General features: G+C 46.4%; 49 protein-coding genes (1 of these 49 running past the window's edge). 2 read left to right on the plus strand and 47 right to left on the minus strand.

Annotated elements, in window-relative coordinates; translation table 11 throughout:
• Positions 1-329: 329 nt before the first annotated feature.
• From BK126_RS10655 to BK126_RS10665, 3 genes are read right to left on the minus strand one after another with little or no spacing between them, the layout of a single operon-like run.
• Entirely contained in the window at positions 330-1,511 is a 1,182-nt protein-coding gene (locus BK126_RS10655) for an NAD(P)/FAD-dependent oxidoreductase (RefSeq protein ID WP_256702797.1), read from the minus strand.
• Between the two features lie 37 nt (positions 1,512-1,548).
• The gene (locus BK126_RS10660; protein WP_076312661.1) at positions 1,549-2,262 is read right to left on the minus strand and encodes an SAM-dependent methyltransferase; all 714 of its coding nucleotides are present in this window, start codon (positions 2,260-2,262) and stop codon (positions 1,549-1,551) included.
• Positions 2,249-3,403 carry a type III polyketide synthase gene (locus BK126_RS10665; protein WP_076312662.1) on the minus strand — a complete coding sequence of 385 codons (1,155 nt, stop codon included), beginning with the start codon at positions 3,401-3,403 and terminating at the stop codon, positions 2,249-2,251. The genes BK126_RS10660 and BK126_RS10665 overlap by 14 nt, the downstream gene beginning before the upstream one ends.
• 295 nt (positions 3,404-3,698) lie before the next feature.
• On the opposite strand from BK126_RS10665, the gene BK126_RS10670 reads away from it, so the two are divergent.
• Positions 3,699-5,051 (plus strand): lytic polysaccharide monooxygenase, encoded by a 1,353-nt coding sequence (locus BK126_RS10670; protein WP_076312663.1) that lies wholly within the window; start codon positions 3,699-3,701, stop codon positions 5,049-5,051.
• A gap of 141 nt (positions 5,052-5,192) precedes the next feature.
• On the opposite strand, the gene BK126_RS10675 is transcribed toward BK126_RS10670, so the two are convergent.
• From BK126_RS10675 to BK126_RS10690, 4 genes are all read right to left on the minus strand, one after another.
• Positions 5,193-6,062 (minus strand): SDR family oxidoreductase, encoded by an 870-nt coding sequence (locus BK126_RS10675; protein ID WP_076312664.1) that lies wholly within the window; start codon positions 6,060-6,062, stop codon positions 5,193-5,195.
• A 240-nt stretch (positions 6,063-6,302) separates the two neighbouring features.
• Complete coding sequence (locus tag BK126_RS10680) at positions 6,303-7,655, minus strand: cation:dicarboxylate symporter family transporter (protein ID WP_256702798.1); 1,353 nt, start codon at positions 7,653-7,655, stop codon at positions 6,303-6,305.
• Positions 7,656-7,929: 274 nt separating this feature from the next.
• Positions 7,930-8,283 (minus strand): hypothetical protein, encoded by a 354-nt coding sequence (locus BK126_RS10685; protein WP_076312666.1) that lies wholly within the window; start codon positions 8,281-8,283, stop codon positions 7,930-7,932.
• A 186-nt stretch (positions 8,284-8,469) separates the two neighbouring features.
• On the minus strand, positions 8,470-9,249 hold the full coding sequence (locus BK126_RS10690) for an AraC family transcriptional regulator (RefSeq protein ID WP_076312667.1): 780 nt from the start codon (positions 9,247-9,249) through the stop codon (positions 8,470-8,472).
• Positions 9,250-9,502: 253 nt separating this feature from the next.
• Between BK126_RS10690 and BK126_RS10695 the strand changes: the two genes are divergently transcribed.
• Positions 9,503-12,034 carry a pectate lyase family protein gene (locus BK126_RS10695; RefSeq protein WP_076312668.1) on the plus strand — a complete coding sequence of 844 codons (2,532 nt, stop codon included), beginning with the start codon at positions 9,503-9,505 and terminating at the stop codon, positions 12,032-12,034.
• Between the two features lie 167 nt (positions 12,035-12,201).
• Here the strand turns inward: BK126_RS10695 and BK126_RS10700 are convergent, their stop codons facing one another.
• From BK126_RS10700 to BK126_RS10895, 40 genes are all read right to left on the minus strand, one after another.
• Positions 12,202-13,308, minus strand: coding sequence for a Gfo/Idh/MocA family protein (locus BK126_RS10700; protein ID WP_076312669.1), 1,107 nt, complete (start codon positions 13,306-13,308; stop codon positions 12,202-12,204).
• 39 nt (positions 13,309-13,347) lie between these two features.
• A complete protein-coding gene (locus BK126_RS10705; RefSeq protein WP_076312670.1) occupies positions 13,348-14,070 on the minus strand; it encodes a ThuA domain-containing protein in 723 nt (240 codons plus the stop codon).
• Positions 14,071-14,181: 111 nt separating this feature from the next.
• Complete coding sequence (locus BK126_RS10710; protein WP_076312671.1) at positions 14,182-15,351, minus strand: Gfo/Idh/MocA family protein; 1,170 nt, start codon at positions 15,349-15,351, stop codon at positions 14,182-14,184.
• Positions 15,352-15,370: 19 nt separating this feature from the next.
• Positions 15,371-16,417, minus strand: a complete 1,047-nt coding sequence (locus BK126_RS10715) for a LacI family DNA-binding transcriptional regulator (RefSeq protein WP_076313495.1) — start codon at positions 16,415-16,417, stop codon at positions 15,371-15,373.
• A gap of 187 nt (positions 16,418-16,604) precedes the next feature.
• Positions 16,605-17,684 carry a class II fructose-bisphosphatase gene (glpX, locus tag BK126_RS10720; protein ID WP_076312672.1) on the minus strand — a complete coding sequence of 360 codons (1,080 nt, stop codon included), beginning with the start codon at positions 17,682-17,684 and terminating at the stop codon, positions 16,605-16,607.
• A gap of 134 nt (positions 17,685-17,818) precedes the next feature.
• Positions 17,819-18,148: a YnfA family protein gene (locus BK126_RS10725; RefSeq protein ID WP_076312673.1), complete on the minus strand. Its 330-nt coding sequence runs from the start codon at positions 18,146-18,148 to the stop codon at positions 17,819-17,821.
• Between the two features lie 220 nt (positions 18,149-18,368).
• Complete coding sequence (locus BK126_RS10730; protein WP_076312674.1) at positions 18,369-19,397, minus strand: ABC transporter substrate-binding protein; 1,029 nt, start codon at positions 19,395-19,397, stop codon at positions 18,369-18,371.
• Between the two features lie 73 nt (positions 19,398-19,470).
• The gene (locus BK126_RS10735; protein WP_076312675.1) at positions 19,471-19,974 is read right to left on the minus strand and encodes a nucleoside deaminase; all 504 of its coding nucleotides are present in this window, start codon (positions 19,972-19,974) and stop codon (positions 19,471-19,473) included.
• Positions 19,975-20,494: 520 nt separating this feature from the next.
• Complete coding sequence (locus tag BK126_RS10740) at positions 20,495-21,742, minus strand: MFS transporter (RefSeq protein ID WP_083655850.1); 1,248 nt, start codon at positions 21,740-21,742, stop codon at positions 20,495-20,497.
• A 62-nt stretch (positions 21,743-21,804) separates the two neighbouring features.
• Positions 21,805-22,416: a TetR/AcrR family transcriptional regulator gene (locus BK126_RS10745; protein WP_076313496.1), complete on the minus strand. Its 612-nt coding sequence runs from the start codon at positions 22,414-22,416 to the stop codon at positions 21,805-21,807.
• Between the two features lie 187 nt (positions 22,417-22,603).
• Positions 22,604-22,918, minus strand: coding sequence for a restriction endonuclease (locus tag BK126_RS10750; protein ID WP_076312677.1), 315 nt, complete (start codon positions 22,916-22,918; stop codon positions 22,604-22,606).
• A gap of 195 nt (positions 22,919-23,113) precedes the next feature.
• Positions 23,114-24,334, minus strand: a complete 1,221-nt coding sequence (locus tag BK126_RS10755; protein WP_076312678.1) for an MFS transporter — start codon at positions 24,332-24,334, stop codon at positions 23,114-23,116.
• 25 nt (positions 24,335-24,359) lie between these two features.
• Positions 24,360-25,340 carry an ROK family protein gene (locus BK126_RS10760; protein ID WP_256702800.1) on the minus strand — a complete coding sequence of 327 codons (981 nt, stop codon included), beginning with the start codon at positions 25,338-25,340 and terminating at the stop codon, positions 24,360-24,362.
• 180 nt (positions 25,341-25,520) lie between these two features.
• Positions 25,521-25,922: a PucR family transcriptional regulator gene (locus BK126_RS10765; protein ID WP_076312679.1), complete on the minus strand. Its 402-nt coding sequence runs from the start codon at positions 25,920-25,922 to the stop codon at positions 25,521-25,523.
• Positions 25,923-25,938: 16 nt separating this feature from the next.
• On the minus strand, positions 25,939-27,006 hold the full coding sequence (locus BK126_RS10770; protein WP_076312680.1) for a DUF6282 family protein: 1,068 nt from the start codon (positions 27,004-27,006) through the stop codon (positions 25,939-25,941).
• A gap of 37 nt (positions 27,007-27,043) precedes the next feature.
• A complete protein-coding gene (locus tag BK126_RS10775) occupies positions 27,044-27,907 on the minus strand; it encodes a carbohydrate ABC transporter permease (protein ID WP_083655852.1) in 864 nt (287 codons plus the stop codon).
• Positions 27,907-28,806 (minus strand): carbohydrate ABC transporter permease, encoded by a 900-nt coding sequence (locus BK126_RS10780; RefSeq protein WP_076312681.1) that lies wholly within the window; start codon positions 28,804-28,806, stop codon positions 27,907-27,909. Before BK126_RS10780 ends, BK126_RS10775 begins: the two co-directional genes overlap by 1 nt.
• Positions 28,807-28,862: 56 nt before the next feature.
• Complete coding sequence (locus BK126_RS10785) at positions 28,863-30,200, minus strand: extracellular solute-binding protein (protein WP_076312682.1); 1,338 nt, start codon at positions 30,198-30,200, stop codon at positions 28,863-28,865.
• Positions 30,201-30,275: 75 nt separating this feature from the next.
• The gene (locus BK126_RS10790; protein WP_076312683.1) at positions 30,276-30,935 is read right to left on the minus strand and encodes a GntR family transcriptional regulator; all 660 of its coding nucleotides are present in this window, start codon (positions 30,933-30,935) and stop codon (positions 30,276-30,278) included.
• 300 nt (positions 30,936-31,235) lie between these two features.
• The gene (gene fhuB, locus BK126_RS10795; RefSeq protein ID WP_076312684.1) at positions 31,236-33,341 is read right to left on the minus strand and encodes a Fe(3+)-hydroxamate ABC transporter permease FhuB; all 2,106 of its coding nucleotides are present in this window, start codon (positions 33,339-33,341) and stop codon (positions 31,236-31,238) included.
• Complete coding sequence (locus tag BK126_RS10800; RefSeq protein ID WP_076312685.1) at positions 33,338-34,369, minus strand: ABC transporter substrate-binding protein; 1,032 nt, start codon at positions 34,367-34,369, stop codon at positions 33,338-33,340. The genes fhuB and BK126_RS10800 overlap by 4 nt, the downstream gene beginning before the upstream one ends.
• Positions 34,370-34,622: 253 nt before the next feature.
• On the minus strand, positions 34,623-36,524 hold the full coding sequence (locus BK126_RS10805; RefSeq protein ID WP_076312686.1) for a PAS domain-containing protein: 1,902 nt from the start codon (positions 36,522-36,524) through the stop codon (positions 34,623-34,625).
• A 140-nt stretch (positions 36,525-36,664) separates the two neighbouring features.
• Positions 36,665-37,888: a Bcr/CflA family efflux MFS transporter gene (locus tag BK126_RS10810; protein WP_076312687.1), complete on the minus strand. Its 1,224-nt coding sequence runs from the start codon at positions 37,886-37,888 to the stop codon at positions 36,665-36,667.
• 312 nt (positions 37,889-38,200) lie between these two features.
• Positions 38,201-39,889, minus strand: coding sequence for an ABC transporter substrate-binding protein (locus tag BK126_RS10815; protein WP_076312688.1), 1,689 nt, complete (start codon positions 39,887-39,889; stop codon positions 38,201-38,203).
• A gap of 512 nt (positions 39,890-40,401) precedes the next feature.
• Positions 40,402-41,919 (minus strand): glycoside hydrolase family 43 protein, encoded by a 1,518-nt coding sequence (locus BK126_RS10820; RefSeq protein ID WP_076312689.1) that lies wholly within the window; start codon positions 41,917-41,919, stop codon positions 40,402-40,404.
• 231 nt (positions 41,920-42,150) lie between these two features.
• On the minus strand, positions 42,151-42,621 hold the full coding sequence (locus BK126_RS10825) for a GNAT family N-acetyltransferase (RefSeq protein WP_076312690.1): 471 nt from the start codon (positions 42,619-42,621) through the stop codon (positions 42,151-42,153).
• Positions 42,622-42,864: 243 nt separating this feature from the next.
• Complete coding sequence (locus BK126_RS10830; RefSeq protein WP_076313499.1) at positions 42,865-43,365, minus strand: (2Fe-2S)-binding protein; 501 nt, start codon at positions 43,363-43,365, stop codon at positions 42,865-42,867.
• Positions 43,365-45,656 carry a xanthine dehydrogenase subunit D gene (gene pucD / locus BK126_RS10835; protein WP_076312691.1) on the minus strand — a complete coding sequence of 764 codons (2,292 nt, stop codon included), beginning with the start codon at positions 45,654-45,656 and terminating at the stop codon, positions 43,365-43,367. The genes BK126_RS10830 and pucD overlap by 1 nt, the downstream gene beginning before the upstream one ends.
• A 6-nt stretch (positions 45,657-45,662) precedes the next feature.
• A complete protein-coding gene (locus tag BK126_RS10840; protein ID WP_076312692.1) occupies positions 45,663-46,586 on the minus strand; it encodes an FAD binding domain-containing protein in 924 nt (307 codons plus the stop codon).
• A 21-nt stretch (positions 46,587-46,607) separates the two neighbouring features.
• The gene (locus BK126_RS10845; protein ID WP_076312693.1) at positions 46,608-47,264 is read right to left on the minus strand and encodes a nucleotidyltransferase family protein; all 657 of its coding nucleotides are present in this window, start codon (positions 47,262-47,264) and stop codon (positions 46,608-46,610) included.
• A complete protein-coding gene (locus tag BK126_RS10850) occupies positions 47,212-48,279 on the minus strand; it encodes an XdhC family protein (RefSeq protein ID WP_076312694.1) in 1,068 nt (355 codons plus the stop codon). Before BK126_RS10850 ends, BK126_RS10845 begins: the two co-directional genes overlap by 53 nt.
• Before the next feature lie 100 nt (positions 48,280-48,379).
• On the minus strand, positions 48,380-49,714 hold the full coding sequence (locus tag BK126_RS10855) for a 5'-deoxyadenosine deaminase (protein ID WP_076312695.1): 1,335 nt from the start codon (positions 49,712-49,714) through the stop codon (positions 48,380-48,382).
• Positions 49,715-49,780: 66 nt separating this feature from the next.
• Positions 49,781-51,376: a gamma-glutamyltransferase gene (gene ggt, locus BK126_RS10860; protein ID WP_076312696.1), complete on the minus strand. Its 1,596-nt coding sequence runs from the start codon at positions 51,374-51,376 to the stop codon at positions 49,781-49,783.
• Positions 51,370-52,623 carry a pyridoxal-phosphate-dependent aminotransferase family protein gene (locus tag BK126_RS10865; RefSeq protein ID WP_076312697.1) on the minus strand — a complete coding sequence of 418 codons (1,254 nt, stop codon included), beginning with the start codon at positions 52,621-52,623 and terminating at the stop codon, positions 51,370-51,372. Before BK126_RS10865 ends, ggt begins: the two co-directional genes overlap by 7 nt.
• The gene (locus tag BK126_RS10870; RefSeq protein ID WP_256702802.1) at positions 52,610-53,908 is read right to left on the minus strand and encodes a M20 family metallo-hydrolase; all 1,299 of its coding nucleotides are present in this window, start codon (positions 53,906-53,908) and stop codon (positions 52,610-52,612) included. Before BK126_RS10870 ends, BK126_RS10865 begins: the two co-directional genes overlap by 14 nt.
• A complete protein-coding gene (gene allB / locus BK126_RS10875) occupies positions 53,901-55,313 on the minus strand; it encodes an allantoinase AllB (RefSeq protein ID WP_076312698.1) in 1,413 nt (470 codons plus the stop codon). The genes BK126_RS10870 and allB overlap by 8 nt, the downstream gene beginning before the upstream one ends.
• A 60-nt stretch (positions 55,314-55,373) precedes the next feature.
• A complete protein-coding gene (uraH, locus tag BK126_RS10880) occupies positions 55,374-55,730 on the minus strand; it encodes a hydroxyisourate hydrolase (RefSeq protein ID WP_076312699.1) in 357 nt (118 codons plus the stop codon).
• A complete protein-coding gene (pucL, locus tag BK126_RS10885) occupies positions 55,730-56,713 on the minus strand; it encodes a factor-independent urate hydroxylase (protein WP_076312700.1) in 984 nt (327 codons plus the stop codon). The genes uraH and pucL overlap by 1 nt, the downstream gene beginning before the upstream one ends.
• 5 nt (positions 56,714-56,718) lie before the next feature.
• Entirely contained in the window at positions 56,719-57,237 is a 519-nt protein-coding gene (gene uraD, locus BK126_RS10890) for a 2-oxo-4-hydroxy-4-carboxy-5-ureidoimidazoline decarboxylase (protein ID WP_076312701.1), read from the minus strand.
• Positions 57,238-57,389: 152 nt separating this feature from the next.
• On the minus strand, positions 57,390-57,671 hold the final stretch of the coding sequence (locus BK126_RS10895; protein WP_076312702.1) for a PucR family transcriptional regulator. The gene runs 1,326 nt beyond the window's last position; the window shows 282 of its 1,608 coding nt (coding positions 1,327-1,608); its start codon lies beyond the right edge, outside the window; its stop codon occupies positions 57,390-57,392.

Genomic DNA, 57,671 nt, shown 5'->3' on the forward strand with positions numbered 1-57,671 from the left:
TTATAATACCATTTATTCTCATTTAATTAAATAGTTGAATGATTAATATTTTTTATCTTACTAGTTAGAGAAATTTAATTCATCCATGTCGAAAAATACAGAATTGTGCGATTGCCCGAGAAATAATTCGTGGATCAGCTCTATTTAAACACTCCAACTGCCATAACAGAAGTTATAAGCATGTTATAACAGCATAATTTAAGAAACATGATCTACTTTGAATTTTTCATATGTTGTATTTTCTGAATATAGCTTTTAAATTTGATGGTTGACACGATTAAAAAACCCAGCTTATTAATCAAACTGGGTTCAGCTCATGAAGATTTAATTTATCGTTGAATTCCCATCTCGGTCAAACGAGTCGCCTTCACAAGATAAGAAGCTAGACTTGGGAACAATTTTGCAGCCCCAGGATATAGACGATTGGTCTTGGCAAAAGCCAGCTTCTGGATACGTTTAGCCCGTTTCAGCAGCTTGCCAAAATGATGGTTCGCCTCCAAAGTATACTCGCTCTGCCACTCATCATAGGTAATCTCAGATCTTAAATATCGATCTGTTACAGTCGAGCAGATGATAGATGATCTTAACGCGATAGACATGCCGTCACCACATAATGGAGGAATCACCATTAACGCATCTCCTATATGAGGGAAGATTGACCACGGCTCGGGAACCGTAGATAATTTGACCGGAGCAATGGATACCTGCGATCCTGGGGCAGGGACCCCTGTGCTCAGTCTGACCGACAGCTTCTCATTATCCTGTGCTGCCGCCTGTAATATATCGGATACGGACTTCCCAATACGCTGAACCGTCTTTAGTGGAAGCAGCGCAGCGACATTCGCCTTCTCTCCTCCTTCGATAGGAGATATTCCAACATAACCGCCTTCACAGAAATACAGCTCCACCCGCGGCTCTGTCTTGATGCCAGTATAATGAGATTTAACGCCGACATAAACCTCCGAATCTAGTGGGACATCGATCTCCATACCTTGAACAAACTTGGGTCTAGGGGTTCCATAGGCGCCGATAACAGATCGGGTATGATAGTGGACGACATCCTTTCCTTGCCGTACGGATACTCGATAGCTGTGGTCGTCAAGCTGTACAATATCCAGCACCATCGCTTTGGTTACGATGCTTGCACCCGCCTCGATGGCTTTTTGATGCAGCATCATATCCAGCTCATATCGGCTGATTCCCCAGGCTTTGCCTGGAAGGGCTGAATCGATCTCGCCTCCATTTGGCATGATGATCTTTGCACTGTCCATCACGCTGGGCTCCACTTGAAAAGCGAACGGATCAACACCCACATAAGCCAGCATCTCTAAAGTCTCCGGTGACATGAACTCCCCGCATGTTTTATGCCTTGGAAATGCTTTGCGGTCTAACAATACCGTGGTATATCCCATACCTGCAAGCTGTACAGCACATGCGCTTCCCGCAATTCCTGCTCCTATGACAATGATATCCACTTGTTGTTCCATGTGTAATTCATTTTGGTTGTCCATATGCCTCACCTTCCCTTCTTCTGTTGGCGCCTCTCTCTTACTGTCTTGGGATAATTACGGCATATCGGAACAAGGGCTTCCAGTTATAGGTCATGGATTGATGATCAAGCCGTTTTTGCAGCTCCTTCCAATCCGAGCCTTTGAATCCTTTTGCGACGGACAGCGGTCCATCATGCCGTATATAACGATTTCTCGATATGATCCGTGTTGTAATCCATACTGCTGTATAGGAAACGGTATGCCTGTGAATATCATTGATCACAACCCCGTATCTGGACGCACGCAGCATATGGGATACGATCTCAACGAGCTTCTCACCGTCAAAATGATGTACAAACTGGGAGCCTGTGACGATATCTGCTGATGCATCCGGCAGGTCACATACATCGGCCTGCAGGACAGTGACTCTGTTCTCTCCCTTGAATAGAGCCCTTGCTTCATCACATGCTTCTGGTGTCATGTCTACAAGCGTGATACTCAGCTGGACACCGCGTTCATCGGCCCAGCGAAGCAGCTTGCGGTTTACGTCTCCCGACCCTGCACCAACATCCAGAATTGACAAGCTGCTCGGCCTGCCCATCTCCTTCCACAGCTTCTCAACTCCATATTTCGTCGGTCCTGGAGCCGCGAAGATTTTATTTAATCTCCTTAAATGTTTGAGCGCTTCGGTCAGCTCCGCTCCGCCCAAGGAGAAATCATCCATCAATTCCTCTTCCTTCGCTCTCCGATCCAGCTTCCTAAAGATAGACATGATCTGCCTCTACAGATGAAGAACTGTACGAAGGAACATAGGTGAATCTCATAAGCTCAGCCGTTAACCCGGGGCCAAATGCCATCGCCACACCTTCTGCTGTCTCACGCCGCTGAGATCTCAGCTCGCTGCGCATCGCATCCAGCACAAACATAATGGTCACAGAAGACAGGTTGCCGTAATTCTTCAGGATGTCTCTGCTGTATTTGGTCTGATCGTCACGAAGTCCGAGGACTTCCTGAACCGAATCCACAATTCCTCTGCCACCCGGATGAATAGCATATAATTCAGGCTGTGGTGCACCTTCGAGCAGATAATCCATTTCTTCGGCTAGATGGGTTCCGAGCAGCTTGGGAATTCGCGGAGACAGATACAGATCAAAGCCGGTGTTTCCCACATCCCAGGTCATATCCTCGGCACAATCCGGTAATAGAACTGAGTAGCCCTTACCCAGCTGATAGTAATGCTGATGCTGATCTTCAGCCATGCTCACGACACATGAGGAAGCGCCATCTCCGAAGAATGAAGCGGCGAACAGCGCTTCCCGTTCCATCACGGGTTGAAAATGAAGTGTACACAGCTCCACACACACAACGAGTACTTTCGCACTTGGATCGCCTTGTACTACATCCCTTGCTGCTTGGATAGCTCTCAGCCCTGCCGCACATCCTTGGAAGATCAGTGGAATACGTGTCATCCGTGGGGATAAGCCCAAATGCTTGATCAATAGCACATCCAGCCCAGGTAAGAATTGTCCGGTACAACTGACGGTAACCAAATGCGTAATTGCCTCAGGTGCCGTATTTGAATCTTTAAGTGCTTTTTCCGCGGCCTGGATTCCAAGCGGGACCGCTTCTTTTTTATATGTATACATGCGCTCTTCCGTAGTTGGAACCTCTCGATCTTGAGTGTAAGGCAGATACTCACAGTCCTCTGGGTTCCCTGTATAGCTGGGCTCACATGTATATCTCATCTCAACACCACAGGATCTGAATATTCTTCTCGCGAAACGAGCCAGCTCTGGCTTCTCGCCGAGTGTTGATTCCATTAGCTTGGCTGCATCTGTCTGTGACAAAGCATGAGTAGGAAGTGCAGTCCCAAGTCCTATTATAGAAATACGTGAGTTTAACATATCGTTCATCCAAATTTTCCTCCTAATATTTGCGTATATGCCTGTAGATAGAGGTCAGTCCCCACACTCAGAATTTTGTACAAGCCCTTCACTACTCCATATCTTCTGTTGACAACGTACTTTTTAACCAATTTTAGTTACATAAAATGTTAATAAAACGGTCATCACTGTGATGTTTTTTATATTTTTATCCCCTGTTTTAAAACTATTTACCCTTACCAACTCATTTGGAATCTTTAAAATAAGAAATAGGAGGCGAAAAACAGAATTCGCCCGCCAAAAATGTTGAGGAGGAAATTTATAAATGGAAAATGTTCTGGTCCAAAGCAAAAAGAAATTCCACTTTCGATTGCTGCTTGGAATCGTATTGGCATTCATCACATGCTTGATTGTTGCAGAGATTGCCTCGGCTCATGGTTACATAAGTGCTCCGCAAAGCCGGGCTTATCTCTGCCATCTTAAACAGAACACAAACTGTGGTAACGTACAGTATGAGCCCCAATCCTTAGAAGCAAAAGGTAATTTCCCTGCAGCAGGACCTGCCGACGGACAAATTTCAGGAGCTGGAATCTTCCCACAAATGAATGAACAGTCTCCTACTCGCTGGACGAAAGTCAACATGAATACAGGACCAAACACTTTTACGTGGACACTTACAGCCGCTCATGCGACTACTGAATGGAAGTACTACATTACTAAACCGGGCTGGGATCAGAACAAAGCGCTCGCACGTTCCGATATTGAATTGTTCTGTTCGATTAATGACGGTGGCAAAAGACCTGACTACACAGTGACGCATTCTTGTAATATTCCTTCTGACCGCAGCGGCTACCATCTTATTCTTGCCGTATGGGAAATCGCAGATACAGGAAATGCATTTTATAACACCATTGATGCGAACTTGAATGGCGGAGGAGGAAACCCTGGGGATACAACTGCACCTACAGCACCAAGTGGACTGCACTCTATGGGTGTTACTGCGAGCTCCGTCTCCCTGATGTGGTCAGCATCTACAGACAATGTTGGTGTCACTGGATATGAAATTTACAGAGGCTCCACATTGGTTGCTACCGTATCTGGTTCAACCCTGACATACAATGCTACAGGTCTTACAGCCAACACAAGCTACTCCTTTACAGTTAAGGCGAAGGATGCGGCGGGCAATGTATCTGCTGCGAGCAACGCATTAAGCATTACAACTTCCGGGGCGGGTACTCCAGACACGTCTGCGCCTTCAGCTCCAAGCGGGCTGCATTCCATGGGTGTTACTGCGAGCTCTGTCTCCCTGATGTGGTCAGCAGCTACTGACAATACAGCAGTAACGGGATATGAAATCTACAGAGGCTCCACACTGGTCGCTACGGTATCCGGTACTACCTTGGAATATAATGTCACGGGTCTTACTGCCAATACGAGCTATTCCTTTACAGTAAAAGCCAAGGATGCGGCAGGCAACATCTCTCCTGCGAGCAATACACTAACCCTCTCCACTTCAGCGCCGCCTTCAACGACAGCACCTGCATGGACACCAGGAACAGCGTATAAAGTGAATGATCTTGTAACTTACAACGGAGTAGTGTACAAATGCCGTCAAGCTCATACGGCTTTGGCTGGATGGGAACCCGCAACCACTTTAGCGCTTTGGATCGAGAATTAACACATATGCAGTGAGTTAAAAAGATTAACAAAACAAACAAAGCTCCTGCTTTCCTGGAGCTTTGTTTGTTTTATTGTTTTAATATTTTTTCTATCAATTCATTTTATAATCTCCTAAACTGCTTTAATCCAGAGTATATAATTACAGTCCTTGTTCTATTGCATATCTGCCCCAGTGAGGCCGGCTACCATCCCTGTCTGTAAATCCATACTCATCAGACAATCCCCATGAGCTGAGTGCAAGCCCACTCTTCTCATGCACCTTGGGATCTGCCGCGAGACACGCAGCTGCCTTGCCTACATAATCAGGTGTTTCCGAAGCAATGAAATGTGGCTCCGTACGCACTGCATCTCTCCAGTTCTCTTCGGTTACACCGAAGTAATCCAACATAGCTTCTGAACGCAAAAAACCGGGGGTAAGTGCCAGCGCTGTTACGTTATGCGGCTTCAGTTCTTCGGCCATAGCCTTTGCCAGATGAATAACCGATACTTTGGCTAAGCTGTAGTAAAGATTACCTCGATATTTATCATCAATACCGTCCGTTATTTCTATGATTAACCCTTGCTTCCTTGCTACCATCAGCGGCGCTCCAAATTTGCTGGTGATCATGTGCGAATGGACTGCCCGCTTCTGCATCGTTAATCCATCCTCCAGCGAGTGCTCCCAGAACGATTTGGACCAGTCTGTCAGCGGATCACCTCCCCACACATCATTTACGAGGATATCCAGCCGCCCTTCTCTTTCTCGGGCGACTCGCTCAAACAGCCGCTCCACCTGCTCAGGATCTGTGTGATCGACTTGGGCTGCAATTCCAATTCCTCCTGCCTCAGTCACCAGCTCTGCCGTTTCTTCAATGGTTTCCGTTCGGTTCATATCCGATTTATCCTGGCGAGTACTGCGTCCCGTACAATAAACTGTGGCACCGGCCGCTCCCAGCTGAACGGCAATCGCCCTTCCTGCTCCGCGGGTGGCACCTGCTACAACTGCAACTTTATCTTTTAAGGATGTCACTTATTCTTTCACTCCTCTATTATTCTTTTTTCTTATACATCAGGACTTCTGTAGTCCTTCCTACTTATTGTAAATGTGAAATATGACAATACCTGTCGTAGTTAAATCCAATCATTTTCATGATACCTTTAGCTGATTTAATCAAGAGTATGTATCATTCAAAAAAACCGCTGAATGGAATTAATCATTCCTTTTCAGCGGTTATCGGATTATGCCTCTCAGCGATAAATATTTTAGGCTTTACTCTACTTCCAATTTTCTAGCTGCAGGCAGATCCGTGACAGTCGGTGCAGGAGATACCTCTTCTTCTGCAATCAATCCAGATTTCATCACCAGTAGAGCCTGCTTTTTATTGAAAAGTCCTTCCCATCTGGCAACGACAAACGTCGCTACGGCATAACCTATCAAGTTAATTGTCGTACGGAAATTCCCCATAATCCGGTCTGGAGCCAGCATTAGTGCAACAGCTGCGATGGGGATGAAGCCTGTGCTTGCAGCCGTTGCGGACAGGGCAACAAACGCAGAGCCCGGTATACCTGCCATTCCCTTGGATGTAAGAAGCAGCACAGCAAGCAGCACAAGCTGTTCGTACAAGCCGAGATCTGTTCCTGTTGCTTGGGCCAAGAATACGAGTGCGAGTGACAAATAGATTGAGGCTCCGTCAAGGTTAAAAGAGTAGCCTGTGGGTACCACCAAACCTACGACGGATCGATCACATCCTGCTTTCTCCAGCTTCGTCATCAGCTGCGGCATCACCGCTTCTGTAGAACCGGTAGCGAAGGAGAAAATAATTTCCTCCCGAATCAGTTTGATTACTCCCCACAAGCCAATGCCCACAAAGAGCCGCATTATGACTTCAAGAACAAGCAGGAAAATGAAGCATGCAGCCGCCATGGCCAGAAACAGCTTGCCGAATGAGAGCAGGGTCTGCATTCCATATTGACTTACCGCATAAGCCATCGCTCCAAAGGTTGCAATAACGGTCAGCTTCATGATGAAGCCCATAATTTGAAAAATAACTTTGCTGACATGATCCAGCAGATCAATCAGAAAATCAGAGGTTCGGCCCCCGATCCGAACGAGTGCAAAACCGAATAAGCAAGAGACAAGCAGAACCTGCAGCATGGCATTGGATGCGAATGCCGACACGACACTCTCAGGAATGATGTTCATGATAAACTCGGTTTTTGTTGGAAGCTCAGAATTGTTCGTGGCCTGTCCAACCGCGTCAACGGACAGGCTGGCCGGGTCCACATTCATGCCTTGTCCTGGCTTCATGACGTTTGCTGCCACTAAACCGACGATGAGTGCGATGGTGGTAACCACCTCAAAATAGATTAAGGCCTTTCCGCCAATTCTGCCGACGGTTTTGATGTTACCTACCTTTGCGATGCCAAGCACAACGACGACGAAGACAAGCGGTGATATAATCATCTTAATTAATTTGATAAATCCGTCACCGAGTGGCTTGAGTGCTATTCCGAAGGAAGGCCAGAAATAACCTACCGCAATCCCCAGTGCAATGGCCACTATGATTTGAAAAAACAATCCTTTGTAAAAAGGCTTCCTCTCCATCGTTTGTGCAACCTCCACAATAACGCCCCCATATCCATCCTGTTATTTTTTTATAACTATATGCCGGGCGATATATGACGTCAATTTATCTAACATAATTTTGGAGAAATGCTTATTTAGCAAAAATAAACTAGGCATGCTACACAAAAAATACAAGTATATAATATAATTAATGGTATTAATTGTTATTTTATTTGATATTCACGTTACCTTCGCTATCATTCTGTCATTTCCATTAAAAAGAGCCGGATCGCAAATGCAATCCGGCTCTTTTCCATAATCTATCTCCCTATTATTTAGAAGAATGATGCTTCCTATTTACAATAGACTCCAGCTTCTGGGAGATCATAACCCGTTCATATTTCAATTCCCATATCCGTTCGGTTACTTTGGCTTTCTCCGCTTCATCCTTCTCCAGACTTAACTGCTTAAACAAAGATAACAGCTCGTCATTCAGCGCGTCGAATTGCAACCATAACTCATTTCGCAATACCGGTGTATCCATATTCTTCTTCTGCTCTGTATAATTCTTCATCAAATTTATAATTTCTTGCTGCCATTCTGTGTCATCAATTCGGATCGCATAATTTAGGAGATCCAAATAATCATCTATTTGTAATGAATTCGTCATCCGTTGTATTGTCATGATTGATCCAGTGTCTCCTTTACTCTCTTTTACCGAGTATTATACTAGGTTTTATAAGAATTTCAAGAGGTCAAATGATTTTCATGTAAGAATGGATTTACTTTCGGTTACGAATTGAGTCCTTACCTTTATTGTCTTTGTCTATATCATTCTAATCTAATTTAATTCACTCCCATGTGATATACCTCACATGTTTGCGTGACGCCGGAATTCATTAGGAGTAACCCCATACTCCTTTTTGAAGACACGGTAAAAAGAGCGCAGGCTGTTGAAGCCTGAATCAAAGGCGATATCGGTTACGGCATCCGTCGTAGATCTTAGCAGCATGTGAGCAAACGCCGCACGCAAACCGTTGATATAATCACGGAAGGAGACATGGAACTGCTCTGAGAAGATTCGGGAAATAAGATATTTATTAATGGCAAGCTCTTTTTCTAGCACATCCAATGTAAGGGGTTCCAAAAAGTGACGATCTATATAGGCTAAAATTTTCTGAACTTCATCTACTTCTTTCAAATAATCTACTTTACGCAAGGATAGAAGGGGCATAGCGTGCCCTAGTATGACCGAGGTGTAGGCCTTCAGCAGGCGCTGCTCGCCCTGTTCTTTATAGAGATGATATAGCGTCCACATGAATTTATTCAGCAGGTCATTCTCCTTAATCATAGGACGACTCGGAGCAGAATGAAGCAGATCCCCTGTATAATCCCCCGGAAAGGCAGCATCGAAGAAGATGAGCATCATTTCGCTGTGCTCAATGGTCTTATAGCTGTGAGGCTGATTCGGAAAAATGAGGAGTATGTCCCCTGTCGTGAGCAAATAGGTGTCGCGGCTGATATTCGCCTGCACGCTCCCCGAAAGAATTGTGGCGATCTCGACATTCTTGTGCAAATGAAGCGGATACGTGTTATTCCTGGATATAAATGAATGGAACTGCTGGTCACGCTGTTGATATTTAATCTTCATATACGATCCCTCCGACCCAGTGTAGAAGCACCTGCAAATTTTACATATCACGTTAACAAAAACATAATATGAGCTTCCTCCTAAGTACAAGTGAAAAGATCAATTTTTGGCACGTAAGCGCAAAATAGTGGCAGGTAAATATTTACCAAAAGCCTTAAAGTATATAGTTGTAAGGAAGATCTATAAGGAGGAGTGAATGGCGGATACGTAACCTTCTATCTAACTAAACAAATCGAAGGGAGACAACTTGCATATGAAATCAAATCATAAGCGATTCAAAGGATTAATGTCTATCGGGTTGAGCTTTTCGGTAGCGCTTTCAATTATGGGTGTCCAAGCCCCTTCTGCTGCCATGGCTCTTGAGGCCACTAAGAAACCTGTTCCTGATGCCTCTGTTCTTGCATTTCCGGGTGCGGAAGGCGGCGGGGCTTATGCAACAGGCGGCCGGGGTGGAGATGTATACATCGTGACTAACCTAGAAGATTATAAGGAAAATGAGGAGCCTATTGAAGGCTCTCTGCGGTACGGTATCTTATCCACGCCGCAAGAAGGACGCACCATTGTCTTTCATGTTTCCGGCACGATTGAGCTTGAGAGCTCCTTGCGTTTAAACAATATTAAAAATTTGACGATTGCAGGCCAAACCGCCCCTGGTAACGGCATAACGATTGCGGGCTGGGATACGAACATCAGCAATTCAGAAAACATCATTATTCGTTACCTATCCTTTAGGCCCGGTGCTACCAACGTATTTAATGGCAGTGATTCCATGGATGCACTCTGGGGCAGGGACAATAAACAATTTATAATTGACCACTGCTCCTTCAGCTGGAACACAGATGAGACCTTGTCGTTATACCGGGGTGAGAATGGGACCGTTCAGTGGTCGATCATCTCCGAAAGCTTGACACTATCTGGACATTCCAAGGGGAGACATGGTTATGGCGGCATAGCGGGCGGTGACAAAACGACATTCCATCACAATCTATACACGAGTCATACGTCCAGAAACCCCAGACTCGGGGGTGGATATGCTGGTAAAGCAGACAAGGATCATGTGGCCGTTGTCCAATTTGCTAACAATGTAATCTACAATTGGGGCTTCAATGGCACATACGGTGGAGGCTTCAATTTCACGAACTTTATGAACAATATTGAAATTGCAGGTCCCGGCACCAGGGATAATGTATCCGATCGAGTCATTGATGCAGGAGAGTCCGGCAAGCTGGGCGGCTTTTATATTTCGGGTAACCGGATCAACGGTAAGCTCACTGGCTGGCTGGATGGTTCATCGGCTTATGTAAAAAGCTCGGGTGACGCAAGTGGTGATCAGTTAACGACATTTGCAGCCGAGCCTTATTTATCCGCGGACAGCACAGGGGTTAATCACGGCGTAACGAACAAGGGCTTCGACCAGCATGTCCTCCAAGGCGTATTCGATGCCAATGAACATTTGCTGAGTACCATTCTTCGTCAGGCCGGAGCAACGTATCCCCGCCGAGATGCCATCGATGCTCGGATTGTAGCCGAAGTAGAGCAAGGTCTCGGAAGATATATCAATACGGAGCACGAGGTTGGTGGATATATTAGCAGCTTCGGTGTCATCGAAGATCAGCATTCGGATGGATATGATTCGAACCTTAATGGAATTGAAGACCAATGGGAGAAGAAGAACAAAATCTGGGGTGTTGAGGATGCATACAAGACCGTTACGCGTTCAGGCTATACTTGGCTCGAGCTATATATAAACAGCCTGGTTGATATGGAGCACGCTGCGGAGAACCCTGAAGCGAAGCTCCAAGCACCTTCTAATAATGAGCAATTTAAGCTCGGAGAACCTATTCAGGTTAAAGTCAATGCTGCTTCCAAGTTCAAGAATAAAATCGAGAAAGTTGCAATATACAACGGATCTGAGTATCTTGGAGACGCTGTGAAGAGAGGAAATACGTATCAGTACACGATCAAGGGACTGAAGGATGCTTCTTACTTTATCTCTGCCAGAGTGACCGATTCAGAGGGTCATGAGACACAAACGACAGCTGCCAGCATTCATGTGAATACGAGCGATCAGACGCTTGATCAAGCAGGCTGGTCTTCCAAGGACATCGGCTCACCAGATCTCAGAGGCTCGGGTAGTATAACCGAAGGAGTTCTGACGGTAAAAGGGAACGGTAAACTAGGCAAAAGCGAAGGCAGCGGTGAACGTTCACCTGAGCGAGATGCTGCCAAGGACGATTTCCATTTTGTATACAAGAAGATGAGTGGCGATATGGAGCTTACCGCAAAACTGGAAGACATCGGCTCAATCGATAACCACGCTTTTACTGGACTGATGATTCGTGAGGATCTCCGTATGGACAGCCCGGCGGCCGTACTTGGTCTATCTTGGGTGAAGCTGTCGAAGGACACCAGCTGGTCAGCTTATCTGGCCGGTAGAAATCAGGCGGGAGCCCCATTTGATGAGCTGACTGAGACGCTGGATAGTCCAGCGGCAGCTGAATCTGCCGGCATCCAGTTGTTAGCCGACATTCCTTTCAAAGTGAGCGGTGCCTCACAGGGATACTGGCTCAAGCTTGGCCGAAAGGGCGACACTTTCTATGCTTATGGTTCTACGAACGGAACCGACTGGAGTAAGATCGGGGAGAAGACTGTTGCCATGCCGGACTCCGTTTATGTCGGCTTTGCGGTTGACAGTAATGATGTTGCTAATGAAATTGAACAGTTGAATTATGCAAAGTTCTCTAATCTTTCCTTGACCGAGGGCTTTGATCCTATAACTAATTAGTTGATGAAGCCATCATATAATTCTTGTTCCTATATGCAAAGCGCCGGCTGCGACTTACAAGCCCCGGCGCTTTTATTATGATAATCAAAAACAAATAGCCGCAGATAAGCGGCTATTGTGGTCATTTTTATTTTACAATCGTATCAATATATACTCCCGAATGATGACTAGCTATCCAGCGTGTACAGTGGCAGATCTGCTGGTAGTGAAGCCGGACGCTTACACGTACTCTTCATGGTGTAGTGATGACCATCATCTGATGCGTCATGGAAGGCCCACATGGCTTCAAGGACATGATAAGCGAGTTCACCGCTGGCCCGGTGCTCACGTCCACTCCGAATGGCATACGCCATATCTGCCGGTCCAATTCCCCGTGTGTTCTGATCGTAGCCTGGCAAGAGCTCAACCTCTTCCCAATCCTGCTCTCCCATACGCTTCAGCAGTACAGGTCCGCCGAACGTATTCGGATCCGGCACACGAAGTGTCCCTTGTGTTCCGTAAATCTCAATATTAGGAAGCTGGCTTCCTCCAAAAATATCAAAGCTGGTTACAATGGTGCCGATGGCACCTTGTTCAAACCGAAGTAAACCTGCGACATGGGTAGGAATTTCCACTTTGATCTTCTGACCGTACTTCTTCTCACTGCTGATCGTACGTTCTTCAAGCGCCTTACCTGTCATCCCTGTAATGCTCGAGATCGGCCCTAGTAATTGAATGAGTGCAGTCAGGTAGTAAGGCCCCATATCAAACATCGGGCCTCCCCCTTTGGCATAGTAAAATTCAGGGTCCGGATGCCAGAATTCATGACCACGGCTCATCATAAAAGCGGTCACTGCTACAGGAGTGCCGATAAGTCCCTCTTCTATGATTTTCAGTGAAGTTTGGATGCCTGTGCCAAAAAACGTTTCGGGTGCAGAACCAACGAGCAGTCCTTTCTCCTTTGCAGCCTGAAGTACCGCAGCTCCCTCTTCCCGAGTAACCGCCAGAGGCTTCTCGACATAAACATGCTTGCCCGCTTCTATTGCCTGCAGACAAACATCTGCATGCACGGCGGGAATCGTCAGATTGATGACCAGCTCAATCTCTGGATCATTCAACAGCTCCTGAACACTGACCGCTCTTGGTATACCGTACGCCTTGGCCTGCTCTTCTGCTCTCGACAGGTCAAGGTCAGCACAAGCCACTAATTCAAGACATTCGAATTTATTACAGTTCTCCATGTAGATGCTGCTGATTTTACCGCAGCCGACAATACCTACCTTTACTTTATCCATCGAATGCTGTTCTCCCTTCAACCCATGTAAGGTCTCATATTAGATCTGACTATCGCCCATACCTGTATATTGTATTGCCTTACCCTGCTTCGCCGCAGCTGCTTGCTTACCCTCTGCAGCCCACAGGAAGCCACGAACCATGATTTCTTTGACTTGTGGCATTTCCACAATATCCGCGTGATGACCAAGCGAATTGTAGAACACTCTCCCTTGTCCCCAGCGCTTCGTCCATACGACGGGCATATCAACAGCACCGTTCGTAGAATGCGGCCCCTCTACAATCGGGAATCTTGTCGTAGCCAGCACCTCGACAGCGGGATCAATGTGGAGGTAATACTGTTCACTTTTCACTTGGAAATCTTCAATGCCAGCAAGCAGTGTGCTGGAGCTGTTCTTGATATTTACCGTATACTCCACTCCGTCGTTACCCGGATGGGCTACCCACTGGCCACCCGTCATAAACTGCCAGTCAACATTCGTACGGAAGGCATCACACATTCCTCCATGCAGCCCTGCCAGGCCGACCCCTTCCATTACAGCGGTAGAAACGTTGCTTGCGAGCTCCTTCTCAATCTCACCCATAGTCCAGCAGGGAATGATGAGATCTAAATTCTTCAGTTTCTCCGCATCACGATAGGCTTCAAGAGTATTCGCGACTTCCACCTCGAAATTCTGCTCCGTCAGCCATGCTTTAAACAATGCTGATACCTGTTCTGGCTCGTGGCCGTCCCAGCCGCCCCATACGATTAGTGCTTTTTTCATCCTGATACACACTCCTTAAACGTTATTGGATCAAACAATGGACTCGTGCTAAACAACTGATCAACTGATCAATACTCGGATCATTTAGAGATCTAAGCGATTAGGACTCTCTTAGACATCAGCCATTTCAGACAGCGTCACCCAGCGGCGTTCTTCCACCGAGCGCTCTACCGCTTCAAGAACCGCCTGACAGGCAACTCCGTCATGGAAATTGGGCACAGGCTGCCTATTCTCTTCAATCGCATTCATAAATTCCACAACCTCATGCGTGAAGGTATGATCAAATCCAATCGGATGTCCTGTAGGCCACCATGCCTCCGCATACTTATGAACCCCATCTGTCGCCATGACGCGGCGGAAGCCCTGCACATCCTCTGCATCATTTACAAAGTAAACCTCAAGCTCATTCATTCGTTCAAAATCAAACTTTACGCTGCCCAAGCTGCCATTAATTTCAAACGAATTAGTGCTTCGATGACCCGCCGCAAAGCGGGTTGCCTCAAAGCTGCCGATGGCACCGCTTTCAAACCGGGCTAAGAACAGTGTCGCATCATCTACGGTTACGGGTCCTTTTTCCGTGCTGCTATTGCCCTTCGCGGTAAGTCCTGTCATCTCTGATGCAATCGGACGCTCCTTAATGAAGGTCTCGCTCATACCGATTACTTCTGTAAACTCTCCAACCAAATAGCGAGCCATATCAATCAGGTGTGCTCCCAGATCGCCATGTGAACCAGAGCCAGCAATTTCCTTCTGTAGTCTCCAGACAAGCGGGAATTCAGGGTCCAAGATCCAGTCCTGCAGGAAATTCGCACGGAAATGATAAATCTTCCCGAGTCTGCCGCTCTCCACAAGATCCTTGGCCAGCTGAACCGCTGGTGAGAAACGATAGTTAAAGCCAATCATATGCTTAATGCCTGCTCTTTCGGCAGCCTCCAGCATTTCGCGGGAATCCTTAAGATTCAGGGCAAGCGGCTTTTCGCAGAAAATATGCTTGCCTGCCTGTGCTGCGGCAATGGCAATTTCTTTGTGGACATCACTTGGCGCATTGATATCGATAAGGTCGATATCTTCTCTAGTTACAAGCTCTCTCCAGTCGGTCACACTCTCCTGCCAGCCGAACTGCTGCTGCGCTTCCTTTACTCCCTTGGGGTCACGGCCGCAAATGACCGACATTTCAGGTTTCACCACTTGTGGGAAGAACATAGGGACACTGCGATACGCATTGCTGTGCGCCTTACCCATAAATTTATAGCCAATCATACCTACGCGAACAGAACTCATGAAATTACCCTCCTGTACGTTATTTGGATGAATCTCGAACGATCAGTTCAGCTTGTAACAAATATCTGGGATGCTCCTTAAGTACCTCGGACCTATTGGATGGACCTTCACATGCCGTCAGCATCAATCGTGCAGCCAGCTCCCCCATCTCATAAAAGGGAACTCTAACACTGCTGAGCGGAGGTACACAAATGTCCGCAGAATCCGAATCATCGTAACCGACAATCGCGGGGAAACGATGCTGATCCGGGAGTAATTCCCTCAGCCTCTGAAGCAGACCGACAGCCATCCGATCATTTGCAACAAAGACGGCATCGACCTCTTCAATCCTTTTTGCAATTTCATCACCTATGGCATAGCCGCTTCGTCTGCCAAAATTTCCTTCAAATAGAAGTCTGTCATCCCGTTCAAGACCCCTCTGCTGAAGCGCTTTCTCATAACCCTTGAAACGATCCAGACTGTTTGAATACGTGAGTGGTCCGTTTAGAAATGCAATTCTGCGATGACCTTGATCAATTAAGTGCTCAACAGCCATTCGGCTTCCTTCCTCATGATCTACATCCACTTCCGGGAAATTCTCCCCGTCAAAATGCTGATTGACCACAATAAAGGGATGCCCTGACTCCCGCAGCTTTCGAAGGGCTTCCCGTTCTCCCGGCTCATCCTTTGCACCGAGCACAACAAGAGCATCTACCTTCTGCATCCGGAAAAATGATTCATACTCCGGTGTTTCCTCTCCACTGCGAAACAGAACCAGAAGATCGTAGCCTTGCTCCCGCACCGTATTTCCCATGCCACTGAGTATTTCAGAGAAATAGTAGCTTGAGAACAGTCTTGCCTTCGGAATATAAGGCAGAACTACGCCAATATTCCCGCTCTTGCGGCGGGCAAAGCTGCGCGCGAGATTACTGGGCACATAACCAAGCTGGTTGGCAGCATCCAGAACTCTGATCCGCGTCTCTTCTTTAATAGGACCCACGCCATTCAGTACTCGGGAAACCGTAGCCTCAGATACACCCGCTAAATCAGCAACTTCTCTTCGTGTTGCAATAATAGATCCACTCATTTCCTTATCTAATGTACGCGCGTACATTTTCTCATGGAGAGGTCCGATTGTCAATTGATTTGATACATATTTTACAAAAATAATACGCCCATGATCTCTACCAGACCCTGAATAAATTCTTTTTTCATGGTCTTGTGTTAGAAGTTCATGAGCGTATATATGGATAACGGTTTATACTCCGTTTACATCAGCCTTGATTCATTGCTTCTTTTACGGAGCCCGCAGCATTTTCCGTTTTACTCGCTTTGGGCTGCTTCTTCAGCGTGCTGCCAGGCGCAGATTCTGAGGACTGGGCTTGTCTGACTTTATGCAGTACCTCTTTGCCCGGAAGAAAATGCTGTGTTCTTATGTAGCGGATGGTTCGGGTCTTGGCTCTCATGACAATCGACTGCGTCTCGGCTCTGTCATCTGCCAGGTATCTGACTCCGCCGAGAATTTCACCTGGAGTGACTCCCGTGGCTGCAAAAATAACATCGTCCTTGCCGATCATATCCTCCATTGTCAGAACTCGATAAGGCTCCGTAATTCCCATCTTCAAGCAGCGCTGATATTCATCAGCATTCGCAGGCATTAATCTGCCCTGGATCTCTCCTCCGAGGCAAGACAGCGCTGCAGCAGCAAGCACTCCTTCCGGCGCCCCTCCTGAACCGACATAAATATCAATCCCCGCTTCCGGGAATGCCGGCGCCATCGCTCCAGCCACATCTCCATCACTCAGAAACTTGATTCGAACGCCTACTTTGCGCAGCGTCTTAATGATGCTCTCATGGCGATCGCGGTCTAGAATCATAACGGTCAGATCAGAGATGTTCTTGTTTAACTCAGTGGCCGCCTTGCGCAGGGTAACATCGATCGGATCCTCAATGCTGACTTTACCAACCAGCGCTGGTCCGACCGCGAGCTTCTCCATGTACATATCGGGAGCATGAAGCAGATTCCCTTTGCCTGCAACAGCGATAACAGATAACGCATTATTAAGTCCCTTGGCTACAATCTCGGTTCCTTCCAGCGGGTCCACAGCAACATCCACTTCCGGCCCCTCACTATTGCCTACTTCTTCACCGATATACAGCATTGGAGCCTCATCCATTTCCCCTTCACCAATGACTACCGTTCCCTTAATGGATACAGAGTCAAACATGGCGCGCATCGCCAGAGTGGCGGCCTCATCCGCACTATTCTTATCCCCCCTGCCCATCCAAGGAGCTGATGCCAATGCAGCTAGTTCTGTTACTCTGACTATCTCAAGCGCCAATTCACGTTCCACTATGCTTCCACATCCTTTCTCCCATTTGAGTCTTATCATAATAGAATAGGAAACATAAATCTACCAAATCATCCCTTATTTTATAATGAAATGGATGAATTTTGAATGAATATTCCCTTCATACAAGTGAAGAGTTAACCGTTTCTTGGTCCCCATAGAATAATTGCAACCCCCGCAAGATAAATGAAGGAGCCAAGCCAATCGTAGAAGTCCGGTGTTTTCTTATCGACTCCCCAGCCCCACAATATTGCCATAATGACGAAGACGCCTCCATATGCTGCATACACTCTGCCAAATGTGGGAAATTGCTGCAGCGTAGGAATGATGCCATAGAGTACAAGAATTAAGCTTCCTGCAATTCCATAGAAATAATGTCTTCCTTCTCTGAGCCACAGCCACACTAGATATCCTCCGCCAATTTCGGCAAGTCCGGCAAGTATAAACAAAATGATAGATACACCCATTGAGATTCTCTACTCCTCTATAATGAAATGATCGGATTAAGTATTCATCCCGAGGCTGTCATGCACCTCAATTTTATGTCATGAATTCCATTTGAATCGAATTCGCAGCTCAATAAAAAAAGGCAAAGAGCCTCATTCAATAATGAATGTACTCTGTGCCTTTTGTCTATTGAATTATAGCCTTAATGAAATCTTATCATGATAATAATCCAGTATCCACTTATTTGGCAGGTAAATATTCTGTCGTGAACACTTCACTTACATCTAAATCTTTGGTCAGCAAGCCGATCTCCAGCAGCTGATCCTTAAGCTCATTCCATCGAGCCTCGGTCATATAGCCCATGCCGTTCGCTTCCGCGTCGTAGCCAAATACAAATTCTCTTTGTTGTTCTTCTCCGAAGGCAATCTCATCTTCTGCCAGGTTGGTATTAATTTCAAGAATCTTTTTATTTATCTGTTCATAATTCTCTTTATAATTGTACCAGCCTTCTACCGTACCGTTAATGAACGCTTTGACTGTCTCCGGGTTCTCCTCTAAATATTTCTCAGTGGTGTATACTACGGCAGCATATGGTTCATATCCGGAATCAGCAATGAGCTTCGTTCCTACCTGAATGCCTTGCTTCTCCACAACATACGGTTCACCATTAACGAAGGACTGGCTAGCAGACTGAGGGTCCTCAATAAAGTTACCATGCTGACCTGTATAAGCGACTTCCTTAACCGTATCCAGACTGTACTTATGCTTCAAGAATTCCCAGTAAGGCTGCCCTTGCTGAATAAATACAGTTCTGCCGTTCAGATCGTCAAAATCTTCAATACCGGACTCTTCATGAAACATGAGAGCCTGCGGGCTGATCTGAAAAGTCGTCGCCAAGGCGACGATTGGAATGCCTTCTTCACGAGCAAGCAGAATCTGATCCGCATGGGCTACTCCGAATTCCGCTTTACCGGAAGCAACGATCTGAATGGACGAGACCTGAGGACCTCCCGGTTCAATCGTTACGTCGAGATTCTTCCCTTCATAAATCCCGTTCTCTTCGGCTGCATAGAACCCGCCATGTTCCGACTTAGCGAACCAATTAAGCACGACCTTAACTGGAGTTACTTCGCTTGATTCGCCCGAGGCACTCGTGGTATCCGATCCCGTGTCTCCGCCGCCGCATGCGGTTAAAGCTAACGATACAGCCAGAAGCACTCCGCTTATCTTTGTTCTATTATTACTCCACTTTACCGGTTTCTTCCACATTACCCTTCACACTCCGCTCATCTTTTTTAGATATACTGATATTTTTTGAGTGATGTTCTGCTATATTTGACAGCTATTCGTCGGGGCTCCAGTAACCTTCATGAACAGCGACGATCTCATTTGCCAGCTCCGGGAACGGCCCGATCACTTCAATTTCTTTTTGTCCTTTGGCAAAGATCTCACGGCAAGGCATGTCAAAAGTCGGATTCTGGGGATCATTGCCTGTCAGCACCAGCAGTTCCTTCTCGGAGATGCCGTATACGACCCGCCCGATATTTCCCCAATACATCGCTCCTGCGCACATGGCGCAAGGCTCTGCTGTCGTATACAAGGTACATTCCCATAAAAATGCAGGGTCATATGTATGGGATGCTTTTTCCATCAACGCAGTTTCAGCGTGACCCGTACAGCGATGCTCCGTAATCTCGACATTTCCCTGCTCCAGCAGGATATTACCTTCTTTATCTACGAGCAGCGCGCCAAACGGTGTATTCCCACTCTCTCTGGCCAAACGTGATACTTCTACACAGCGCTTCAAAAATACAACATGATTGAGTTCCACTGTCTGACTCCCCATTTTCTTCTCCCCTTACCTCTCTGAATATGATTTGATATTAGATGAATGGCCAATTAACGTCAATTAATCTTACATATATTTATCATTTTGAATAATAAGTGTCGATATTTTTGTGAAAAAGCACATATGCGTCTGGGATTACAAAATTAGATCAAAAGAAAACTCGCCTAACTCTATGCCAATCATTATTTTAATTAACACGAAGTGTAATATATATGATAGGTCATAGGAAGAGTTATATAACCTATATTCAGATTGTTCATCTTAGCTAAAACCTCTCCGCAAACAAAACAAAGCTACCGTTTCATCGGCAGCTCGCTATATGTTTCATCTGATCCATTTTTTTCTCCAGCAATTCTTTTATAGTAGTACCCTCTTTATCTGCTCGGCAATAACCTCATAATGCTTGTTAATAAAAATATGGTCTCCTTCAGTTGGTTCCTCCAGCGAAAGTACATCATGGATGATCCTCCGGCCTAAGGAAAACAGAACAAGTGGATCCTTTTCATAGCTGCCCCCTCTATTCCAAAGCCCGGCTAAGCTCTTGATCTGCTGGGTTGGGTGCTTCTACGTTATCTTTGCTGCTGTCAAATTTAATCTTGATTCCTGGAATTAATCCAACAGTAAGCACAAGAACAGATAGGATGTAAGCCGTCAACAACGAAGTATTGCTCATGACTACGCCTGCTAAGGAGGACCCGACCAACATTGCACCCATGAACATAGGGGTTATAGTTCCATTTATGCGTCCAATCATTTGTTCATCAATTTTGGTAACGAGAAATGTCGAGATAATTACATTTACAAAAGCAAGACATAGAGAGCTAAAAAAGCTAATGACCAGGGTGAGCCACAGCCAACCTGATAATACCTCTCCAAGTGTTGTGATATTCAGAAGAACAACGCCTAGAACAAGCGTACGATTTTGATCCAGCTTGCTGCTTAATGCGGCCGCAATGCCTCCGCCGATGAGCAGCCCTAAGCCAGATGCACCCGTTAGATACTGAACCGAAGTTTGTTCTAGACCGAGTCGCTCCGTAATCAGAAAGATTTCTAAAGGGCTGATTAGACCCGAAGATAATCCCAAAATTATAAATAAGAGAGTCAGGAACTTTAGAGAGCTGGACCCCAGAACGTATTTCCAGCCTTCCTTCATCTCACTAATGAGTGAGGAGCGCTCAGCGGCACTCGGTTCGTCTTTGGGCAGAAGCGTTAATATGAGAGCCGAAGAAATAAACAGAACAAGGAGAGAATACATGGAAGCTTGAATTCCGAGTGTAGTATATATGAACGTACCTACGATGGGGCCGAGGATAAGGAATAACGATTGTGAGCTCTGTGTGATCGCAATAGCCGACTGAACATGCTCCTCTTCCACATTTCGTTTAACAATCTTAACAGAGGACGGCTGAGAAAATTGACTGACGATGGATGATACAAAAGTCGCTGCATACAGTGCCTGCCAATATCCTGAAGCCATTACTGCCAGTATAAGCACAATCGAAAGTGAACTGAGAATATCACCAAGAATCATGGTCCGTTTGGGATTCCAGCGATCAGCAAGTGCTCCTCCAATAAAGGAAAATACAAAGATCGGAACGTATTCCAGTACAGTTATAAGCGATACAGCAATCGGATCCCCTTGGGTTTGATCCATAATAAAGTAAAGAATAGCCATATTTCTAATCCAGATCGCTAAATTTTGAAGAAGATCAGAAAAGGTAATTACAAGGAAAGCCCGCTTCTTAAACAGATTATTCATAGCCATCTCCCTTTTTAAACCGACTATTCGGTCTACTAATTTATAAAAGAAAAACTGATAAGTAGATATCAGTCCTTCATTATTTTACTTGTGCTTTGAATTCCCGTCAGCAGGTTTGCGATTCCTAATTTATACAATCTGCGAATTTCTGATAAGTCTTTTTCATAATATAGCGTACCTAACCCGTTAAATAAGCCATTAATAATATACATTAGATCTTGTGGGTCACTGGGCTTTAATTCCTCGCGTTCAATTCCTTGAATGATGATACGCTCATAGGTTACATAAGGGATACGTATAAGTGACAGCATTTCATCCAGCACATCTTGACTGACGACTTGACCGGAAACAAATTCATTAATGGCATGATTCAGCGGGTTTGCCAAATCATCTACATAGTGGTCCGCTAGACCATACAACTTGTCAACGGTAGTTTCGTACTGTGATTCCTTCTCCTGCCAAGAATCCATCCACTCTTGATTATTCAGCTTGATCAAGAACATGAACAGCTCCTCTTTGCTTTTGAAGTGATAATATATACTGCCTTTGCTTCGATTGTTAACGGTACAGATCTCCTCCATCGAAGTTGCATTGTATCCCTTTTGAGCGAAGAGTTCTTTTGTATTTCGTGCGATATCCTTTTTAATCTGAGCTACATCTTTTCTGCGTTTAACTTCGATCGATAACCCCTCCAAAAAACTGACTGGTCAGTCTATTAGTATTATAACCATAAAACAGTGATTTTCCAATATGTACCCACTTACATATCACCATATTTACACGTAATTTGCAAGCTGCGTTAAACGTAAAGTTTTGCTAAGTTTGCTGAGAATGTCACCATCTTTCATAGAAAATATGACGACTAATCTAGCGCCCGCGGTTGCGGACATGGTTTGATTTAATCGATTTTGGAATCGTGGTCGGTGCCTGCTTGCATATCCATTTTAGATAAGAACGGATCTTCGGGTCAGCCTGCAGCGCTTCAATGGAAGTCAAACCCAGAACAACAAGCTCCCTGTTCGTAAATAGATGGTGAATTTGCTTATGACATGGAATACAGAGATCCGCCGTCCCCTTGTAGCTTCCACCTAATTCACGTGGGGTCAGATGATGCTCGGTCGTTACGGGTACAATCCTGCCGCATAATTCGCACGGCTTAGCCTGCCTTACTGAATCCTTCACTAGCGATAACCTCCTCCTCTTACTGTTGTAATAAGCAAGTCTATTTAGCTTGAGAAAATTACTTGGTTGATATTCATCTTCAATCCAGAATGGATTTATCTACTTCTCACTGCGCACACTCCCCCTAAAAAAGGATGAAAATGCTAAACTCCTAAAAGGAGCTTAGCATTGATCCCTTCCGTATCCATATAAACTCTAATTTTGTCGGCGATTATTGCGCAATAATTGATTCACTCGTTCCGAACTGACTAACATGAGAAGTGTTAACAGTAATACCACAGCCGGGAACAGGCTGATGCCGAAGTTTGTAGCGATAAGTCCAAATAACGGCGGAAGGAATGTGGTCCCTGTATAAGCAACGGCCATCTGGTAGCCGATTAATTTCGCAGCATGCTCCTTGCCGAATCTTGCAGGCGTCTCATGAATAAATCCAGGGTAGATTGGAGCAAATCCGAGGCCAATGAGAACGAAGCCCGCAAGAAGGAAGATCTCCGGCAGCGGCAGCAATAAGAACAGACCGCCAAGGACCGCTATGAGCTGACCTGCAAGTATTAACACCCGATTGCTTAATTTCAATGTAATAAATCCGGTAATGAAACGGCCGATGGTAATTCCGCCGTAATAGAGCGAAATCCATACTGCGGCAGTATCTGCCGATACATTTCTCTCCCCTACCAGATAACTCGCTCCCCATAAACCGACAGTCATCTCCACCCCACAGTAGAATAAAAAGGCAACCAGTGTGTACTTGACACCTGTCATCCGAAGGGGGTGCTGAGGTTTGGAATTTAGCATCTCCCTGGGCGCCGAGTGAGTGATGTCTTCGACATTCGCTTGTTCCTTCAGCTGATCTGATTGATGCAGCTGAGCCACCTTTTTCCACAAAGGAAGTGTGATGAAGAGCAAGAGTACAAGACTGAACTGAATCATGGAGACGGCGAAATACCCATCTCTCCAGGAATTCTGCTCGGCGATATAATAAGACATAATAATAGGTCCACCGGTTGCTCCTATTCCCCAGAAGCAATGCAGCCAGCTCATATGATGCGCTTTATAGTTAGATGCTACATAGTGATTCAGTGCAGAGTCGACTGCACCTGCTCCTAGACCAAGGGGAACTGCCAGTATAATCAGCCATGCAAGTGAAGGTGCAAATGAGAAGCCAATCAGCGCTCCTGCGGTCAGTATACAGCTGAACAAAGTAATCTTCCCTGTTCCAAAAGCTTGTATTAGCCTCCCGCTTGCGAGACTTGATACAATGGTACCTGCTGCAACAATCATAGACAGCAGCCCTGCCGACTCAAAGGAGGCTCCAATATCAGGCTGCATGACCGGCCACGCTGCACCCAGCATGGAATCCGGAAGCCCAAGACTAATAAATGCTAAATAGATAATAATCAAAAACCAAGTTGCCATTTCTCCATCCCTCTCCTAGCTCTCATTAACTAAGTTCTGTATACTTGGGCTCTAACTCGTTCAAAGCCAGCCATTTTAATCCATCCGCATAATCACGAGCCACAGACGGCTCCAAAACAAGCTCAGGGCAAGTCGGAATTGCATGACTTATTAGATAGCTATTCCATTCGTTCAGGAACGCTTCTTCATCAATCTGCTCCTTATATATAACGATGGTATCGGGCGCCAAGACGGCGTTCACACTTTGCATGATGCGGCACGCAGCTTCATTAAAGGCTCCCGCATCTAGCGGTTTGCTCCAATCTACATCGATAGGAAGATATTTAATCTCACCGGCCATTCCGTACTTCCCCTTAATGACTCTTCCACTTAGATATGTACCCATACCCGGCGGATATTTCTCCGGGAAGTATATACCGACGATACACTGATCATCAGATACTTGCTTCCGATAAGCATACCCGCTTATAGCTGCATTGACATCGTTCTCAACAATAACAGGTAATCCATAAGCTGATTCCAGCTGCTCCGTCAATCGTACCCCATACAGCAGCTTATGACTTGTAACTGTAATCACTCCGTCAACAGATTGGCCCGGAATCCCGACTCCGATGACTTTGATTGACTCAAATTGCTCCAGCAACCGATCTATACATTGGAATACGATACTTGGGTTAAACTCCTGATAAACATATCTCTCCTGCTTCAATATGTCTTCATTGAGATTCACTACACTAGCCTTGATCACATCTTCACCCTGCTCCTCCACCATATGAAGCACTAGTGCAAGACTGTAGTTATAATTGAATCGATAAGTAAGGGCAGGCCTGCCGCCGCTGGACACTTGGTTCTTATCTTCAAACAACTCGCCGCTGTCTACCAAATGCTTCACGAGAGAATTAATTGTGACTACACTTAGCCCTGTCTTATTTGCAAGCTGCGGCTTCGTTCCAGCTCCAATCTGTTTCATCACTCGCCGAATCATGTTCAAGTTCATTTGTTTCATCAGACTTGCACTCGCTTTTTCTATAGCGATCACCTGCTATCCATTTGTAAAATAGACTTTATAAATAAACTTTATAAAGTCTATTAATATATATACTGCATCGAAGGCTATGTCAATACCTTCTGAAATAAAGGAACAAAAAACGAGGCTCAAGCAAATTGAGCCTCGGCTAATCTTTTTTTATACCTTTCGAGTTAACTTGTAAGGAGTTGTGTTCATATCCACTTCAGGCAGACTAGCTTCCTTCCCCCTGATATCTAAGATGCTGCGGAACATAAACACCAGATGCAGCAGCAGCAGACTGTCCGTGGACTTTAGCTGCATATTCAGCAGCCGTTCCAGCTTCATTAGCCGATAAGCGGCAGTATTGCGATGAATGAATAATTTTGAAGAAAGCTCATTCATTTGACCGTGACATGAAACATAAGTCTCGAGTGTTAACAGCAGATCAGGATCAGCTATGACGGTCTCCTGTAATTTTCCCAAATATCGGTCGACATAGAGCCGCATACGCTCTGGAGGAATATCCTCCAGTATTGCAATCAGATCCGATTGCACAGCAGAGAAGCGATTGTCTGTCACAGCAGCATACCTCCTTCTAATCATCCATACCTATCAGCTTCGCGGGGTTAGTTGCCACCATCCGGTAAATATCATCAGGGGAGAATTGGTAATCGAGCATTGTCGCAATCATCGTGCGCATGCCTTGAACCGGAGTCGGAGCGGCACGAATACCATAGTCTGTTCCGAGCACAAACTGATCAATGCCTACTTCTCTGATTGTTTTCATCCAAGCAGTGGCATTAGAGAAGCGCCCCAACTCCGCTCCCATGTCCATGTATTCTTTTTCAACATAATAATGTGTTCTAGGTACATCCGGATACAGCCAGTCCACAAGGCAGGCTTCGAGAAACGCACCTCTTGCAGCAGCTGCCTTCTGCTGCTCGATCGTCATCTGTCCACGCACCGGATGGGCAATCAATACTTTGCTGATTCCGTACTCTTCCGCCAGATCCAGTAGTCTAAGCGCTTCCGGCACCGATACATGCCCTGTATTTAAATAGACCTCAGGACGCTCTGAAATCATTGATAATATTTCATGCAGCTCTTCTGAAATGGGTCCTTCCAGAGGTATGGATGTCGCAACAGGCAGCTCCTCTTCGGCAAACTTAGGGAAGGCATCTTTGAAAGGAACCAGCTTGCCATCAATCAGTGTGGACTCCCGCTCAGCAGAGAACCGGGTGCAGTGTGATCCGAAGCTGATGAAACGGCAGCCTTCCTCCAGATGCAGCGCTGTCCTTACAGAACGGGGATTAATACCACCGTGACAGGAATTCATAAGATAGCCGCCATAGGTATGTATTCCCGGCACATGTCTGTTAACAATCCATGCCATGCCTGATGCCCAGCCAAATACATCATAATAAACGATGCTTTTCATACCAGCAGCTGCGGCCTCCTGGGCAACCTGGATAGGGTCCATATGTCCTGGATTGGAGTTCAGAACGGGTCCCGCATGAACATGGCTGTCAATCGCACCGATTAGCAGCTCATCTGGTAGCTCCATTGATCTTCTGTAAAAGGACTCATTCCACTTGGAACGATCCGGTAATCGCGGTTGTACTGGCTCTATCTTTCCTGTTACGTATGGATACTGGTTAATCATGACATGTTCCCTCCATATCAATCTTATTATTTGCATGCTACCCTTTCACTGCTCCGCTCATCACACCCGCAATGATACGAGAGCTGAATGCGAAATATACGACGGCTACCGGAAGCATAGACATTACCATTCCTGCCATAAGCTGAGGATAATTGGTGCTGTATTGGGATTTAAAATACGACATTCCCAAGGGTACCGTTCGGAGCGATTCATCATTCAGTAACACAAGTGCAAATGAGAACTCATTCCAACAAGCAAAAAATTGTAATATAGCAACGGTGGTAAGCACAGGTACTGCTATGGGGACAACAATATTAAACATCGTACCGCTGAAGCTTAGACCGTCAATAGCCGCAGCCTCCTCTATTTCCCTCGGAATCCCTGTCACATAACTGTAGATCAGCATAATCGGCATGGAGAGATTGAAGGCAATATACGGAATAATCAGCGTGTACCATTGATCAGCCAGTCCCCAATCTTTGAATAACAAATAGATTGGAACCAATAGAGCATGAATTGGCACTAGCATACCAAACAAATAATAGAAGATCATTAATTTTTTTCCTTTAAAATCAATGCGGGCTGCAATATAACCCGTTACGTATGAGACAATTACGATGCCAAGAACAGATAAGAAGGTCACCCTTGCACTGTTCCATGACAGCTGCAGCATATTGGTCAGCTCAAGTGCTTCTACGTAGTTTGCAAAATGGAGATTCTTCGGCAGGCTCAAAATACTGTTCGCGAATTCTGGTTGTGTCTTGAGAGATGAATAGACAATCCAGACAAGAGGATAAATACAACTGAAGGTAAAGATAAACATAATGGCATTAACCGCCAAGCTGGCGAACCTTGGGGCGATCTTCAGAATACGGCGCTGCTTCCTAAGCTCCAGCTCCATTACAAGGCTCCCCCACTCTTGTTCTGACGTTTCTGCATAAATAGTGTACATAAGAGGATAATCAGCATAGTCAGCGTAATGATGGCGATCGCCAGTGCTGATCCATAGCCGTAACGGAATCGAAGAAAGGATGTTTCATACGCATAGAGAGCCATGACGGAGGAAGCATTGCCCGGTCCACCGCCGGTTAGCGCAAATACATGTTCAAAGCCACGCATATTGTTTGCTATACATAGGAGGGATGCGACCAGAAGTGTTGGTTTGGCTAATGGAATCATGATATACCAAGCTTTGCGAACGCCTGTAGCTCCATCTAGTTCTGCTACTTCAAGCACCTCTTTGTTAATAGAGGATAGACCGGCAAGCATGAGAAGTGTGAAGAAACCGATATTCTGCCAGGATAATGGTATAGATACGAGCAGTACGATGGGACCCGTCAAATCCAGCCAAGATTGAGCCCAGTCTCCAAGTCCAGCTCCACGAAGACCACCGTTTAACAGACCGTAGTTGTAGTTGTAGATCATCATCCATAAGAAGGCGATAATGACGGGTGCAAGCGTCGATGGAAAATAACTCATTGTGCGATGCAGCCCTTTCATCTTAACCAGCTTTGACATGAGCAGGAGAGCAAATATAAAGCCCAGCCCCACTTGCCCAATCAATCCATACGCCGTCATCCATACATTGTTCACAAACGCATTCCAAAACACCTCATCCTGCAGCAGCTCCTTGTAATTATCCATTCCAATAAACGTCTTCTTCGGCCCGCCTGTCCATGAATAGAAGCTGTCGCGAAAGGCTGCAAGGATGGGTAACAGGACGACAAAAGAATAAACTAACAATCCGGGAAGCAGGTATAGCAGAAGTAACCACCTCTTGGGGCGAAGCGCCTTTCCCATAAGTTAAGATCACCACCTACTCATTTTTGATCCTCATTTACTTAGGTATAGGACTTTTAAGGCTTATTTAAATAGGTCTCGTATGCACGCTGAGTGCGTTCTGCAAAATCCATAGGTGTAATGGATCCTGCCATAACTCCTTGGATCTCCGTGTTTATGACTTCTACTATGGAGGCATCAAACCACAGGTCGAAGATCTTAGTCGCTTCCGCTGCCGCACTAGCTTCATAGGCAGCGAGCGCTACGGGATGAAGCTTGGAAGTGTCAAACGTTCCGGGATCGTAAGCTGGAAAGCCGCCAACTTCTGCCATCAGCTTTGCGCTGGTCGCTCCTGTCATGTACTCAAGCAGCGTCATCATTGCATCCAGCTTCTCTCCAGCCTCTACTTTAGAGTTGATGCTGTAGTACACACCCGCTCCGCCAGATGAACTTAGTGAATGACCTAGTCCCCCTTCTACTCCTGGGAATACAGCTACTCTTGTAGTCTCCTTAATATGGCTTGGCGCATTGTTGACAACGTTCATTGCCGACCATATTCCGCTGACAAAAGCTGCAGAACGTCCTTCGAAATAGTAATTGACCATCGTCTCGGTATCAATCGAATTGAGATCCTTGTTTAGGTATCCGGCGCTAGCTAGATCACTCATCACAGTAACAGCCTCTACAAACCCATTATCCGTAAACTTGGCGCCGCCTTTTGCTAGTATCGATTCCGTCCATTCAGGGCCAGTGAACCGGTCTGTCAGCGCACTGATCCAGCTGGATATAGCATAGCCTTTAGATTTGTCACCGTATGAAAAGAGATTGATTCCTTTATCAGCAAGTCTTCCACCAGCCTCCATCAATTCATCCCATGAGGATGGAAATTCGGTATATCCGGCTTCCGCAAATAATTCTGCATTATAGTAAATTAAATGTGTTGGACCTGCGGCGATCGGAATTCCATACACCTGACCATTTCTTGTCCCTGCATCCAGCGTTCCAGGCCGATATCCATCTCTCCACTCAGGTCGTTTCTCCAGCTCTGTATCCAGCGGAAGCACAATCTCATTATTTACGAAGTTGGTCATCCACGATCCAGGTACGATGAATACGTCCGGCATATCATCTGCTGCCGCAAGCGCCTGCGCCTTAATTGAATAATCCTCATTCTGCAGCTGCTCTTCTATCACTTCAATGTCAGGGTAATCTTTTCTGAATCTTTCAAGACCATCGAGCACGGCTGTATCCTCAGGACTCTTACCTATATTCGATTTCTGATACCTGTGCATTAATGTAATCGTAATTTGATCTTCGTCGCCGCTCATCGTTTCGCTATCTGTAGATCCACCACATGCAGTCAGTCCGCTCGATAATGCAAGGATCAAAGCCAGCATAACAGGTGTCCTTTTCAACTCTCCCCACTCCTTTGTATTCATTTCAGGAAGATTTGGAATCCAAAATTGGATACAATCCGCTGCAAAAAAAATTTACTGAAAAATTTCTTTGAAATTCAGTATGGTTACTGACTTCTCCGTAAAATTTAGCGAACGCTCTATTTGCCATAAATGATCGGTCATAATCTGCACTGCTTCTTCTTCGTCTTTACGGATAATAGCCTTAATCAGCTCTTGATGATCTTGGCAGAAACTTTGATTGGTTCCGTATATTGCGATAATGACAGAAGTTAGTGATATTAATTCCTCTAAGAAGTGAAAATAGTAATAATTATCTGCCAGCTCAGCCAGCTTCAAATGAATATCTACGGTGACATCAAGCGCTCCTACAATGTCCCCTTCATGGCTGGCCTTATGTTCCTCCTGTACTAGAGCCTCCAGTGGACCGAGCTGTTCTGGCCTGACAATGGTACAGAGCTTTTTGACCATCGAGGACTCTATAACCCGCCTCATCTCAAACACTTCTCTCGCTTCTTGGGCACTGGGACAGGATACAAAAGCACCTCGGTACGGAATATCCGTAACCAGCTTCTCCATCGCCAATCGCCGAAGCACATTTCGAATTGGAGTGCGGCTGACCTGAAAAGCTTCAGCGAGCGAGTCCTCAACTAATTGTGTATTCGGAAGAAGCTTATGCTGAGTTATCGCCAATTTGATTGCCTTGTAGATTTCCATCTCCTTTCGCTTGCTCATATTTTCACTCCATCCTGTAGATTAGTTACTTTTCGAATAAGATTAATTTCTTAATTTGCTATTATGATAATTTTAGTGCTTCATCAGGTCAATATAATTAACACTATTTCGGAATTATGCACAATAATTATGGATGAATAGAGGTTTTTGTGTCTTCGCTTCGATCATGGAGCATCTGCACTTACACCGCATGTCAGTTTAAATTAAAAATCTGTGATTACTTGCAAAAAAAAGCTATCCCTGCGTTATTACGCTTTTAGGATAGCTTTAGTGTGATGCTTAAATTGACCATTCGGTGATTTATTTTCGCTTCAGCTTATTGGTTTGACTCATCAAATATAATAAATAAGGTGTTCCCAGCAGGGCAGTGACAATGCCCGAAGGCAATTCCTTCGGAATGATCACCACTCTCCCGATCAAGTCCGCACCGGCCAGGAGGATGCCGCCGATCAAAGCAGCGATCACCATTGACTTCCGATGGTTAGAACCAACCAGCATTCTTGCCGCATGAGGTGCAAGCAAACCGATGAATCCAACTGAACCGACATTAGCCGCTGCAATCGAAGCAAGGAGTACGGCAATGACCGCAACATAGATACGCGTATTCCGAACATGAAGCCCAAGACCATTGGATGTATCTTCACTGAAGGTCAGCAGGTCAACCCTTCGTCCCAGCCATGCTGCGAGCGGCAGCAGAATCAGGATTGCGGGAAGAATGCGCAAGACCTCTGTCCAGCTTCGATTGTAGGTACTGCCTGCCATCCATGACAAGGCAGGTGCGACATCTAGCTCGGCATGGATAATCATTAAATTAATAATTGCGGATCCAAAGGCAGCCACAGCGATTCCAACGAGTGTAAGAACCGTTGGATGAAGCCCCCTTTTCCAAGATACCGCATAGACAATCGCAGCAGCGACGATTCCACCAATAACCGCACCGACAGGTATCCAATTCGCAGATAATGCCGGAAAGCTAACCATAATGAGCAATGCTCCAGCTCCTGCACCACTAGTAACTCCGACGACCTGAGGATCGCCCAGCGGATTACGAACGGCATTTTGCAGCAAGCATCCACTGACGGCAATCGCCATACCAGACAATCCAGCGGTCAGGAGCCTAGGCAGCCTGTTATCCAGCAGGATTGAGCGATACAATTCGTCACCGCCTCCGGTGAATAGTGCGGCTACTTCCGCAAATGGGATGTACAAGCTCCCATTCATCAGACTGACGATCCATACAAGTACCAACAATGCACTGAATATGCCAACAAGCAAAGGATATGGCAGACGACGCAGACTGGTCCCTGTCATCATGGAACTGCCAGAACTATCACTGCTGCCAATCATCGATCGGGATACACGCAAGGCAAGCCAAATGAGACAAGGAGCTCCAATCATAGCCGTTATCGCGCCAACTGGCAATTCACCGTATGCATCCACGAACGTGCGGGAAATGGTATCCGCACCCACTAGCAGTGCTGCCCCCCATAGGGCGGCAAGCGGAATTAACCCACCGTGCCGATTCACTCCGGACAAACGCACAAGATGGGGTGCAACGAGTCCGATAAATCCGATTGGACCGACCACACTTACCGTAACACAGGCTAACAGTACGGAAGCCCCCATAGCAAGGAAGCGAATCGTCCCTACTTTTTGTCCAATGGAACGTGCGGATTCCTCGTTTAGTGTCAGCACATCCCATTGCCTTACTCCCATGATCAGCACAAGGAGCCCGCCTATAATCCAAGGCCATGTAAAGTTGACTCCGTCCCAGTCATTCTGAATCAGTGATCCTGAGCCCCATAAAAAAATACCTTGTGTCGTCTGCTGATTCAGCAGCAGCAGCGCACTTGTCACCGAGGATAACACAAGGGTTACGATCATCCCTGATAAGGCAATTCGAAGCGGAGAACCCTTTGTTTTGCCCGCAAGCGCAAACACGGACAGGGCAGCTAGAGTCCCCCCGATGACAGCCAAGGGCAGGGCATACATATGCTGAAGTCCAGGCCAGAAGATCATTCCTGCAACGACAGCCAGATAAGCACCCGCGTTAACACCAAGGGTCGTCTCTGATGCCAGCGGATTTCGTGTAACAGTTTGCATCAGTACACCTGATACCGCAAGTGCTGCACCCGCCAAGAGACCGATCACTGTTCTGGGCAGCCGAACACTGCGGATCATATGATGTTCTGCCAGTTCCTGAGGAGCTGCCAGAGCCTGCACGACGGTCTTGACGGATATATCAGCTAAACCTTGAGTCAAACTAAGAAATGAAAGGATTAAGAGTGATACAGCTCCTGCAATTAACATCCATAACGGCTTCCAGCCCCTCCGTGAATCGACGGAGGGGGCTGGATGAATGCTCGCAGGCCCAGAACCTTGAGCTCGATATTTCCCTAAATTCATTGTGTAAGCAAATCAGCCGTCTTCTGTGCCATGACCTGTGCGGATAATGGGCCGCCGTATGGCCACATATCACCACCAAGTGCATATACACGATTCTCTTTAACAAAATTCAGTCCGTTCCAGACCGGATTGTCCTTCAGCTGATTATCGATGACATTATCACTTTCTTGAATAATATGAAGGAAATTCGCATCCTCCAGAGCGGGCAGAGCTTCTACATCCGTCGTTGTGAAGCCGTAAACTTCAAATTGGCTTGGTTTATATGCATTCTTCAAGCCGATGTGCTCCAGAATCTTGACCGCAAGTGAATTATCCGTCGATATGCGGAATGTTACTGCATTCTGGTTGCTGAAGCCCATCGCAAGTGCAAATGGACGCTCTGTCATACCCGCTGCTTCCAATTTTGCTTTGGAGTCAGCATAGGTTTGATCCAGCTCACTGAGTATTTTTTCCGCTTCGTCTTTCTTGTCGAGCACGTCTGCGATCGTATTGAAAGTACTCAGCATCTCTTCATACTGATCTCCATCTCCCTCAGCAGGATAAGGGTCAAACACAAGCGTCGGAGCAATCTTGGTATAAGCCTCGTAATTGGAGCCAAGATTGGATTTGAGCCCGATGATGAGGTCAGGCTTCAGTGACGCAATGATTTCCAGATTAGGCTCCTGACGGGTACCCACATCCGTCACATCGGCACCAATTTCAACCGGAATATCAACCCATGTATTCATTCCTTCAATATCAGCAATCCCAACGGGCTGAACCCCAAGCGCCATCACATCTTCAGCATACAGCCACTCCAGTGCAACGATACGCTGAGGTACACCTGTAATTTCTGTTTCTCCGAGCACATGTTTAATGGTTCTTGTCTGAGGCTCGGTTGTATTACTATCTGCACTCTGTGCAGGTGGATTTGTTGATTCTCCGGACCCGGAAGTCTCATTTGAAGCGGTACCTGAACCACCTCCACAACCAGCAAGCACCAGAGCAAACATTAAAACGATGAACACCAAACTCTTTGCATTACGCACTGCATTTCCCCCTCAAACCTCTATGTATTTTATAATTAATACTAGATGATAATTATTATTGATAATGGTTATCATTATCATCACTGTTTACAATAATAGATACTCCACTAGATTATGTCAATATAAATTCTTGCTTGGTATAACAGTTCCATGAATCGTATCTTAATCACTTCTTAAGAACAACGAAAAAGCAGACCGATCATGAGGTTTACACCTGATGTTTGGCCTGCTTTTCCTATTAATATTTTTCATTTTAGATATGTTCCAGCTCTAGCAGAAACTGAAATGTCGAGCCCTTTCCTTCTGTACTTTGAACACTAATACTGCCTCCCATAAGCTCAACGAGACGTTTAGTTATAGCCAGTCCCAGACCCGTACCTCCGTAATTCCGGCTGATATCAGGATCTAATTGAGAGAAGGATTGAAACAGCAGCCGTTCCTTGTGTCTCGGTATGCCGATTCCTGTGTCTTGAACCTGAACCATCAGCAGTACTCGCTTGCGCCCAGGGATATGAACGGCTTCTGCCCGAATCAGTACCTCGCCTGATTCCGTAAATTTCACTCCATTGCTGATTAAATTGATGAGAATCTGCCTTATTTTTGGTTCATCACCGATCATATTGTACGGTATTCTTGTATCACATTCCTTCGTTAGTGTGATTCCTTTATTTCTTGCTTGTACACTGAAGAGATTCGTTACCTCATCTAACACGTCATGAAAATTAAATGAGGATTGCTGAACTTCTACCCGGCTAGTTTCCAGCTTGCTCAGATTCAGAATATTATTCAATGTTTGAATAAGTGAATCACTGCTGCTAAGTATAATTTCCGCATAGCTGAGCTGTTCTTCATTAAGATTCGTATCAACAAGCAGAGAAGCCATACCCATAATGGCGTTCATCGGTGTTCGTATTTCATGGCTCATGATGGATAGAAATTCGGATTTTTCCTTCTCTGCCCGTTCCGCCTCATCCTTTGCTTTCATAATTTCGTTCATTGAAGTCAAATCTCTGAGAACCACGACAGAACCCTTTTTGTCCTGATCTATAATAGAATGCACTTGATATTCGGCAATAAAAGTGCTGCCATCCTCTTTTCCAAAGACTGCCTCTTGCACACAAGTGTGCCCTTCATTTGATAGAATCGCTCTGTGAATCGGCATCTGATTCTTGTCGTACGGATAGTAGTTTTCATTAAACTGGATTAGATAATCCGCCAGCCGAGATCCGATTACCACATCCTCGTTCATTGACAGCAGCTTCGCACCCGCTTTATTTAAATACAATATCCGTCCTTCCGAGTCCACACCGAAGATCGCATCCTTAACCGTATTCAGGATTAACTCGAGCTGTTTGCCCAGATTCTCGATCTGCTTCAAATAGACGGTGCTTTCTGTTGTGTCCGCGGTAATGCCATAGACGCCTACGACACGGCCATCCATAATAATAGGCACATTGATGACGTGTGCTTCAAAGGTATGACCGGATTTATGCAGCATTTTGATATTGTACTCCTGGGGAATTCCTTTGGCTGCTTGAGCGAAGTGATAGTGAGTCTTCTGTAAACTGTCCGGATCAATTAAGGGTGAAAAATGACCTGTTAACAGCTCCTCCTGGGTATGCCCTGTCAACGCACACTGGCCTTCATTAACTCGAATCAGGTTACCATTAAGATCTAAAGACGCTACCCCAAGCGGGTTGTATTTAAATAAAGATTTATATTCCAGCAGCTCCCGCTCCATCTCCTCAGACTCTAGCCTCTCTACCTTCCTTACTGGACTCTTCGATGGAGAAGGGACAAATTGTACGATGACACACCCTTCTTCTTCCTCTACAAGACTGATCCACATGTCTGCTGTACTGACAACGCCCCGCTGATTCACGAATTGCAGCCGCCGGCTTGTTGACATTTCTTCAGTAGTCTTCAGCTGCTGTACAATATGGATAAGATTGAACTCCGTAGGATTCGGGTTCGCCATGATATCAAATAAAGTCAGTTTTGAGTTCGCTCGACCGCCGCTTATATCCAGCCAGTTCTCCATTGCCTTATTCACTTTGATACATACGCCATCTTCTTCCAACACAATTGCAGAGGGAATCGGAGCTCTGTAGAACAAACTTTCCCAATGCTTGCTTTTTGTAACTAAGTCAGACATTAAGTTCCCCCTCATTTTTTTCAAGAACTATTCTATTTATAACCGGAAGCAGCCGAATTCAAAACGAAGAAATACAAATGAATTTAATGATTTTTCATACGGGGATTTGATATAAAAAAGAGACAGCCTATTCGGCTGCCTCATGACTCATATTTGCCAATAGCAGTTAGCTTATTCTCACCAGTCAGCTTCGTAAATACGAAAGCTCCCAGGCAGGCTGTAACGAATAAAATAGCTCCCATGGGCACTGCGGTTGTTTCGTCAATTCCGACCAGAGGAGAAACGGCAGAACCGATAAGAAGCGGTACTAATCCTAATACAGCACTGGCGCTCCCTGCCCGATGTCCTTGATGCTCCATTGCCAGCGTAAATGTGCTTGTAGCGACTATTCCAATGGTAATCATATAAACGAAGATACATATTACGACGAGGAATAAAGGTCCGCGAAATGCGGTTGTCACTAAGAGCAGCAGTGTAGCACTGACGGCAACCCACACCCCAATTCTGAGTAGTGTGCGTTCAGGAACAATGCCGCCAAAACGGCCAATCAGAAAGCTTCCGAAGATGATTGCTATCCCGTTAATGCCAAATAATACACTGAATACTTGTGGTGACACCCCATAGATCTCCTGGTAAACGAAAGGCGTACCTGAAACATAGGCAAAGCTCCCGCCATGAACAAATCCGACGGTCAGAGCGTATCCAATGAATACCCTGTCCTTGAACAATTCTCCCATCGTCTTCACAGAATGTCCAAGCGAGCTTGGCATCCTTTTCTCTGGAGGCAATGTTTCTTTGAGACGCATCCCTATAATCAGCACGATCAATAGCCCAAACAAACATAGGAAATAGAAGATGGATTGCCAATTCGCTGATGGAATGAGCAGAATAGCTCCCCCTGACATCGGTGCAACCATTGGAGCTACAGCATTAATGACCGACAGCAACGCAAAAAACTTCGTGAGCTCTCTGCCGTCAAACACATCTCGTACGACTGCACGTGAAATCACAAGTCCAGCAGCAGCGGTGAAGCCTTGAAGGAATCTTGCCGCAATCAGCAGAGAAATATTAGGCGCGAGAGCACAAAATAGCGATGACAAAGCAAATAAACTGAGTGAAATGAGAAGCGGAATTTTTCGACCACGTGCATCACTGATGGGACCCACAATGATTTGACCTACAGCCAGACCAATCAAGCATGAGGTTAAGCTTAACTGAACCAATGAAGCTCTTGCACCCAAATCCTCTCCAATCTCGGGGAAGCTGGGAAGATACATATCGATATTGAACGGTCCTAATATGCCGAGCAAGCTTAACAAAAATGCTAATGCTAATCGCTCTTTACCTGTTGGATTATGCAGCATGCGCAGAAAACACCTAATTTCTTATGAAATTTAGCTTACGTTTGTTTCGGTCGTAAATAACAAGCCGCTGGCTTGTCCCTCTGAAGATGCATGCACAAGCATGAGATTCCGAAAAAAGACAAAGCTCTGAACATTATAAGCATTGATTGTCTATTTGTTAAGACATTTCTTTATCACTATGCGTTTCATCCATATAGGGCATAGTAGCTCAAGCTTGACCATATAGAAAAAAGCCGCCATGAAGGAAGGCGACTTTCTAATCCAATCTTTGATATTCAGGCGATTCAACAACCTCTTACCCATGTATTCATCTTAATCTATATCCTTACCTGTCCATAATCTTACTCGATCTTTAATCCATTCTGTATATTGCTGCTCCATTTCAACCGCGCCTTCTTTATCCAGCTCAGCAAGCATATTATCATAGATGGCATCAAATTGATCTGGTGCTGAGATAATGGCTTCGGGAATGCGCTTCTGAATAATATCCTGCGTTTTTTGGTAGATGACATTGTAATTTCCACTGTCCGTTGGGATCGGCATATTATATGCAGCCCCCCACTCTTTTACCGGGAATTCATCCTCGGATGGGAACAGTTCCTTCCAGGTACGAATTCCGTAGCCTGCAAGCACTTCCTTCTCAACTGCTGAATAACCCTCTTGAATCTGCTCCGGGAAATTGGTCGTGAAATAGTTACCTGTCGAATCCTTCACCCCGTCACCATAATGCGCTCCAAATATATTGTAGAGGCCAATCCCTGTTTCTTTGGTAAAGTTACTGTTATCGTTGTTTTTCCGATCTTGAATATCTGCCGGAATCTTCCGAACCCCATCCTCTACAACATAATGCTCGCCTTCGATACCCCAGTTTCTTAAAATTTGCCCTTCTTCAGAGGACAACCAATCCAAGAACTTGATAGCACGAACAGGATCTTCCGCATCCACCGTTATACCAATGCCATATCCATCAAAGCCCATAGGCTGAAAGTCTGCACGCTTGAAGGACTCATCCAAGGTAACTGGATAAAATCCATAAGTGTTTTCGTCTAGACCCGCGCTTTTAAGCGCATTCTCTGCATCGCTAAATCCCCAATTCGGATCGAAGAGAGATAGTACACGACCGCTAGCGATCTTGGCCTTGTATTGATCATCCTTCTGAACAAAGCTTTCCTTATCAACTAGACCATCATTCCACAGCTTGTTTAACCAACGGAAATATTCCTTCTCTTCAGGTCGCTTGTAATGAAGCTGCGCTTCATAAGTCTCAGGATTAATAAAGTACTCTCCATCACCAGGACCACCGGTAGCCATAACCGCCGGGTCTGTCACGGTAATCATCCGACGCCATCCATCTGCGCTAAGTGTGAGCGGGATGGTCGGCTGACCATCTTCTGTAGTTGGATGCAGCTCATAATACTCTCTCATCACATTCTCGTAATCCTCTATCGTCTTGATCTCGGGATACCCCAGCTCTTTGACAACACGGTGCTGAATCGCAACTCCATTAGTCGCATCAAAATACGTCTGGTCAATGGCACCATTGGTTGGAAGCCAATAAATTGATGGATCCTCATTGCTGTACTTTAATCGATTGAAATGCTCACCATAAGCTTTCTTTATGTTTGGCGCATGTTCTTCAATTAAGTCTGTAAGATCGAGCATGGCCCCCGCTTCGACAAGTCTGGATAAGTTCCCTTTAGGAAAGATTAAATCGGGATATTCGCCGCTCGCAGCCATGAGTGAAATCCGGTCATTTCCGCCTCCGCTGGAAATATCGAACTCCGCATTAATGGTTACACCCGTCATTTCAGTGATCTTCTTGCCTACGGCATCCTGCATTCTGTTCCAATTGGGACTGGCATCTGCTCCGAAGAATGTGAATGTAATCGGCCTATCTTCATCTGTACTCTCGGGTGCATCACTCCCTGTGGAGCTGCCGCATCCAGCAGCCAGGAGTAAGGAGCTTGTGAGTAACAAAGCGGCGAATCTCTTTTTCTTCATATTATAACCCCCTATTTCTTATGAACTTCTAATCTTTTGGATGAATGCGTTTACAACAAATTCTTAATCACAGTATATGGAATAAATAGAACACAAACCTTGATTTTTCAGTCAGCAATATAGGATGATATAGACATGATCATGTACAGCTCGGTAGTGGTTTTGTGAATAAGGTTCAATTAAATGCAACCCATATCGTCAATAAATGAAGTATCTTTTATCAAGGAAGGGCATGTATTTGTCATTAACGGTGAAACGGTCCATGGATACAAGGATCCGCAGGATTATAAAATCTGCGACTAGACAGTTTTAAAAAAAGCATATGGATTATCCCCCAAAGCATTCAGGCAAAGTGATTCATCCTGATGGATAAGCGCAATATCTAATGATGAGTAATGCAAAAAAAGAGATAGATCGACGTCATTCTTGATGTCAATCTCTCTCTTTTGTTATTTTAAAACTATATTCAATAATATCGGGTGTTCAGTAAATCGAGGTTTCTTCGTTCTACTCTATTCATCCTTAGGTTCATACTCATACCAATCGAAATAGGAAGTTGTAGAATGACCATCAGGACTTGCCGCGTACATCGCAATCATAACCCCCGTAAAACCGCCAGCAACTTCTGTAGATAGAAAGGCCGTCTCTGCCGTTCCTGCTGTAACCAACACTAAACCAGCCGCATCACGAACGGAGAAGGTGAAGTATTCTCGATCGGCTTGAATCTCAAGCTGAGCAGGTCCTGAAGGGCAGTCATAATACTCTTCGACTTTCAAGGAACCTACGGTTCTTCTGAATATAATCTTCTTGCATCCATTCACAGAAATGATCGCCAGTTCATAATGGTATTTCTCATTCATATAAACAGTAAGTCCCGACTCTTCTCCATCTAGCACAGGCTCAAACTCAATAGAAGTCGTTACTCTGCTGTTGAAATGACTAAGCCTGCGCCCAATGTATGCTGGAGATCCGACATCGTCGAGTGTAACCGAATCTCCTCGGAGCGTTAGATAACCTGCCCGTTCCGTCAATGACCACCGATCCGTTCTCGGATTACGCAGAAATGCCCAATCCACTCCAAGCTCAGCTTGGTCAAAGTCATCTCTAATGGGTTTGTTTGGTAACGGATGCCCCATGAATTCTGGTGCTTGCATTACAGGCTCAACTCGTCCATCCTCCCCAATGATTGGCCATTGATCTGGAGTCCAAGTCACAGGTGCGAGAAATACCTCTCTTCCCAAATGGTGGCGCATTGGGTAAGAAGCCGGCCTGATGCCCAAAAACACAGCCCACCAGCTGCCGTCATGAGCTTCAATGATATCAGCATGGCCTGTAGCGTGAATGCTGCTCTTCAGACTACGATGAGACAGAATGGGATTATGGGGACAAGCTTCGAATGGTCCGTAAGGCTCTTTGCTTCTCGCTATGGTCTCCATATGACCGTACTCGGTCCCCCCCTCGGCCAGCATTAAATAGTAGTAATCGCCTATTCGGTACAAATGAGGGGCTTCCGGATAGGCGCCTCCTGTTCCCGTCCAGATCAGACGACTGTCTGTCAGCATTTGTCCGGTTTCTATGTCAATCTCACATTGATAGACTCCATCCCCTTGATCTCCGGAACGGGTTGACTGAAAATAGACGCTGCCATCCTCATCAAACAAAAGGGAAGGATCAATCCCATCCTGTGCTACACGAATCGGGGCTGACCATGTTCCTGCGGGGTCCTGTGTCTTCACATAGAAATTACCGATGCCCCCGACGTTTGTCGTTACCATATAGAACCAACCCTGATGATATCGGATTGTAGGAGCAAAGATACCACATGAGCTCGGTACATTCGTTAAGGGAAGCTGCTCTTCTGTGGTGAGCACATGTCCAATCTGCTCCCAATTCACAAGATCGTTGCTATGAAATATCGGTACACCTGGGAAGTATTGAAATGAGCTGGTAACCAAATAGTAATCTTCGCCCACTCTGCAAATGCTGGGATCCGGATGAAATCCGGAAATAACGGGGTTTATGTACTGCATGCGATGCACTCCATTCTATCTTTTAACTTAATAGCTTTAGATGTACATCATTCTAGTGTATTCAGACGCTATAAACCTTGATTAATAAGTCACGTTTCTAGCACGATTTAGACCGGGATTTTATATAAACAAAAAAACGGCCGTATATAACAGCCGCTCGATCATATCAATCAGGCATCGGTTTAACCCTATTGTTAGACTGATCGGAGTAGAATCCCTTATCTAACCCAGCTACAGTGATCTGATATACCACGCATCGCATGCGAAATGTTCTGTATCCATCAAAGGCTTCGTTAAGGCCACAAAACCGTTCTTCTGATAGAATTTATTAGCAGCTACCATGTTGTTAAACGTTTCAAGATAACACTCATTGTAGTACAATCTGGCATAATCCAACGCCGCCTCCAGCAGCTGGCTTGCTGCTCCCGTACCGCGTGCTTCTTTGAAAGCATACATTTTCTGCAGTTCGCATATATGTGGATAACCACTGATTGGTCCAATGCCGCAGCCCGCTATAATCTTGGAATCTTTCTCGACGACCCAATATTTAGAGCCTTCGTGGTTGTATAGATGATAGAAATCCCCCAGATTCGGATCTGTCCACGCCGTTCCCGGCTTATTCGCTCCAAATTCAATTAGACAGGTTCTAATCAAATCCTCCACTTGCTTATTATCTCTCTCTTCAATCTCTCTTAATAACATGATGTAAACTCTCCTATATGCATGGATAATTGAATAATTCATTGTTTCTCGGTGGACTTCTCTGCTATGTATCATAGTGCAAATCTCTTGATCAGACAATGCATTAAGCCATTCATTCTTAAGAACAATTGATGTGGACTATACTGGTGATAAATTCCTCTTCCCATCCTCCAACTCGCAGTACCTGCAAAAAAACAACTCATATCCTATCGATATGAGTAGTCACCAAGCTATTCAAGTATGCTATTCCTGCAAAGGCTTCGCCGCCTTCGTACAGGCTGCTTGCTGTACGGCTCGTATAATCCCTCCGTAACCGGTACAGCGGCATAAGTTACCGCAAAGGGCCTTCTCAATCTGCTCCAGGCTCGGTTCAGGATGAGCATCCAGTAATGTTTTGGTCGTCAAAATCATGCCTGGTGTGCAATATCCGCACTGGAATCCTCCTTCATCGATAAAGGCCTGCTGTATAGGATGAAGCTCATCATCATTAGAAGGTGCGAGACCTTCAATCGTAACGATCTGCTGATGGTCACATTGATAAGCCATAAGCAGGCAGGAATTTACCGGCTCATCATTTAATAGCACCATGCAGGCTCCACAGCGGCCAATCTCACAGGCTATTTTCGTACCTGTCAGTTGAAGACGATCCCGGAGGATCGTTACCAGTCTCTCGGTAGCCGGAACCGTCAGCTGAACATCACTTCCATTTATCGTACAGCTCCACTCCATCATTTCGTTTCCCATCATGATGGCTGCACCCCTTCCTTTTTATCGCTGAATACGGGCTTGATCAGCTTCTCTCTCTGAACAGGCAGCTTATTAAGCCAGACTCCGGTTGCCTGATATATAGCACTGACAATAGCAGGAGCCAGAGCAACAGATCCAATCTCTCCTATGCCCCTCGGTCCGAATGGATCATTTTCCGGCAAATTTTCAATCGCCTCTACATCCAGTCTTTTTTGCATATCTTGAATAGTTGGAATGAGATACGTGTCCAGATTTGTTGTCATGTATTCACTATTCTCCATGAGGGAATCTTCCATCAGTGTAAACCCGAGGGCCATCCCGCTGCCGCCTTCAATCTGGCCGACATAACCCATGGGATTCATAACCGGACCCGCCGCTACGACATGTCTGATGTCATCAACCTTCACTTGACCTGACAAGGTATTCACCTCAACCTCTGCCATAACCGCGGCATAGGTATATAAATAATGTCCACCAACGACTTCGTCGGGGGTTGTGGGATAGTCAAATTTGGTATCGAAGGTGAGCTCTTCAGCTGACGCAAGCTGTGTGATTTCTAGAAATGACAGAACCCTGTATTGATCCTGACCATTCTCCCGGCCCCTGCGCCAAATTCCCCCTGGTCCGGTGACAAGCTCATGTGCGGGAATCCCGGTCGCTTCGCTGGTGAGACGAGTGATCTTGTCTCGGAACGGTGACTTTAACCGCTGCAATGCCATCCAAGCCATCGTGGTTGACCGGGAAGCCGTGCTCGAACCGCTGTGCGGTACACGATCGGTATCTCCAATTACAATCTCAAGATCCTCCCGGACACAGTCAAACAGCTCACACAGCATGATCTCGAGGGTCGATACGAGTCCCTGCCCAAATTCCTCGTAGCTGAAGGCCGCCTCAATCTTCCCCTCCTCATTCAGCCGCAATCTGCCTCCCGCAGGATCGGGAATGCCATAACCAAGACCCGCTCCGTGCATTGCTATCGCAGCACCCTTCCCTTTACGGATCCAAGGTGGAAGCTCGGTACGCTCCTCATGTATCCATAGATCTGAATGATGAACGGCTTCCCATACTTCCTGCAGCCCGTTTGTAACCAGAATTTGCTGACCCAGTGGTCCTGGATCACCGTTACTTCTAAGGTTCCGTCTTCTTAGCTCCCATGGATCTATCCCCAGCTGTGCAGCAGCACGATCCATCTGTCCTTCCATAGCAAAGATCGCCTGATTCCCGCCGAACCCTCTGAACTCACCCGAAACTCCATTATTGGTATAGACCGATAGCCCTTCCACATCTACATGTGGAATTGAATAAGGGCCCATGGAATGCTCTGTCGCAAAGTTCAATACAGGCGCACCAAGCGTCGCATAGGCTCCTGTATCGGCTGTAATTCTTACACGATGAGCGGTTATCAATCCTTCCTTCGTAAATCCGGTCTCCATCACAATCTTCATCGGATGCCGCTTCAAGCCGGCACGCACTGACTCTTTGCGAGAATTATGAATTTTGACTGGACGTTTGGTTCTTAGGGCCAGCAGCGCACCGTAGGGCTGAACATTCAGCTCATCCTTGCCTCCAAACGATCCGCCTATTGGGCTGGAGACGACCCGAATCATTTCCTCATCCATATTTAAAATACGGGATAGCTGCATTCTGTCTTTGTAACCATGCTGGGTCGGTGCGTACACACTGAGTCTGCCGTTCTCTTCCGGAACGAACAGTCCTCCCTCTGTTTCCATATAGGTGTGCATTTGACGAGGCGTATAGTATGTCTCTCTGATGATATGCTCTGTTTCTGTAAACGCAGCTTCCGCATTCCCTCTCTTCACTTCCGTACGATGCAAAATATTGCCATGCGGGTGGAGCTTAGGCGCATCTGGAGCAAGCGCTGCTTCTGGGGAGCTGAGTGGTGACATCACTTCATATTCGACCTTGATCAGCTTAAGCGCAGCTTCCGCTATTTCCAGTGTGTCTGCAGCTACTGCTGCGACAGCATCTCCTGTGTAACGAACCAATTCATCACAGAAGACAGGCTGATCAGGGGTAGCGATGCCGAAGGCGTTCATCCCTGGAACATCCTTATGGGTAAGCACAGCTTGCACACCAGGAAGACCTTCAGCAGCCGCAGTATCTACACTAACGATCCTCGCATAGGGATGGATGCTTCGAAGTACCCTTCCATACAGCATGCCTGGAAGTGATTTATCGGTTAAATACTGTAGTGTACCCGTTACTTTTTCTTTGCCATCTGGTCGGGTATACCATCTCTTTCCACTGTTTTCCTTGTTTAGCCGCATTAAGCTTCACACTCCTTCTCCCATGGACACCTGTTTCATGGACTTCCATAATCCGGATACAATCAGATTCGAAGCCAACTGCTTGCGGTAAGCTTCTGAGGCGTACAAATCTGAATAGGTTACGAACTCCGCTTCAATCGTTTCAGCAAGCTTGGTTAGAGAGGACTCCTCCAGCTTGTGTCCGCGCAGCAAGGCTTCACTTTCTCTAAGCCTCATCGCTTGACCGGAGCCTCCGCCTGCTGCAATCGCTATGGAATCCCACGTGCCTGCCTCATTTATAAATCCATGAACTGCAACGGTCACTAATGAAGGAGTAAAAGCTTCTCTTCTGCCGATTTTGTGGAAGAAGGAGACAGGTCGGTATTTCTGACCATGCGTATGGATTCTCGTCTCTAACGGAATATAGATGCTCAGCAGCAGATCAGAAGCATTCCGCTGTCCTGTTCTCCATTCCTCAAGCCAGGACAGAAGGCTCTTTTCTTCCAGCCCCTTCTCAGCTAGCCATAGCAGTGAAGCATCGTAGACGAGAAGGGCTGGAATGATATCTCCCACACCTGAAGCGACATTGCCCCCGATGGTGGCTAGATTTCGAATAGAAGGAGCCGCGATGACTTCAGCTGCATCATGAATGAGTCGGAAGCAGTCCCGAATTCGAATGTCCTCGGTACATGTCCGGAGCCTGCACATGGCTCCAATATTCAGCTTCTCCGGATCTTCTGATATGTTCCGAATCTCCTGGATTCGATCCAGGCTGATCAGATGACCCGGCATCAGCGCGGTACCCATCTCCCACTGTGTTCGCAGAAGCGTTGTACCTGAAGCCCAGACATAGCCTGCATTCAATTTTTCTGATACATTCCTTGCTTCATATAGATCTCCAGGCCGCCATACGGTTGGATAAGTTATAGGATTATGCTCATTCAATGACATTGAAGTACCCCCTCCAGCTTCCTATGTATCTTGATCTTGATAGAGATCATCTGAATGCGAATGTACAAGCTTGCTTTCCTGCGACAATTTTTGTTTGATTACAGCAAGCTCTTCCTTTGTATCCGCATCTAGGAACATATCGCTCTCAAAAGAAATGCCGATGCCTTGAAAAGAACTGCTTCGCAGTAGTTTCCTCGCGCCTTCATCCCCTTTGAGCTGCATTAAAAAGTTAAACATGGTACGGCTAAACAAAATGGGCGGCTTAAGCTCGTCATGATCTTTGGCCGCTACATAATCAAGATCAGGAGAAGACTTAAAACATGCAATCAGTTGATTGATGTGCGCCTGTTGAATGAGGGGCTGGTCTGCAAGCAGTATCATGGCACAATCGGCTCCTTTTTCCTTCACAGAACTGATTCCTTCTCGCAGCGAATAAGACATTCCACCCCGTGCTTCATGGCACACGGACATATATACCTTCTGCTTTTCAGCTGTACTGACCCATGTCAGCGGATCATCCGGTCTAACGACCACGACGATGAAGTCGAGCTCAGAAGCAATTGCCCGTTGAAGTACCACGGCTCCCATCGTTATCCCATCAATCAGAGGAAGATTCACCTTGGGTTCACCCATTCGCTGACTGCTTCCTGCAGCCAGAATGATTCCTGCCTTTCGCATCTGTCTTCTCCTCCTTACCGGTACTTAATGGCTGACCTCGCTTAACGGAAATAAGCTCTGCGACAATAGCAATCGCAATTTCCTCTGGTCCTTCTGATCCAATAGCTAAACCCACCGGTGCGTGTAGTCGAGGCAAGGCAGGAAGTCCTTCTATCAATCTGGAAGTTCTCGTCCGGGAACCCAGAATACCTAAATAGGTGTAAGACGCAGCTGACAACAATTCGAGGAAGCTGCGTTCATGAGGATAATGATGACTTAACAGCAATATATAATCCTGGCTTGTTATTTGGAGATGTCGATAGATTTCATTTGGAAAACCAACCAAGAGCTCTGCACCCGGGAATCGGTCTGCACTGACAAGCGCTTCACGCCAGTCAGCTACCACTACTCGAAACCCGGAGGCTATTGCCATACGAACGACAGAAATGCTGTCATTCCCCGCACCGATTACAATAAGCCTCGGCTTCGGTGTGTAAGTATGAGTGTACAGCCATCCCCCACTGTGCCACTCTTGAGCTGCGAGACTTGGATGGCTGGTTATTTTAGCATGTGATTTTGAAGATTCGCTATCCTTATGGGGAATGTATTGAACGGAATAATCTCGAATTGCTCCCTCGTCTGCAGAGCAGGTTCTACGCAGATCAACTTGAATTCCGCGATCTAGCAGCCCGCCCATTTCCAGCAGTATCTGCTTCAATGCCGCATCGACAGGCTCCAGCAGAATGTGGAGCAAACCGCCGCACCCCATATTTTCGCCCCAAGAGAGGTCATCGTCCGGGCGCATATCGTAGACGATTTTTTGTGGACATCCAGTAGACATTACATACTCTGCATGCAAGGAGAGATCGGTCTCTATACATCCAGGACTAATGCTTCCATACATGAGCCCCTGTTCTGCGAACAGCATAGTTGCACCTTGTTTGCGGTAGGCATGACCTTCTACATATACAGCGGTAGCAAGCACAAGCTTTGTTTCCGTGGTCTGAACCAGCTTGCAGATATCATGCATTTCCATACCGATTCCCTCCTAATGATATTGGCTGCATAAAGCTGACATGGCTTCAGAATGCATAAATACGAGCGGCAGCTGCCGCCCGTATCCGGGACAATCCATGTTAAGATATATGTTTATTTCTCTTCATTAACCGGGCTATACTCAGATCTGCTTCTCTCAGCACAATGCCCCTGTCAATGGTCTTGACCATACGGTTCTCAAGGACAATCTGGCCATCAATTATGACGGTATCTACATTGCTTCGTGTGGCTGAATATACGACACGGGAATAGACATCAACCTCATGGGATGGATACGTATGAAAATCATTTAAGTCGAGCAGAACCAGATCTGCCTTCTTCCCAACCTCAAGGCTGCCAATCTCTTTGGCCAGACCAAGCACTTCAGCACCGCCCATCGTAGCCATGCGAAGGACTGTCCTCGCGTCCATAACTGTCGGTCCATGCTCTACTTTATGAATAAGAGCTGTATATCGCATCTCCTGGAACATATCCAGATTGTTATTGCATGGAGCACCGTCTGCTCCGATGCCCACATGAACCTGCCGGTTCAGCAGATCCGGAATGTCAGCGATGCCGGAAGACAGCTTCATATTTGAGCCAGGACAATGTGTTACCTTGACATCCCGCTTGCGTATAATCTCCTTCTCTTCCTCACTCAACCACACACAATGTGCAAGAATGAGCCGATGATTCGCAAGTCCGATATGATCCAGATATACGACGTTCCGCATCCCCCGCTCGTTCTCGACAAGCTCGATTTCTCCCCGATTCTCGGAGGCATGGGTGTGCACCTTCACATTATATTGTGCCGACAGATCACGTACCTCGGTTAGAAGCTCCTCTGTACAAGAGACAACAAATCTCGGGCAGAAGGCATATTGAATTCTTCCTCCACCAAAGCCGTTCCATTTCTCAAGCAAAGCAACGCTCTGCTGCAAGGAATCCGCAGTTGTCTCTTGCAGCGGCAGAGGCACTTCATCACCATGATCCATCATGACCTTTCCAGAGAGGGCCCTGATTCCACTTTGTGCAATGGCTTGAAAGGCCGATTCCGTATGGTGTACAGTCTCCATATCCAGAATGGTGGTCGTGCCGCTCGCTATGAGTTCACCCAGCCCGAGCAGAGCAGAGTAATAGACCGACTCCTCATCGTGTGCTGCTTCCAGCGGCCAGATCCGCTTGCGAAGCCAATCCATGAGCTCCAGATCATCCGCCCTTCCGCGGAACAAGGTCTGGCATAAGTGGATATGCGTCTGTATAAATCCAGGCAGAAGTGCTTTGCCGCCCGCTTCAATGATGCGGTCCGCTGTAACATCAATGCTTACCGCGATTTCCTTGATCCGGTTATCTTCTATTAATAAGTCACCTATCAACACTTCTTCATTCGGATTCATGGTGACGATTTGAGCCCCTTTAATGAGGATCGTTCCCATATAACGACCTCCCCTTGATCAAGATTCAAATGTGTACAGGTGCTCTTCACGAATTCATATATTCTCTTACCATCCGATCGCAGCTCCGTCGCCGCGCGGATCAGCAGCCCCGCTGCGCAATCCGTTCTCTTGAATCAAAATTCCCTGAGCCTGCCCCATCAGATCGTCCCATGGACCAAGAGCCCGTACCTTATGACCCATCTCTTTGAGCTCATCCAATATTGCATCATTAAACCGCTGTTCCAGCTTCAGCTCATCTCCTTCTTCTCCCCAAGTACGTCCATACACCCAGCGAGGCAGACTGATCGCCTCTTGAACGGACATGTTGTAATCCAGTACAGCCGTAAGAAGTGACAGCTGGGTTTGCGGCTGACCTTCACCGCCTTGGGTCCCTAGCAGCAAGTATGGTTTCCCATCTTTAAATACCATTCCAGGCATCAAGGTATGGAAGGAGCGCTTGGCTGGTTCCAGTACATTGGCTTCACTTGGATCTAGAGAGAAGAATGAACCTCTGTTCTGTAAAACGATACCGGTTCCCTGAGGCATATATCCTGAGCCAAAATCGAAATAGAGGCTTTGGATGAAGGAGACAGCGTTTCCTTCACGGTCGACTACCGCTGCATAAGCTGTATCCTGGCCCATGGCTTTGGACAATGTCGGCTCCGCCTTATTCGGGTGCTGTTCAATCTCCTGCCATAGCATATCGGCATATGGCTTAGACAATAGCTCCTTAAGTGGAATCTCTCTGAAATCCGGGTCTGTTAAATATCGATCACGATCACGGAATGCCTTCTTCGTCACTTCTGTCATGAGATGATAATAACTGCTTGAAATGCGTTCAATGGAGGATATGTCCTTATGCTCAAGCATATTCAGCATCATTAGTACGGAGAAGCCTTGCGAATTCGGGGGCATTTGATAGACTTCATAACCTCGATAATCCGTAGATACAGGAGTTACCCATTGCCCGGTATGATTCTCGAAATCTTCTTTTTGCAAAAAGCCGCCATCCTTCTTCACCGCACTCGTGATCTGGTCTGCAAGCGCCCCCTTATAAAAGGCATCCTTCCCACCGCTTTGCAGCAATTTGAGAGATGCAGCCAGCTCCTGCTGCACAAGAATGTCACCTTCCTTAAGCAGTTCTCCATCCTTTAAAAAGACGGAAGCTAAACCCTGATCCGCTCGAATAAACTGCTCATCCTTGATGAGCCATTCTCTCAAGTTGCGCGATACTGGACAGCCGTGCTCTGCGTAGAAGACTGCAGGAGCAAGCAAATCGGACCATGACAGCTTTCCGAACTTCTGAGATACTTCCCACCAGGCATCCACCATCCCTGGCACAGTGAGCGCACTTAACACACCACGCTGCGGAATGGATCGAAGCTGCATCTGTTCAAACATTTCTCTGGTCAGCATAGCTGGTGAGCGGCCTGAACCGTTGTATCCAGATAGCTCTCCTGATGCTGCGTTATAAGTCAGAAAAAAAGAATCGCCCCCCAGTCCCGTCATGTGGGGGTAAACGACAGCCAGCGCAGCACTCACTGCAATCGCCGCATCATAGGCATTACCACCATCTGCCAGCATTCTTGCTCCCGCACTGCTGGCTAAATAATGTGGTGAGGTAACCATGACTTCCATACCTACAGGCATTTGATTCAGCATGAAATTTCCTCCTTATTGACCACAGAGTAGACATCCAGTGCGGCCTGTACCGCTTCACCAGCCGGCAAGCGATAGCCTTCCCGGATGAGTACAGCCTCTAATGCACCCAAGGTGTGAAGCACATTTTTCTGGTTGCAGCTGAAGCCCATCGTACCAATTCTCCATATTTTTCCTTTTAACGGACCGAATGAACTTGCGATCTCGATTCCAAAATCATGCAGCAATCTGCTGCGAACAGCTTCTCCATCAATTCCCTCCGGTATATTAATACATGTTACGCAAGTAAGCTTGCTCTCTTCATTACCGAACAAGGTGAGACCCATCCCTTTAATTCCTTGCACGAGCGCTCTGGCATTATGCTCATGTCTTAGGAATCGGGCTTCAAGACCTTCTTCCAGCAGAATTCGGAGCCCTTCATGAAGAGCGTAAAGCATGGATGTTGCTTCTGTATGATGATTCAGCCTTGCAGCACTCCAGTAATCCTGAATCTGACTCAGATCAAAATAGTTGCTTCGGATCATCTGTCCATCATTCGCAAGTTCAACATTAGCCGGGTCTCTGAGTCCCCGCTCAACCCTTTTACGGGACAAGAGCTTACGCTCAATTCGGTCATTATAAGTAATCGGAGCCATACCGGAAGGAACAGAGATACACTTCTGAGTACCTCCCATAACCGCATCGAGCATCCAGTTATCGGTCTCGACCGGTACTCCGCCAATGGTAGCGACCGCATCAACAACTAGGAGAATATCCAGCTCCCTGCACGTTCGGCCTATCTCGGCAAGCGGCTGCATCTGCCCTGTAGAGGTCTCTCCATGCACCATCGCTACGATGCCGGGCTTATGCTCATGAATGGCCTCAATCACCGTCTCTGGATCAAATACACCGCCCCACTCCGTCTCGATGTGAACGACGTCTGCCCCGCAGCGCTCCGCAATTTCAACCAGCAGGTGCCCAAATCGGCCATAGATCGGTACCAACACTTTATCTCCAGGCTGTATAATGCTTACAAGTACTGCTTCGAGTCCGGATCTGGACGTACCATCTACGGGATAGCTCCACTGATTATTCGTTTGAAATACTTCCCTGACAAGTTCCATCGTTTCATTCATTAAGGACGTAAATTCGGGATCAAATTGACCCAATATAGGAAATGACATGGCTCGGAGCACACGCGGATCTACTTCCACGGGTCCAGGCGTCATAATTGTTCGAAGTGACGGGTTTAGTTCCTTATATTTCTTCATCTGTCTTCCCCCTGTAGCCATATTGATGCAGCAGCTCAATGAGCACTTTAAATCCTTGGTCAATCTGTTCGCGTGACGTATACTCCAGTGGATTATGACTGATGCCGTCCTTGCTTGGCACAAAGATCATTGCAACATCGCATTTGCTCGCAAATATTTGAGCATCATGTCCTGCTCCACTTGGCATTTTTCGATAACTGAGCCCTAATTGCTCACATATTTCTACGGTGTTCTCTACCCATGTCGGATTCATTGGCGTCGGTTCAACAGCTAGATGCTCCTCTGAACTGGCTATTAACTCATAAGAATCTGCAATGGTTTGAATTCGTTGCAAGATGAACTCAGTATATTCGTGAAGGATAGCTTGATCCGTGTGTCTGATATCCAGTGTAAATTGTGCCGTGCCCGGCACCACATTCACAGCTCCAGGGAATACTTCTATATTACCGACGGTAGCTACCAGCGGATCACCATAGGCTATCGCCTGCTTCCTTACTTCGCTGATCATCTCGGCTGCTCCAGCGAGTGCATCCTTTCGATAGGACATCGGCGTCGTGCCCGCGTGATTGGCCTCACCCTGAACTGTGATATCAATTCGCTTCTGCCCAACGATTCCAGTGACGACACCAATGGATGTATTCGTTCGCTCCAGTACCGATCCCTGCTCAATATGAAGCTCCACATAACCGGCAGGTGCTTCAATTCCAGAACGAAGTCCTGAATCAGGACCAAATCCCGCCGCTTCAGCTGCCTGCTGTAAAGTTATCCCTTCCGCGTCTTTAAGCTCTCCGGCTGCAGCCCAGCTGCTGAGCCCTGTAATGCTCCTTGATCCCCAAAAAGCAAAGGGAAATCGGCTGCCCTCTTCTTCGCTGAGCGATAAGGCAACCAGCGAACGGCTTGGTTCTCCGTATGTCTCCTTCAAATACAATAATGCGGCTATGCCTGCTGCCACACCCAGCGCACCGTCAAACTTGCCGCCAGATTGTACCGTATCAATATGAGAACCTGTATACAGCGGAGCATCATTCCTTGTTCCCTGCAGGCATCCATACAGATTGCCGGCTTCATCAAACGATACACCCAGCCCTCGTTCCTTCATGAAATCCGCCAAATAATGCTGGGCTTCCAGCCAGGAAGGAGAGTACAGCAGTCTAGTGCATCCACCCGCCTCACTAGCGGACATTTCTTCGAGATCATCCAGTAACTTATGTAGAAGAGTTGAATATGCCTCGAGCGCTTCTTCTTGAAGCAGCGGCAATGATGTAATATCAGCAGAATCAGGCATACAGATCTCCCCCTTTGCTTGCCATTGTCTTCCTTAATCCAGCCGGAATGAATCTTCCCGGCTTCTGCTCTATTAATCCTGTAACATCATTATAAACGAGAATGCCACGACTGAATGTACCTTTAATCCTACACGAGAAGCTTCTGTACAAATAGGGAGACTGCGGATGCCGGTAACGAATGTCCTGTTCGTTAAGAACATATCCTTGATTAAAATCGACGATCGCAAGGTCTGCGTCCTTACCGACTTGAATTTCCCCCTTAGTTGCAGCGAGTCCGAACCTTTTCGCTGGATTTGCCGAGAGCAGTCTTGCAATTGTCGTCAGCGGTATTCCTCTCTTCACGTACCCTTCATCAAGCATTAGAAGCAAAGTGCTCTGGGCACCAGCAATACCTCCCCAGATCTCGAAGAAGTTATCGGTTTCTTTCATGGATGGAAGGCACGGTGAATGATCAGAGGCAATGATATCAATCTGTTCTTGTTCTATGGCTTCCCACAGCAGCTCCTGCTCGGTTAAGGTACGCAGCGGAGGTGCACACTTCGCAATGGCTCCTAGCTCAAGCACATCCTCCTCGGACAGTACCAGGTAATGGGGACAAGTCTCTACCGTGACATCAAGTCCAGCTATCTTCGCCGTCTGTATAAGCTCAACGGCTTGCCGAGTGCTGATATGTACAAAGTGAAGTGGACATCCGGTCTGTCTGGCATAGACTAACGCTCTTTGAACGGCTTCGATCTCCGCTTCCGGTGGACGCGAGTCCAGGTAATCTCTAGCAGTGACTTGCCCTCGCGATTGCTTGGCATAAGATAATGCGCTCGTCATCTCATCACTCTCTGCGTGAAGTGCCAGCACCCCGCCGATCTCGGCGATACGCTCCATCCCCTTAATCAGCGTCTGATCATTTGCACGTGTAAAGATTTCTTCTCCTTCACCACCCGGCTCAGACATAAAAGCCTTAAAGCCGGCAGCACCCGCGTTTGCAAGCGGCGCAAGCTCTTCGAGATTATCTTGAACAAGACCTCCCCAAAAAGCATAATCCACATAACTGTGACCCTTCGCCCGCGCTTCCTTCATCTCCCAGCCGCGCATCGTTGTCGTGGGGGGCACACCATTCAGCGGCATATCAATATATGTTGTAATCCCCCCCACAGCCAGGGATGCAGAGCCTGTCTCGAATCCTTCCCATGAAGCCAGTCCCGGTTCATTGAAATGGACATGCGCATCAATGGCTCCCGGCATCACGACAAGGTCCGTTGCGTCATATATCATCGTGTCCCCGCCTGGAATCAATTGAGGCTCCAGCGCGACAATGACGCCTTCATTAATGCCGATATCCATCTTCTCTATTCCATGCGGCAATACAACGTGCCCGCCCTGGATAATGACCTCATAACTCGATTTCATCAGAAGCCCTCCCTTGTAGACGCATAGCTTAACTATAGCAGAGGCATCTGCCGTCTTATACTAACTTCCTCTATAAGTGCTGTAGCCTCCAGGTGCAACCAGTAATGGAACATGATAGTGTTCCTCAGGGCTGGCAACATAGAACCGCAGCGGAATCACATCCCAGATCGAGCGAATTCCCGTTTCATTCAAAAAAGATTCAAAATACTCCCCTGCATAAAACCGGAGTTCATAAGTGCCAATAGTCAGCTCCCCCTCAAGAAAGGGAGTATCGATTCTTCCATCGTCATTCGTTTGAGCGGACGCTAAATACTTCGCCTCACCTGTACTCTCAATGAAATACAGCTCAACCTTCATGCTTCTTCCCGGTATACCTCTGCTTGTGTCCAACACGTGGGTCGTCAGTCTGCCTGCCATTATACACTCCCTGCTTCTTGAGGCTTGTTCTCATAAGCAGCAAGATCCTCCTGCGTCATAGAGAACCCTTGGAAGCCATAAGGTGGACGAGGTTCAGTAAATACGGAGCCCGGACCTTCATCTACAGATTCTACAATCGTTTCCCACGTACGGTTATTGGACTCAAACGATACTTCCTCCAATTGACTGAAGTTTTTCAAAATACGAAGGCCGATCAGATAGATGAGATATTGAATGGATGGGGAGTTATTCTCATGAAACACGGTTGCTGCAATATCGCGGATCTGTTCTGCATCAACGTAGCTGTTACGGGTATCATCAAGTCCGTCCGCCGGATTCTTGTATTTCCAATGAATATCGAGGAAGATAAACAGCGGTCTGTCAGAAGTTTCAGGTAGTGTAGTATATTCATCCCGGACAAAACCTGCAAACCCGCTGCCTTTCACTTTAATCAGGCGTAGATTTTTGACACTGCTCTGTGCATAAGTTATTTCGATATCCTCTCCGCTGCGCTCTACCTCTACAATCGCTCCCGCACTTTCGTTGTGCGAGTATTTGAAGACAAGATCGCTCGGGATATTGCCGTCAGGAGAGCCAATCTGTACATTTTCGAATGGCACTTGTGTAGCGTTCATACGAACTCCGGTCATCTGCGGGTAGGTTTCAATGAAACGACGGCTTGCATACTCCAAAAATCCTTCCATCGTGGCTCCCGTATAGTGAGCGGCATGTCTCAATATGAAATTTTTCATTGAATCCGTTGCAACAACAAGGGAATTGTCGCCTTCTGTAAAGGAGGTTAGAAACTCCTCGCCTTTTACTGCAATTTTGATATTCATACCGAACAGCACATTCTCTCGGCCGCGGAAAGGAGATTCCGGAATGACTGTAATCCCTGTGAGTGGTTTAGCATAGGAACGGAACACCCACACATCTCCCTTACCGTAATACATCGTTCTGGAGCCCAGCTGATCTCTTGTCATATTGATTACCTCTCCTCTTCCATATGTTCTAACATCCATGCTTTAAGCCGATACCAGCTGATAAGATATACTTCTCGAAGGGCTGTCTCAAACTCCGTCTCATAGCTGTTATGGACACGATTCTTAATCGCGGCGATAATCTCGTCAGCGGATTTCCCCTTCACCGCAATAATGAATGGGAACTCGAAGGTCTGCGTATACTTCTGGTTCAATTCGGACAGTACACTGTGCTGTACCTCTGATAAGGCTTGCAGCCCAGCGCCGGCTTGTTCCTGAACAGAATGATCGCTCATTGCGATTCTGGCTCCCAAATCCGGATGATTTCGCAGAAGGATCAACTTTCGTTCCGTATCCGCCGATTCAACGACATTCTTCATTTGTTCGTGTAACTGATTCATGGATGTGAATGGCTTCTTGCTGTACGCCTCTTCTGCAACCCAGGACGAATGTTCGAATAAAGTACCGAAGGCTTCTAGGAATTGTTCCTTGGTATAAGAGTTAACATCATCAATTGATAATTTCAGAAAGAATCACCTCTGGATCGAATGTATATGAGCATTGTAGTGTGGGGAGAGAATGTATGACAATATAAATCACGTCGATTTGTTATATAAAATAACGCAAGCCATTTCCTTTGTGTCTCATGCACGTATTAATTGTTACATTTTCACAACAACTACTTATGCACGCCTTGATCCTGAAGAAATTTGCGGAAAGTGAAAACAAGCTTGAGCTTAAGCAGATCATTCGATTTTTTGAAATCCATTTGCAGCAGACTGCTTATCTTATCCATTCGGTAAGTCACTGTGTTACGGTGCACAAAGAGCTGTTTGGCAGCCTCATTAATCAGTCCATCATTTTCGATAAACGCTTCAAGCGTGTTCATCAGCACCTGTGTCGGATCTCCATCCTTCACTAGGAGAGGTTCAAGCACTTTGTTGCAATAATTTTCCATGAT

Origin of the sequence: Paenibacillus sp. FSL H7-0326, from assembly GCF_001955535.1 — a bacterium.
GTDB classification, from domain to species: domain Bacteria; phylum Bacillota; class Bacilli; order Paenibacillales; family Paenibacillaceae; genus Paenibacillus; species Paenibacillus shunpengii.

Excerpts from the sequence above, each read along its gene's own strand:
- BK126_RS10760 (WP_256702800.1), bottom strand. The coding sequence starts at position 25,340 with ATGAAACAAATGAACTTGAACATGATTCGGCGAGTGATGAAACAGATT.
- BK126_RS10815 (WP_076312688.1), bottom strand. The coding sequence starts at position 39,889 with ATGAAGAAAAAGAGATTCGCCGCTTTGTTACTCACAAGCTCCTTACTC.
- BK126_RS10770 (WP_076312680.1), bottom strand. The coding sequence starts at position 27,006 with ATGATTAACCAGTATCCATACGTAACAGGAAAGATAGAGCCAGTACAA.
- BK126_RS10740 (WP_083655850.1), bottom strand. The coding sequence starts at position 21,742 with ATGGCTATGAATAATCTGTTTAAGAAGCGGGCTTTCCTTGTAATTACC.
- BK126_RS10735 (WP_076312675.1), bottom strand. The coding sequence starts at position 19,974 with ATGGGGAGTCAGACAGTGGAACTCAATCATGTTGTATTTTTGAAGCGC.
- BK126_RS10775 (WP_083655852.1), bottom strand. The coding sequence starts at position 27,907 with ATGGAGCTGGAGCTTAGGAAGCAGCGCCGTATTCTGAAGATCGCCCCA.
- BK126_RS10710 (WP_076312671.1), bottom strand. The coding sequence starts at position 15,351 with ATGAGTTCTGTTCGCGTAGGTATGATTGGCTATAAATTTATGGGTAAG.
- BK126_RS10715 (WP_076313495.1), bottom strand. The coding sequence starts at position 16,417 with ATGAGTGGATCTATTATTGCAACACGAAGAGAAGTTGCTGATTTAGCG.
- ggt (WP_076312696.1), bottom strand. The coding sequence starts at position 51,376 with ATGCTGAATCAAATGCCTGTAGGTATGGAAGTCATGGTTACCTCACCA.
- BK126_RS10725 (WP_076312673.1), bottom strand. The coding sequence starts at position 18,148 with ATGGGTGTATCTATCATTTTGTTTATACTTGCCGGACTTGCCGAAATT.
- BK126_RS10825 (WP_076312690.1), bottom strand. The coding sequence starts at position 42,621 with ATGTTATTAAGAGAGATTGAAGAGAGAGATAATAAGCAAGTGGAGGAT.
- BK126_RS10660 (WP_076312661.1), bottom strand. The coding sequence starts at position 2,262 with ATGTCTATCTTTAGGAAGCTGGATCGGAGAGCGAAGGAAGAGGAATTG.
- BK126_RS10870 (WP_256702802.1), bottom strand. The coding sequence starts at position 53,908 with ATGCCTGATTCTGCTGATATTACATCATTGCCGCTGCTTCAAGAAGAA.
- BK126_RS10790 (WP_076312683.1), bottom strand. The coding sequence starts at position 30,935 with ATGAGCAAGCGAAAGGAGATGGAAATCTACAAGGCAATCAAATTGGCG.
- BK126_RS10755 (WP_076312678.1), bottom strand. The coding sequence starts at position 24,334 with ATGGCAACTTGGTTTTTGATTATTATCTATTTAGCATTTATTAGTCTT.
- uraH (WP_076312699.1), bottom strand. The coding sequence starts at position 55,730 with ATGGCAGGCAGACTGACGACCCACGTGTTGGACACAAGCAGAGGTATA.
- BK126_RS10845 (WP_076312693.1), bottom strand. The coding sequence starts at position 47,264 with ATGCGAAAGGCAGGAATCATTCTGGCTGCAGGAAGCAGTCAGCGAATG.
- BK126_RS10690 (WP_076312667.1), bottom strand. The coding sequence starts at position 9,249 with ATGAAGATTAAATATCAACAGCGTGACCAGCAGTTCCATTCATTTATA.
- BK126_RS10810 (WP_076312687.1), bottom strand. The coding sequence starts at position 37,888 with ATGCTGCATAATCCAACAGGTAAAGAGCGATTAGCATTAGCATTTTTG.
- BK126_RS10830 (WP_076313499.1), bottom strand. The coding sequence starts at position 43,365 with ATGGGAAACGAAATGATGGAGTGGAGCTGTACGATAAATGGAAGTGAT.
- BK126_RS10855 (WP_076312695.1), bottom strand. The coding sequence starts at position 49,714 with ATGGGAACGATCCTCATTAAAGGGGCTCAAATCGTCACCATGAATCCG.
- BK126_RS10730 (WP_076312674.1), bottom strand. The coding sequence starts at position 19,397 with ATGTGGAAGAAACCGGTAAAGTGGAGTAATAATAGAACAAAGATAAGC.
- BK126_RS10700 (WP_076312669.1), bottom strand. The coding sequence starts at position 13,308 with ATGGATAAAGTAAAGGTAGGTATTGTCGGCTGCGGTAAAATCAGCAGC.
- BK126_RS10670 (WP_076312663.1), top strand. The coding sequence starts at position 3,699 with ATGGAAAATGTTCTGGTCCAAAGCAAAAAGAAATTCCACTTTCGATTG.
- BK126_RS10840 (WP_076312692.1), bottom strand. The coding sequence starts at position 46,586 with ATGTCATTGAATGAGCATAATCCTATAACTTATCCAACCGTATGGCGG.
- BK126_RS10780 (WP_076312681.1), bottom strand. The coding sequence starts at position 28,806 with ATGGGAAAGGCGCTTCGCCCCAAGAGGTGGTTACTTCTGCTATACCTG.
- BK126_RS10820 (WP_076312689.1), bottom strand. The coding sequence starts at position 41,919 with ATGCAGTACATAAACCCCGTTATTTCCGGATTTCATCCGGATCCCAGC.
- BK126_RS10655 (WP_256702797.1), bottom strand. The coding sequence starts at position 1,511 with ATGGACAACCAAAATGAATTACACATGGAACAACAAGTGGATATCATT.
- BK126_RS10805 (WP_076312686.1), bottom strand. The coding sequence starts at position 36,524 with ATGTCTGACTTAGTTACAAAAAGCAAGCATTGGGAAAGTTTGTTCTAC.
- BK126_RS10685 (WP_076312666.1), bottom strand. The coding sequence starts at position 8,283 with ATGACAATACAACGGATGACGAATTCATTACAAATAGATGATTATTTG.
- BK126_RS10695 (WP_076312668.1), top strand. The coding sequence starts at position 9,503 with ATGAAATCAAATCATAAGCGATTCAAAGGATTAATGTCTATCGGGTTG.
- fhuB (WP_076312684.1), bottom strand. The coding sequence starts at position 33,341 with ATGAATTTAGGGAAATATCGAGCTCAAGGTTCTGGGCCTGCGAGCATT.
- pucL (WP_076312700.1), bottom strand. The coding sequence starts at position 56,713 with ATGACAAGAGATCAGCTGGGCTCCAGAACGATGTATTACGGTAAGGGA.
- BK126_RS10865 (WP_076312697.1), bottom strand. The coding sequence starts at position 52,623 with ATGAAGAAATATAAGGAACTAAACCCGTCACTTCGAACAATTATGACG.
- allB (WP_076312698.1), bottom strand. The coding sequence starts at position 55,313 with ATGAAATCGAGTTATGAGGTCATTATCCAGGGCGGGCACGTTGTATTG.
- BK126_RS10665 (WP_076312662.1), bottom strand. The coding sequence starts at position 3,403 with ATGAACGATATGTTAAACTCACGTATTTCTATAATAGGACTTGGGACT.
- pucD (WP_076312691.1), bottom strand. The coding sequence starts at position 45,656 with ATGCGGCTAAACAAGGAAAACAGTGGAAAGAGATGGTATACCCGACCA.
- BK126_RS10705 (WP_076312670.1), bottom strand. The coding sequence starts at position 14,070 with ATGAAAAAAGCACTAATCGTATGGGGCGGCTGGGACGGCCACGAGCCA.
- BK126_RS10850 (WP_076312694.1), bottom strand. The coding sequence starts at position 48,279 with ATGGAAATGCATGATATCTGCAAGCTGGTTCAGACCACGGAAACAAAG.